At 64.0% G+C, this 57,671-nt stretch carries 46 protein-coding genes, 1 tRNA gene and 2 pseudogenes (1 of these 49 running past the window's edge); 22 read left to right on the plus strand and 27 right to left on the minus strand.

Annotation, left to right across the window (positions count from 1 at the left end; genetic code table 11):
* From U1702_RS00005 to U1702_RS00045, 9 genes are all read right to left on the minus strand, one after another.
* Nucleotides 1-8,019, minus strand: an 8,019-nt coding sequence (locus U1702_RS00005) for an ELWxxDGT repeat protein (protein WP_332721189.1), incomplete at its 3' end; no start/stop codon positions are given.
* 127 nt (nucleotides 8,020-8,146) lie between these two features.
* Nucleotides 8,147-9,091, minus strand: a complete 945-nt coding sequence (locus U1702_RS00010; RefSeq protein WP_332721190.1) for a hypothetical protein — start codon at nucleotides 9,089-9,091, stop codon at nucleotides 8,147-8,149.
* Between the two features lie 53 nt (nucleotides 9,092-9,144).
* The gene (locus U1702_RS00015) at nucleotides 9,145-10,029 is read right to left on the minus strand and encodes an SDR family NAD(P)-dependent oxidoreductase (RefSeq protein WP_332724517.1); all 885 of its coding nucleotides are present in this window, start codon (nucleotides 10,027-10,029) and stop codon (nucleotides 9,145-9,147) included.
* A 76-nt stretch (nucleotides 10,030-10,105) separates the two neighbouring features.
* On the minus strand, nucleotides 10,106-10,852 hold the full coding sequence (locus U1702_RS00020; protein ID WP_332721191.1) for a TetR/AcrR family transcriptional regulator: 747 nt from the start codon (nucleotides 10,850-10,852) through the stop codon (nucleotides 10,106-10,108).
* A complete protein-coding gene (locus U1702_RS00025) occupies nucleotides 10,839-12,404 on the minus strand; it encodes an AMP-binding protein (protein ID WP_332721192.1) in 1,566 nt (521 codons plus the stop codon). The genes U1702_RS00020 and U1702_RS00025 overlap by 14 nt, the downstream gene beginning before the upstream one ends.
* Nucleotides 12,401-14,014: a carboxylesterase/lipase family protein gene (locus U1702_RS00030; protein ID WP_332721193.1), complete on the minus strand. Its 1,614-nt coding sequence runs from the start codon at nucleotides 14,012-14,014 to the stop codon at nucleotides 12,401-12,403. Before U1702_RS00030 ends, U1702_RS00025 begins: the two co-directional genes overlap by 4 nt.
* A complete protein-coding gene (locus tag U1702_RS00035; RefSeq protein WP_332721194.1) occupies nucleotides 14,011-15,312 on the minus strand; it encodes a spinster family MFS transporter in 1,302 nt (433 codons plus the stop codon). The genes U1702_RS00030 and U1702_RS00035 overlap by 4 nt, the downstream gene beginning before the upstream one ends.
* Nucleotides 15,313-15,315: 3 nt before the next feature.
* Nucleotides 15,316-17,613 (minus strand): TonB-dependent receptor, encoded by a 2,298-nt coding sequence (locus tag U1702_RS00040; RefSeq protein ID WP_332721195.1) that lies wholly within the window; start codon nucleotides 17,611-17,613, stop codon nucleotides 15,316-15,318.
* A 122-nt stretch (nucleotides 17,614-17,735) separates the two neighbouring features.
* Nucleotides 17,736-18,860: an alpha/beta hydrolase gene (locus U1702_RS00045; RefSeq protein WP_332721196.1), complete on the minus strand. Its 1,125-nt coding sequence runs from the start codon at nucleotides 18,858-18,860 to the stop codon at nucleotides 17,736-17,738.
* Nucleotides 18,861-18,949: 89 nt separating this feature from the next.
* Here U1702_RS00045 and U1702_RS00050 point away from each other — a divergent pair, with 89 nt between their 5' ends.
* Complete coding sequence (locus U1702_RS00050) at nucleotides 18,950-19,159, plus strand: bluetail domain-containing putative surface protein (protein WP_332721197.1); 210 nt, start codon at nucleotides 18,950-18,952, stop codon at nucleotides 19,157-19,159.
* 10 nt (nucleotides 19,160-19,169) lie between these two features.
* On the opposite strand, the gene U1702_RS00055 is transcribed toward U1702_RS00050, so the two are convergent.
* The 6 genes and pseudogenes from U1702_RS00055 to U1702_RS17090 all read right to left on the minus strand — a co-directional run.
* Nucleotides 19,170-20,669: a CoA-acylating methylmalonate-semialdehyde dehydrogenase gene (locus U1702_RS00055; RefSeq protein ID WP_332721198.1), complete on the minus strand. Its 1,500-nt coding sequence runs from the start codon at nucleotides 20,667-20,669 to the stop codon at nucleotides 19,170-19,172.
* Between the two features lie 23 nt (nucleotides 20,670-20,692).
* A pseudogene (locus U1702_RS00060) lies at nucleotides 20,693-20,902 on the minus strand (aldehyde dehydrogenase family protein); the annotation flags it as partial.
* 25 nt (nucleotides 20,903-20,927) lie between these two features.
* Complete coding sequence (locus U1702_RS00065) at nucleotides 20,928-22,103, minus strand: mandelate racemase/muconate lactonizing enzyme family protein (protein ID WP_332721199.1); 1,176 nt, start codon at nucleotides 22,101-22,103, stop codon at nucleotides 20,928-20,930.
* A 27-nt stretch (nucleotides 22,104-22,130) separates the two neighbouring features.
* Entirely contained in the window at nucleotides 22,131-22,598 is a 468-nt protein-coding gene (locus tag U1702_RS00070; RefSeq protein WP_332721200.1) for a DUF3237 family protein, read from the minus strand.
* Entirely contained in the window at nucleotides 22,595-23,569 is a 975-nt protein-coding gene (locus tag U1702_RS00075; protein WP_332721201.1) for an MFS transporter, read from the minus strand. The genes U1702_RS00070 and U1702_RS00075 overlap by 4 nt, the downstream gene beginning before the upstream one ends.
* A gap of 22 nt (nucleotides 23,570-23,591) precedes the next feature.
* A pseudogene (locus tag U1702_RS17090) lies at nucleotides 23,592-23,891 on the minus strand (MFS transporter); the annotation flags it as partial.
* A 134-nt stretch (nucleotides 23,892-24,025) separates the two neighbouring features.
* Between U1702_RS17090 and U1702_RS00080 the strand changes: the two are divergent.
* Nucleotides 24,026-24,535: a nuclear transport factor 2 family protein gene (locus U1702_RS00080; protein ID WP_332721202.1), complete on the plus strand. Its 510-nt coding sequence runs from the start codon at nucleotides 24,026-24,028 to the stop codon at nucleotides 24,533-24,535.
* Here the strand turns inward: U1702_RS00080 and U1702_RS00085 are convergent.
* Nucleotides 24,516-25,058 (minus strand): MarR family winged helix-turn-helix transcriptional regulator, encoded by a 543-nt coding sequence (locus tag U1702_RS00085; RefSeq protein WP_332721203.1) that lies wholly within the window; start codon nucleotides 25,056-25,058, stop codon nucleotides 24,516-24,518. The two genes, U1702_RS00080 and U1702_RS00085, sit on opposite strands and share 20 nt — an antisense overlap.
* 166 nt (nucleotides 25,059-25,224) lie before the next feature.
* Here U1702_RS00085 and U1702_RS00090 point away from each other — a divergent pair, with 166 nt between their 5' ends.
* Complete coding sequence (locus U1702_RS00090; protein WP_332721204.1) at nucleotides 25,225-27,642, plus strand: TonB-dependent receptor; 2,418 nt, start codon at nucleotides 25,225-25,227, stop codon at nucleotides 27,640-27,642.
* 13 nt (nucleotides 27,643-27,655) lie between these two features.
* Nucleotides 27,656-29,128 carry a carotenoid oxygenase family protein gene (locus U1702_RS00095; protein WP_332721205.1) on the plus strand — a complete coding sequence of 491 codons (1,473 nt, stop codon included), beginning with the start codon at nucleotides 27,656-27,658 and terminating at the stop codon, nucleotides 29,126-29,128.
* Between the two features lie 6 nt (nucleotides 29,129-29,134).
* On the opposite strand, the gene U1702_RS00100 is transcribed toward U1702_RS00095, so the two are convergent.
* Genes U1702_RS00100 through U1702_RS00125 form a run of 6 tightly spaced genes read right to left on the minus strand, consistent with a single transcriptional unit; the run spans nucleotide 29,135 to nucleotide 35,410 of the window.
* Nucleotides 29,135-29,401, minus strand: coding sequence for a formate dehydrogenase subunit delta (locus tag U1702_RS00100; RefSeq protein WP_332721206.1), 267 nt, complete (start codon nucleotides 29,399-29,401; stop codon nucleotides 29,135-29,137).
* Nucleotides 29,398-32,232 carry a formate dehydrogenase subunit alpha gene (gene fdhF / locus U1702_RS00105; protein ID WP_332721207.1) on the minus strand — a complete coding sequence of 945 codons (2,835 nt, stop codon included), beginning with the start codon at nucleotides 32,230-32,232 and terminating at the stop codon, nucleotides 29,398-29,400. Before fdhF ends, U1702_RS00100 begins: the two co-directional genes overlap by 4 nt.
* Nucleotides 32,222-32,737: a molybdenum cofactor guanylyltransferase gene (mobA, locus tag U1702_RS00110; RefSeq protein ID WP_332721208.1), complete on the minus strand. Its 516-nt coding sequence runs from the start codon at nucleotides 32,735-32,737 to the stop codon at nucleotides 32,222-32,224. Before mobA ends, fdhF begins: the two co-directional genes overlap by 11 nt.
* On the minus strand, nucleotides 32,734-33,531 hold the full coding sequence (gene fdhD, locus U1702_RS00115; RefSeq protein WP_332721209.1) for a formate dehydrogenase accessory sulfurtransferase FdhD: 798 nt from the start codon (nucleotides 33,529-33,531) through the stop codon (nucleotides 32,734-32,736). Before fdhD ends, mobA begins: the two co-directional genes overlap by 4 nt.
* On the minus strand, nucleotides 33,528-35,000 hold the full coding sequence (locus U1702_RS00120; protein WP_332724519.1) for an NADH-ubiquinone oxidoreductase-F iron-sulfur binding region domain-containing protein: 1,473 nt from the start codon (nucleotides 34,998-35,000) through the stop codon (nucleotides 33,528-33,530). The genes fdhD and U1702_RS00120 overlap by 4 nt, the downstream gene beginning before the upstream one ends.
* 2 nt (nucleotides 35,001-35,002) lie before the next feature.
* Nucleotides 35,003-35,410 (minus strand): NADH-quinone oxidoreductase subunit NuoE family protein, encoded by a 408-nt coding sequence (locus U1702_RS00125; RefSeq protein ID WP_332721210.1) that lies wholly within the window; start codon nucleotides 35,408-35,410, stop codon nucleotides 35,003-35,005.
* A 134-nt stretch (nucleotides 35,411-35,544) separates the two neighbouring features.
* Here U1702_RS00125 and U1702_RS00130 point away from each other — a divergent pair, with 134 nt between their 5' ends.
* From U1702_RS00130 to U1702_RS00170, 9 genes are all read left to right on the plus strand, one after another.
* A complete protein-coding gene (locus U1702_RS00130) occupies nucleotides 35,545-36,513 on the plus strand; it encodes a LysR family transcriptional regulator (protein ID WP_332721211.1) in 969 nt (322 codons plus the stop codon).
* A gap of 89 nt (nucleotides 36,514-36,602) precedes the next feature.
* On the plus strand, nucleotides 36,603-38,939 hold the full coding sequence (locus U1702_RS00135; protein WP_332721212.1) for a TonB-dependent receptor: 2,337 nt from the start codon (nucleotides 36,603-36,605) through the stop codon (nucleotides 38,937-38,939).
* Nucleotides 38,940-38,968: 29 nt separating this feature from the next.
* Nucleotides 38,969-39,703, plus strand: coding sequence for a glutathione S-transferase family protein (locus tag U1702_RS00140; protein WP_332721213.1), 735 nt, complete (start codon nucleotides 38,969-38,971; stop codon nucleotides 39,701-39,703).
* Nucleotides 39,703-40,698 (plus strand): VOC family protein, encoded by a 996-nt coding sequence (locus U1702_RS00145; protein ID WP_332721214.1) that lies wholly within the window; start codon nucleotides 39,703-39,705, stop codon nucleotides 40,696-40,698. Before U1702_RS00140 ends, U1702_RS00145 begins: the two co-directional genes overlap by 1 nt.
* Nucleotides 40,698-41,837: an FAD-dependent oxidoreductase gene (locus tag U1702_RS00150; RefSeq protein WP_332721215.1), complete on the plus strand. Its 1,140-nt coding sequence runs from the start codon at nucleotides 40,698-40,700 to the stop codon at nucleotides 41,835-41,837. Before U1702_RS00145 ends, U1702_RS00150 begins: the two co-directional genes overlap by 1 nt.
* Nucleotides 41,838-41,848: 11 nt before the next feature.
* Nucleotides 41,849-42,775, plus strand: a complete 927-nt coding sequence (gene kce / locus U1702_RS00155; RefSeq protein WP_332721216.1) for a 3,5-dioxohexanoate:acetyl-CoA acetone transferase — start codon at nucleotides 41,849-41,851, stop codon at nucleotides 42,773-42,775.
* Between the two features lie 2 nt (nucleotides 42,776-42,777).
* The gene (locus U1702_RS00160) at nucleotides 42,778-43,554 is read left to right on the plus strand and encodes a cyclase family protein (RefSeq protein ID WP_332721217.1); all 777 of its coding nucleotides are present in this window, start codon (nucleotides 42,778-42,780) and stop codon (nucleotides 43,552-43,554) included.
* A gap of 6 nt (nucleotides 43,555-43,560) precedes the next feature.
* The gene (locus U1702_RS00165) at nucleotides 43,561-44,709 is read left to right on the plus strand and encodes an alpha/beta hydrolase family protein (protein ID WP_332721218.1); all 1,149 of its coding nucleotides are present in this window, start codon (nucleotides 43,561-43,563) and stop codon (nucleotides 44,707-44,709) included.
* On the plus strand, nucleotides 44,706-45,749 hold the full coding sequence (locus U1702_RS00170; RefSeq protein ID WP_332721219.1) for an SMP-30/gluconolactonase/LRE family protein: 1,044 nt from the start codon (nucleotides 44,706-44,708) through the stop codon (nucleotides 45,747-45,749). Before U1702_RS00165 ends, U1702_RS00170 begins: the two co-directional genes overlap by 4 nt.
* A 67-nt stretch (nucleotides 45,750-45,816) precedes the next feature.
* Here the strand turns inward: U1702_RS00170 and U1702_RS00175 are convergent.
* The 4 genes from U1702_RS00175 to U1702_RS00190 form a co-directional block, all read right to left on the minus strand.
* Nucleotides 45,817-45,891, minus strand: a tRNA-Glu gene (locus U1702_RS00175).
* A 59-nt stretch (nucleotides 45,892-45,950) separates the two neighbouring features.
* On the minus strand, nucleotides 45,951-47,705 hold the full coding sequence (gene recJ, locus U1702_RS00180; RefSeq protein WP_332721220.1) for a single-stranded-DNA-specific exonuclease RecJ: 1,755 nt from the start codon (nucleotides 47,703-47,705) through the stop codon (nucleotides 45,951-45,953).
* A 1-nt stretch (nucleotide 47,706) separates the two neighbouring features.
* Complete coding sequence (locus U1702_RS00185; RefSeq protein WP_332721221.1) at nucleotides 47,707-48,996, minus strand: MFS transporter; 1,290 nt, start codon at nucleotides 48,994-48,996, stop codon at nucleotides 47,707-47,709.
* Nucleotides 48,993-50,204 carry a nucleotidyltransferase family protein gene (locus U1702_RS00190; protein ID WP_332721222.1) on the minus strand — a complete coding sequence of 404 codons (1,212 nt, stop codon included), beginning with the start codon at nucleotides 50,202-50,204 and terminating at the stop codon, nucleotides 48,993-48,995. The genes U1702_RS00185 and U1702_RS00190 overlap by 4 nt, the downstream gene beginning before the upstream one ends.
* An 88-nt stretch (nucleotides 50,205-50,292) precedes the next feature.
* Here U1702_RS00190 and U1702_RS00195 point away from each other — a divergent pair, with 88 nt between their 5' ends.
* A complete protein-coding gene (locus U1702_RS00195) occupies nucleotides 50,293-50,478 on the plus strand; it encodes a hypothetical protein (RefSeq protein WP_332721223.1) in 186 nt (61 codons plus the stop codon).
* 71 nt (nucleotides 50,479-50,549) lie between these two features.
* Here the strand turns inward: U1702_RS00195 and U1702_RS00200 are convergent, their stop codons facing one another.
* Entirely contained in the window at nucleotides 50,550-51,998 is a 1,449-nt protein-coding gene (locus U1702_RS00200) for a S41 family peptidase (RefSeq protein ID WP_332721224.1), read from the minus strand.
* Nucleotides 51,999-52,232: 234 nt separating this feature from the next.
* On the opposite strand from U1702_RS00200, the gene rpsU reads away from it, so the two are divergent.
* From rpsU to rfbB, 8 genes are all read left to right on the plus strand, one after another.
* Complete coding sequence (rpsU, locus tag U1702_RS00205; RefSeq protein WP_056428702.1) at nucleotides 52,233-52,439, plus strand: 30S ribosomal protein S21; 207 nt, start codon at nucleotides 52,233-52,235, stop codon at nucleotides 52,437-52,439.
* A gap of 95 nt (nucleotides 52,440-52,534) precedes the next feature.
* On the plus strand, nucleotides 52,535-53,155 hold the full coding sequence (locus tag U1702_RS00210; protein ID WP_332721225.1) for an FKBP-type peptidyl-prolyl cis-trans isomerase: 621 nt from the start codon (nucleotides 52,535-52,537) through the stop codon (nucleotides 53,153-53,155).
* Between the two features lie 121 nt (nucleotides 53,156-53,276).
* Nucleotides 53,277-54,683, plus strand: coding sequence for a cytochrome ubiquinol oxidase subunit I (locus tag U1702_RS00215; protein ID WP_332721226.1), 1,407 nt, complete (start codon nucleotides 53,277-53,279; stop codon nucleotides 54,681-54,683).
* Nucleotides 54,684-54,751: 68 nt separating this feature from the next.
* A complete protein-coding gene (gene cydB / locus U1702_RS00220; protein ID WP_443026821.1) occupies nucleotides 54,752-55,687 on the plus strand; it encodes a cytochrome d ubiquinol oxidase subunit II in 936 nt (311 codons plus the stop codon).
* On the plus strand, nucleotides 55,687-55,803 hold the full coding sequence (locus tag U1702_RS00225) for a DUF2474 family protein (protein WP_332721228.1): 117 nt from the start codon (nucleotides 55,687-55,689) through the stop codon (nucleotides 55,801-55,803). The genes cydB and U1702_RS00225 overlap by 1 nt, the downstream gene beginning before the upstream one ends.
* A 64-nt stretch (nucleotides 55,804-55,867) precedes the next feature.
* Nucleotides 55,868-56,749 (plus strand): glucose-1-phosphate thymidylyltransferase RfbA, encoded by an 882-nt coding sequence (gene rfbA, locus U1702_RS00230; RefSeq protein WP_332721229.1) that lies wholly within the window; start codon nucleotides 55,868-55,870, stop codon nucleotides 56,747-56,749.
* A complete protein-coding gene (gene rfbC, locus U1702_RS00235) occupies nucleotides 56,746-57,309 on the plus strand; it encodes a dTDP-4-dehydrorhamnose 3,5-epimerase (protein WP_332721230.1) in 564 nt (187 codons plus the stop codon). Before rfbA ends, rfbC begins: the two co-directional genes overlap by 4 nt.
* A 7-nt stretch (nucleotides 57,310-57,316) precedes the next feature.
* A protein-coding gene (gene rfbB / locus U1702_RS00240) for a dTDP-glucose 4,6-dehydratase (RefSeq protein ID WP_332721231.1) crosses the window boundary here: on the plus strand, nucleotides 57,317-57,671 show its beginning. Its footprint extends 704 nt past the window's final position; the window shows 355 of its 1,059 coding nt (coding positions 1-355); its start codon is at nucleotides 57,317-57,319; the stop codon falls past the right edge of the window.

A 57,671-nucleotide genomic window follows, 5' to 3' on the forward strand; every position in this document is an offset into this window, starting at 1 on the left:
GTCGTTATGCGTGGTGATGTCGTAGCTGTCGCCCGGGCTGGCCAGTAGCCCGATCGTGTCGATGTTGCGCAGCGTCGTCGAGCCGAGCACCAGCGCGTTCGCCCCGGCATAATCGCCGCGAAGGCCGACCTGATCGTTGGTCCCGGTCCCGCCGTCGATGCTGTCGCTCGCATCCAGCGACGCGCCCATCAGGAACGCGTCGTTGGCGGCACCGCCATTGACGCTGTCCGTGCCGCCCTGTGACAGGTCGAAATAATCGGGGGCGGGCGTGCCAGTCAGGCCGTTGTCTCCGTCATTGCCCTGAAGCCGGTCGCCCACCGTATCCTGACCCGTGACGGTGACCGTGACCAGGGCGCTGCCGCCATTGACGATGTATTCGAACGTGTCGATCGCGCTGCCATTGGTGGCACCAGTCGCCGCCGCCGTCGTCGGGCTGACCAGCCAGTCGAACTTGCGGTTGGTGTCATAGCTGATCGTGCCGTCTTCGTTGAGCGTCACCAGCGCACCGGAGGCCAGCGTTACCGTGCCGCCCAGCGACACCGGCTGTCCGTCGATCGCGGTAATCATCAGCATCGGATCGTCGATGTCGGCATCGTTCTGCTGCACATCGATGGTAACAGTCCCGCTCTCCAGCACCGTCGCATCGTCGGGCGTCGCGTATGCAGGATCGTCGATCGGGCTGACGACGATATCGACAGTCGCCTGATTGGGGATCGGCGGCGTGCTGAGATTCTGATCAAAGCTGATAAAGCCCGTGCCGGCCGTGACGATGTCGAGCAAGCCGTCACCGGTCATATCGACCAGCGCCAGCCCGGTGCCGGGTGCGGAGTCGAAGCCGATCCGGTCGCCGAACGATCCATTGCCGCTGCCAAGGAAGACGCCGATGTTCGAACCGAACCCATCGCTCAGTGTGACGATGTCGACAATGCCATCGCCATTAACGTCGCCGGTCGCGATCGAGTTGATCCGTTGATCGACGGAAATGTTCCAGCCTAGGCTGTCGAAGCCGCCGCCTTCAACGCCAAGCGAAACGGACAGCGCGCTACTGAGTGGTCCGACGATCGAATAAATATAGTCGTTGAGGCCATCACCGTTCACATCGGCGACCAGCAAGGCGGAGTAGTCACCGGCGGCTACTGTAAATGGCGGTTTAAAACTGCCGTCACCAAGCCCACCGAGGAAGGATATCCCGTCAACTGTGATCGCCACGATGTCGAGCACGCCATCTCCATCGGCGTCCGTGATGAAAAAGTCGTCGGACGCGGCATTGCTGCCGCTGACCGCACTACTGGTGTAAGTGCCCCCTTCGCCTGAAATCACCGCCAGGATTTCGCTGGTAACGGTGTCGCGCGTTACCGCGTCGAGCACGCCGTCGCCATTCAGGTCGGCGACCTGCAAGCCTTCGATGGCATTGGTGAAGGTCGCAATCTGCGAGGTTTCGGCGGTGACCGAAGCGATGAAGCGGATTTCGGAGCCGCTCTCGTTGATCCCGGCCACAAGCAGATCTTCGAGACCGTCGCCTGTGAAGTCGCCGACGGCAACGCCCACGGGCTTAGCGCCCCACGACAGCCCGTTCACACCACCGCCAGGCAGCGCCAGGTTCACGGTATAGCCATTTTCGGCATCGCCGACCGCCAGGACGCCGATGTTGGACCCGTTGACCGTCACCGTACGCAACGCCGTGCTAGGGACATCGCCGCCGAACATGCCGCCATAACCGGTGAAATCGACATTCGTCGGCGTGCCGCCATAGGGCAGGAGAACCTGCAATTGGTCGACGCCGTTATAGTCGACATCGGGCAGATAGGTCAGGCCGTTCGCGGCCAGCGTGGCGTTGATCGCAGCGCGCGACGCGGTGATCTCGACCTGTGACGTGCCGTCGGCGCTGATCGCGCTCGCATCGACGCCGTCCTGCACATCGGTGCGGACTGTCAGCGTGCCGTGGGTGACGCTGAAGCGGACCGTGATGACCTCGGACGGATCATTGTCCACATCCTCGATCGACAGGCCGGAGATGGCGATCGCGGTGTCTTCATCGACCGGGATGCCAGTAGGGACTGAAATCGTCGCCAGATCGTCGACGCCCTCCACCATCACGGTTGCGGTGGTGGTGTAATAGGTCACCTCGCCGCCGTCGCTGAGCGTGAAGGTCAGCGCGCGGGTCAGCGGATCGCCGACCTCGCCATTGTAATTATAGCGGATCGCTTCCAGCGCGCCCTGTACGGCCTCATCGGACGCATCGGCGTTGAAGGTGATGACCAGCTCCAGCCCTTCATTACCGCCGGTGTAGGTGCCGATCAGCACGCCCTGATAGAACAGGTCGTTGCCTTGGACGCCGAAGTCCGTCTCCATCAGGTCGACGAGGAACAGATCCTCGTTCGGCAATCCGCCATCGTCGAACGCGATGGTCAGCGTCAGGCCGTCGAACTCGGTTTCATCTGGATCGGCGAAAAACGGCGACTGGCTCAGCGCGACCGGCTCGCCATCCTCGGTGAACGTCGCTTCAAACCCGTTCGAGAATTCCTCGAGATAGAACCACGGGTTGTCGTCGACCGGCGTGACGTTGAAGGTCAGCACATTGTCGGAAACAGCGGTATCGGCGCCGCCATTATCGGTACCGCCATCGTCGCGGACGCGGAAGGTGATCGACGCATAATCGTCGCCATATTGGTCGCCATCATTGACGAAGCTGAGCCGGCCGGCGGCGATATCGGCCGCGCTGATCACTGCGCCGTCCACCTGATCGACGCCGTCGAGCCGCAGCCAGCCAGCGGCAGGCATGGTGACGATGGTGATGTCGGCCAGCGCGTTGCCGTCAACATCGTCGAAGCCGAAATCGGCGAGACTGAAGACGTGCGCGACGTCTTCATCGATCGTGAGAGTGGCGTCGGTGCCGGTGGGCGCGTCGCTGACCGCCCCGATCGCGATCCCGAAAATGTCGGCGGCGTATGAGAGGCCATCAAAGGCAAGCACTTCGACCGAGATGGTGCCGTTGAAATCCAGCGGCGGGGTGCCGGAGAACAGGCCGGTCACCGGGTTCAGAACCAGCCAGTCGGGAAGCGGATCGCCGTTATCCAGCGTCGCCGTATAGCTGAGCGTGCTGTCCGGATCGCTGAACGCGTCCGATGGGATCTGGAAGCTGAATACCGTGTCCTCGGTCCCGGTCTGATCCGGGATGCCGTTGGCGATACTTGGCGCGTCGTTTTCCGCCGCGATGTAAATCGGCACGGTGGACGTCGAAGTGGCGCCCTGATCGTCCATGATCGTGATCGAGAAGGTGGCAGATTCGGGCGGGGCGTCGCCGGTGAAGCTGTAGCTGACCGTCCCCTCGCCGCCGGCGCGGAACAGGGCGTTCAGCTGCGCCATCGTGCCGGACACGACGACTTCGTTCGTGCCGTTCCCGCTGTCGACCGTCGCGCCGCTGGTCCCGGCATCGACGTTGATCTCACCGGCATCGACCGACAGCGTCACACGCACGGTGCCACCGCCGTCGTTCAGGTCGAAAAAGTCGAGAATGCCGTTCAGGCTGGTTTCCGCCGTTTCCGAAGCGGCGATGCCGGGCATGTAACGCTGGGTAAAGATGCCCGCTTCGTCACCCTGACCGCTGCCGCTCCAGCTGACGATAAAGCCGTCGCCCACGGTGACGATCACCGGTTCGAGCTGATCGCCGGCGGCGGAGGTGCTGACGTGCAGCTCGTTGCCGACCGGCAGCCCGGACCCATCGAATTGTTGCGCATAGATGCCGCGCCCGTCGCCATCCTGACCGGGTGACGTCCAGGCGATGACGAAGCCGCCACCGGTCAATATGGTGACGACCGGATTTTCCTGATCGTTGCCCAACGTCGTGTTGGCGCGAGTCTCCACACCATAGGGTTGTCCGGTCGCGTCGAACTGCTGGAAATAAATCTCGTAGCTGTCCGAACCCGGGGGCTGGCTTTGATAGGCGACGACATAACCGCCACCGGCCCGTCCAGCGACCGACGGGTTGATCTGGCCACCCTCGGTAATCGTGTTGACGCGGACTTCGCCCTGTGGCTCGCCGGCAGCGTTGAAGCGTTGCGAAAAGATGCCCTCATATTCGCCATCCTGATCGTTGGACGTCCACACGGCGACGAACGCGCCGCCGTCCTGGGCAGCGATCGAGGGGGCGAACTGGCTGCCTGCGGTGGTCGAATTGACGCGGAATTCGGTGCCTGCGGGCGCGCCATTGCTGTCAAAGCGCTGGCCGAAAATACCATCGTAGCTGCCATCCTCACTGGACATCCAGATAACGACAAAGCCGCCGCCATCCAGTGCGGTAACTTGTGGCTGAACCTCGCCATGTTGCGTGGTGGTGTTGACTGCGAACTCACCGCCGACGGGATTGCCGTTCGAGTCGAACCGCTGCCCGAAGATGCCTTCATAGGCTCCGTCCTGACCAGTCCATATGATGACATAGCCGCCATCGGCGAGCACGGTGACCGCCGGTTGCAGCTGATGGTCTGCGATAGTCGTATTGACGCGAACCGGGGTCTGATAAGGTGTCCCATTGGTATCGTAATGCTGGACAAAAATGCCGCTGCCATCGCCATCGGGTGCCTGCCAGGCGATAAGGTAGCTGCCGTTCGGAAACCCGGCGATCGCGGAACTTTCCTGCCGCAACCCCTGATCCGCGCCGGCCGTGACATGGACTTCGCCGCCAGCCGCGACGAGGCCGGTGGTGAACCCGGCGTTGGCGGGGGGATTGGGCATGGGTGCGACAAGCACGTTGACGTTGCCGAAGGTCTGGCCGCCCTTGCCGTCCTGTACGACATAGGTGAAGCTGTCGTTCCCAGTGAACCAGGGATGCGGAGTGTAAACCACGTCGCCATTGGGGGACAGGCTCACATTACCGCCTGTCGGAAAAGTGTAGATGGACGCCGTAAGCGCGTCACCGTCGGGGTCGTTGTCGTTCGACAGGACGTTGACCTGACCCTCGCTCGTCGGGCTGGTCAGGAAGATGACGTCATTCTGGCTGCTCGGCGGGGTGTTGGGCGGCGGGGGCGGCGGGGGCGGGGTCGCCACTTCGGTTCCGATCGTCGCCGCCTCGGCCGAGATCCCGGTGATACCGCCCCGATTCGTCACGTCGATGGTGATCCGCGATCCGCCATCGGACGTCTGACCGGCATAAGTTGCGTCCAGCGCGTACACCGACAGCCCGGTCGGGGTGCCGAAGAATTCGGGATTGGGCACGAAGCGCAGCTTCGCATCTTCGTTCAGGACGAGGGCGGAGCCCTCTCCGACCAGTCCGACCTGGTTCCAGCCGACGCCGTCGGTGGAATATTCCCACTGACCTTCAGATCCGAATTGCGGGTTGTAGGCGATGGCGATGGCGTTGATCGTCTCGCTGGCATCGTCAGGATCGTCATAGGACGCCGCGAACAGCGTATCGACCGAGATTTCGGGTGACGTTTCACCCTCGACCGGCACGATCATGACATTGTCAATGTCGGGCGACTGGTTCACCTCGAACGTGAACAACGGGGTCGCGCCCGACGCGGCGGGGTCGGTGTTAACATCGACGGCCAGCACGGTCCCTTCCATCGTGCCGTCGGTGATCCACAATTCCGAACCGTGAATGCCGTCGTCGGCCGTGAAATAAAGCTTGCCATCGACCACGGTGAAATTGCCGGGATAGGTGCTGGCGGTACCGGCGTTGATGACCTTGAGTAGAAGCGCGCCGCCGGAACCGTCTGAAAACCATAATTCCGCGGTGAAGCCGTTGACGCCTTCGCCCGCCGTCAGAAAATACAGACGTCCGTTGAATTCAATCATCGCAGCGGGATCACGGGCAGACAGGATCGCGGTTCCTTCGGCGGTGCCGTCGGTGATCCAGAGCTGTTGGTCGATGCTATTCCCGCTAGCCTGAAACACGACACGGTCGCCGAACACCAGGAAGCTGCCTGGCGCCGAACTGGCCGTCGGCGACAGGTCCTTTAGCAGCACCGTTCCAGCGGTCGTGCCGTCCGAAATCCACAATTCACTCTGGCCATTTGAACCCTGACCGCGGAACAAGACCTTGTTACCAAAGGCCACCGGCTCCCAGAAGATGTTGCTTGCGGTGCTGACCAGGACCGTGCCATCGACCGTTCCGTCGGTTCGCCAAATCTGACCATTGGCGCGGAACATGACGAATGAACCCACCGACACAAACGCGCCGGGGCTGGAGTTTCCTGTGCCGGGGACGATATCTTTCAGCAGCAGTGTTCCGTCGGCGCTGCCGTCGGTGACCCACAATTCTCCACCTTCAGGGCCGTTGCCCGTAAACACCGCCTTGTCGCCGATGGTTGTCATGCCGAACGGCGACCCGTTACCCGCTGGATAGATGTCCTTCAGCAGCGTCGTCCCTTCCGGAGTGCCGTCGGTTACATAAAGTTCAGTACCGGAAGGACCTGTGGCCGCAAAAAGCAGCTTGTCGCCCAGCTGCTCAAAATAAAACGGATTGCTGCCGCCTGTGCCCGGATTGATATCGGCAAGCATGATCGTGCCGTCGGTCGTGCCGTCGGTGATCCACAATTCGCGGCCATTGCTGCCATCGGTTGCGGTAAATATGATCTTGTCGCCAAAGGCTTGCAGGTCGGCTGGCGAGGCGCTGCCAACTGGATTGATGTCAGCCAGTTTCGCCGTGCCGTCCTGTGAGCCGTCGCTGATCCACAATTCGGTTTCGCCGTTCACCGTTGCGACGAACACCAGACTGTCGCCCAGCGCGACGGCAGCAGAGATAGCGGACGATGCGGTGACGCCGGTCTCGACCATGATCGGCATCGTCCCCTCCGGCGTGCCGTCGGTGATCCACATATCGTGGCCGTTGCCGCCATTGGCACGGAATAGGATATGATCCCCGATCACGACGAAATTACCGGGCGTGCTGCCAGTGCTGCCGGGAAAAATGTCCTTGAGCAGCATCGTTCCCGCCGTCGTGCCGTCCGTGACCCACAGTTCAACGCCGGTTGACCCGGGCTGAGTCGCCGAGAAGACGAGCTTGCCGCCAAGGGCCGTAAAATTCGCGGGGACGGACTGCAAATTGCCCGGCGCGATGTTCGCAAGCAGCGTCACCGTTCCGGTGGTGATGTTGGCGATCCACGGCTCCACGCCGCTTGCCGAGACGCTGGCGCGAAATACGACGTAGTCACCGAACGCTGTCAGCGTCGTGGGGTTGGCGCTGGTAGGGCCTGCAACGGTACTGCCGAGCAGGGCGGTGCCGCCAGTCGTGCCGTCGGTCATCCACAACTCGGCGCCATTCGTACCGTCGTTTGCGGTGAACACAATTTTGTCGCCGACGCGGACGAAATTGGCGGGGCTGGAGCCGGTCGCGCCGCTGCGGATTTCCAGCAAAAGCAACGTGCCCCCGTCGGTGCCGTCGGTGATCCACAATTCCCGGTTCGAGCCAGTGCTCGCGGCGCTGAAGATCACCTTGCCGTCCAGTTCGATCAGCCCTTGGGGCGATGACGATCCGGAGACGTTGATGTCCGGCAACTGGCGCGTGCCGAGAGCAGTGCCGTCGGAAACCCACAGTTCGTTGCCGCCCCCCGTGCCGCCGTCGGCCACGAACACGATTTTGTCACCAATGACCCTGAAATTGTTGGCGTTGGCCGATCCGGAGGCGTTGATCGTGGCGATCATTTCCGTGCCGTCTGCGGAGCCGTCCGTGCTCCACAATTCAGTGCCGCCGCTTTCCGACGTCACCGAGAACACGATCTTGCCGTGGAACGCCGTCAGGTTTGCGGGCGCCGCGCCGTTTCCGCCGACCACGATGTCCTTGAGCAGGAATGTCCCCGCCGTCGTCCCGTCGCTGATCCACAGCTCCGCGCCATTCACGCCATTGTCGGCGGAGAAAACGACGCGGTTGCCCAATGCGACGAAATTCTTCGCATCCGGATTTGCCGTGTCGAGCTCCCGGATGTCACTCAACAGCCGCGTCCCCGCCTCAGTGCCGTCGGTAATCCACAGCGACATGCCCTTGGTGGCGTGGTTCGCCACGAACAGTGTCATCTTGGCCATTGATATTCCCCGCGCTCTGAACGGACTGCGCCCCCGCGCGTCACTGATTCGTCGAAGAATCGCGCGTAACTATCGAACCTGATTAGGGAAACCACCTAGTGACCCAGATTGGATAACGAGGCGGAAACTAGCTTACGGCGAGTCCCAAATCGGCAATGGGCGGTCGCCCGGTGATGTAGCGTGCGGGGATATCCGCCGGATTTAGGCCCAGCATGGCAAGGTCGCGCAGCTTGTTGGCCAGAAACACGCTGGGCGATGTGCTGATCGCGCGAATGTCGGCATGCTGCAGATTATGGGCGAGCACGGTCCAGTCGCCATTGGGCAGGCGCGACACCAGTCCGGCCGCAGTCAGCGCCTCGATCTGACGCCACGCGGTGGCATAGGGCATCGACAGCGCGGCGGCGATCCGGCGCAGCGAAATCCCCAACCGTACCGAGTCGGGCGGAATCTCGTTGGCGTAGCGGCGGGCGAGCACCGGGTCATAGGTTACGTCGCGCACCGCGACGTTGGTCAGTCCGGCCCACAGCATCAACCCGTTCCGGCTGATGCCCCTTATCGCATAGCTGTCGACCGTCATCAGCAACGTATCGGCTGCGCGCTCCAGCAAATCGAGCATGCTGACCACCGCGGGCGTTACGGGGCTAAGGAAATAGTCGGAAGTATAGTGCAGATCCTCGACCATTCGCAGGAACAGATCGTGGATGCCCGTAAAATTGCGGATCGCCGCCGATCGTGCCTGTGGCGTGTCGCCGAGCGCGATCCCGTGCGGCAACGCGACGAAAATGCCTTGGTCGAGCAGGTTGTTGACGTGGCGACGCACCGTCTCTGCCGATCCGCCGAGCGACTGGGCGATACGACGCACGGTAATGGCGTTGACCGGAACAGCCGGCGGCGCGATCACCCCGTCCTGAATCCAGTCCGGCAGACACACGCGTGAGACGATGCCGAATTCCAGGCTGACCAGCGGTCGTCCGGAAAACAGACTGGCCGCCAGTTGCGTCGCTGCAATTGAAAACTCCGAACGCAACCGGGTCAACTGGCGCAGGGGCGGATCGGCGACGACAGGACTCACGCGGCCTGTTTGCCCGATTGTATTTCACACGTCCATGCAAGCGGCGGAGGTGGCTAGCAAATTTTGGGACGCGCCGCCGCAGCACTGGCCAGTTCACGCTCCGACTGGACGAAGCCATAGGCCGGGATGATGGCGTCGGCGCGATCCGAAACCGCGGCCCACTGGTCCGTTACGCGCTGCCCGGCGTCCGCCGCGCCGCCGATATGGCGGCCCTGCGACAGGGCGATGCTGGCGGTGGCGAAATGGCCTGCGCCCGCACACAGGATCGCGCGCGTCGGCGCGTCTTCGCTGACCAGCGCGAGCAGACCGGGGCTGACCAGCGCCGGATCGAGTAGGTCGAGGCTGCCGTCCGCGAGCACCCCTTGCGTCATCTGGGTCGCGGCGGTGGGGGCGAGGCAGTTGACGCGAATGTCGTATTTCTCGCCCTCGATCGCCAGCGTCTGCATCAGCCCGACCAGCGCCATCTTTGCCGCGCCGTAATTGGCCTGGCCGAAATTGCCCCACAGGCCGGAAGACGAAGTCGTCATCACGATGCGGCCGTAATTCTGGCTGCGCATGATCTCCCACACCGCCTTGGTACAGGTCGCCGCGCCCATCAAATGAACATCGACCACCAGCCGGAAATCGTCGAGCGTCATCTTGGCGAAGCTCTTGTCGCGCAGGATACCGGCATTGTTCACCAGAATGTCGATCCGGCCCCACTGGTCGATCGTCTGCTGGACCATCGTCTCGACCGCCGCTTCGTCGGTCACCGATGCGGCGATGGCGATCGCATGGCCACCGCGCGCGGCGATTTCGTCGGCCACACGCTGGGCAGCTTCGATACCGAGATCATTGACCACCACCCGGGCACCCTGGCTTGCCAGATACAAAGCGTGCGCGCGTCCCAGACCGCCGCCGGCCCCGGTTACGATTGCAATGCGTCCATCGAGCGACATCTGCTTCATCTCCATTAATCTTAACTAACCAGTGAGTGAGTGTTCTGAATATGCGGTTTGGAGCGATCGGCTCCGGCTATTCCGCCTTGTTGCAGATCTGCATGAAACCGGCCGCCATGAACGACGCCATGCGTGCCTTGACCGCGGCGAAATCCTCGGACTTGCACAGCCCACCCGACAATTTGTCGATCCGTCCGGTCCGCGCCAGCGTCGTCATCAGCGCGCCGGTGACGAAGTGATAGCCCCAGAAGATATCCGCTTCCGCGCAACCGGGCAGCGCTTTTTTCAGCAGTTCGACCAGCCGCAACACCACGGGGTCGAAATGCGTGTCCATCATTTCCGCGCCCCATTCGGGACTGTTGGACACGAGTGCGCCGAGTGCGCCGTAATTCTTCCAGCTCTCGCCACCCTCGATATACAGATCGAGGTCGGTATCGAGGAACGCGCGCAGCGCTCCCTCGACCGACGGTTTTCCATCTGACGACGCCTCATAGGCATCGAGGGCCTCCATCCGGCGGCTGATGGTCACCTGCGCACGTCGCGCGAACACGGCATCGAACAGCTTCTTCTTGTCGTCGAAATAATAGTTCAGCAGCGTGTGATGCACGCCGACGCGCTTGGCCACATCCTTCAGCGTGACGCCGTACAGGCCGTGACGCGAGAACAGATATTCGGCCTCGTCGAGGATCTGCTCCATCGTCTCGGCACGCTGCTCGGCCTTAGTCGAGCGCCGACGCGGTTTTGGCTCTGGTGCCACCAACTCGTCTTTCCAATCCTGTTCCCGCCGGTGCCGCTGCACCGGGCTGCGCTCAACCGCTTCCATATTCGGCCCGCAACCGCAACTTGTCGATCTTGCCCGTCGCCGCAAGCGGCATCTCGGTCAGCCGGATCACGGCATCGGGTACCCACCACGGTGCCAGCCGCAAACGCACCGGCTCCAGCAGGACTTCGTCCTCGACCGCATCGCCATTCTTCATCTCGACCAGCAGGATCGGGCGTTCGCCCCATTTGGGGTCGCTGCGGCCGATCACGGCGGCCAGCGACACCTGTGGCAGCGCGCCGACGACCGCCTCGATCTCCGCCGGGTTGATCCATTCGCCGCCCGATTTGATGAGGTCCTTGGAACGTCCGGTGATGGTCAGATTGCCGCGCGTGTCGATGCGGGCGAGGTCGCCGGTGGGGAACCAGCCATCGCCATCGGTCGCGCTTTGCTCATGCCCGAAATAGCGATCGACCACGGATGCACCGCGCACGCGCAGATGCCCCTCCTGACCGCGTTGTTCGGGCAAGGCCGTGCCATCGGCATCGGTCAGCAACAGATCGACGCCGAGCGCGGGGCGGCCCGACACCGATGCCGTGCGCTGCGGATCGTCGGGCGGGGCAACGGTGCCCGATGGCGAGAGTTCGGTCATGCCCCAGCTGGTCTGGACGGTCACGCCCAGCCGCGCTTCGATCCGCGCCATCAGCGCGGGAGCCATCGGCGCACCGCCGACGATGATGCGTTTGAGCGAGGGGAGTTCACCCCCCGTGGCCTCCAGATGCTCGACCAGCCCCAGCCAGACGGTCGGCACGCCGACGCCGATCGTAACGCCTTCCCCCGCGATCAGCCGCGCGAGGCTTGCCCCATCGGCTTGACGGCCGGGCAGCACCAGCCTGCCGCCGACAGCTGGCAGCGCGAACGGCAGGCCCCAGGCATTGGCATGGAACATCGGCACCATCGCCAGCACCGTGTCGCGCCCTGAAATCGCCATCACATCGACTTGCAGGATACGCAGCGTGTGCAGGAAGCTGGAGCGGTGGGTATAGGTCACGCCCTTTGGCGCGCCGGTGGTGCCGGAGGTGAAGCACAGGCCGCACGGTGCGGTCTCGTCGAACTGGCCCCAGATGGCGTCCGGCGCGGCGGCGGCGATCAGCGGGTTCAGCGCATGGGCGTCCGCGTCATCGCCGTCGATCGCCAGCACGCGCGTGATTGCGGGCGAGCGCGCGGCGATTTCCAGCGCGACCGGCATCAGGTCGGTGCTGGCGATCAGCATCTTTGCGCCGGACTCACTCGCCATCGCGCCCAGCTGGGCAACGGTCAGCCGCGGATTGAGCGTGTGGCACACTGCCCCCATCCCCATGATGCCGTACCACGCCTCGACATGCGCCTGGCTGTTCCACGCCAGCGTGGCGACGCGGTCGCCGACGCCGATGCCCAGCTCCGTCAGCAGCGACGACACGCGCAGGCTGCGATCGCGCAACGCGGCGTAATCGGTCCGCGTAACGCTACCATCGGGCCGCGCGGTGACGATCTCGCCTTCGGGATACCAGCGCGCCGCGTGATCGAGAATCTTGTCCAGCGTCAGCGGAAACGCCTGCATACTGCCCGCAATCATGAGCAGCCCGAACCCTTTGCAGGCAGCACCGGCGACAGGATTCCGGTATTCCAGTTCCACGGCAAATTGCCCGCCGCACGACGGCGGCACATCGCCGTTTCATGCAGCGGATACATGCCGGGCATCATTCGCGTGCCGGGACGCGGTGTCTGTGCGAACGCCATATAGCCCTCGGTCGTGCCGTAAGCCGGCCAGTCGGGATTGCCCGCGGCTTTGGGGACGCCGGTGCGCGCGAACGACACCCAATAATCCATCATCGCGTTGGAGAATTTGCGTTCGGCGGCACCCTCCGCCTTTGGCCAATAGGGCGGGGTGCGATCGAGGTTGCCGAACATGAACGGAATCTCGGCAGCATGAAAGGCGTGCAAGCCCAGTGTCGATGCCGCCAGATAGGCGTGATCGAACACATAGAAATAGCCCGACTGTCCGATTGCGGTCTGCTTCACCGCCAGCCGTTCGGCGGTCCAGCCATACATCGCGTCACGCGGCGTGGCGAGGATGCTGTCGGCCAGCCTGCTCGACGGATAGAGCCGCAGGAACAGCGGCATGAGATCGCCATAACGCGCCCGGATTGCCGCTTCATAGGTCGCCGCATCCTTTGGCACCGGGGGTGCCAGCATCCGCAGCGAGCGGATTTCGCCGCTGTTGAACCCGGCCAGCACCGGCACCGGCGCCTGCTCGCCATGATCGAAGGTGTCGACAATCTGGCGCTTCAGGATTTTGCCGTCGATCGTACCCCACGGGAAATACCCGGCCGCTCCCGCCTTCGCCGTCAGCGCGTTCGGCTCGATCGCGCGCAAGGCCGCGACGTCCTTTGCCCCGAGCGCGGTTGCCACGCGAATGCCGGTTGCCTCCGCCGGAACCTCGCCGTGGCGCGCTTCCTTCAGCGTGGGCGTCGAGATCATGTAGCCGCTTTGCACCACCGCCTTGTGGAACAGGCCGCGCGCATTGGGCGACGCCATCAGGTACAGGATGCTGAGCGCCCCGGCGGACTCGCCCGCGACCGTGACATTGCCCGCATCGCCGCCGAACGCGCCGATGTTGCGCTTGACCCATTCAAGCGCGGCGACCTGATCGAGCAGCCCGTAATTGCCCGAGACTCCGTCGGCGGATTCGGCGCTCAGCCCCGGATGCGCGAAATAGCCGAGGATGCCGAGGCGGTAGTTGATCGACACGATAATCGCGCCCTTCGCCGCGAGCGCCGCGCCGTCATACATGTTTTCATGCGAGTAACCGTTGACCAGCGCGCCGCCGTGAATCCACACGATGACCGGCGCGTTCTTGGCCGCCTTCGGCTTCCAGATGTTGAGCGTCAGGCAATCCTCGCTCATCCGCTCGGGCGGGTTGGCATAGATGCTGACGGCGCTGGACCTGGGCTGGATGCACGCAGCACCGGGGCTGGTCGCCGGGCGCACGCCGTCCCATGCCGCCAATGCGACCGAGCGCTTCCAGCGCAGCGGGCCAACCGGTGGCTGGGCGAACGGAATGCCCTTGAAGACCTCGACCTGTCCCGCAGCCTTGCCCTCGACCGACCCGGCGGGGGCCTTGACCAACGGCCCGGCGATGGCAGGTGCCGACGACAGCAGCGCGGCAAGCAGCAACAGCTTCATGCGGAAACTTTCTCACGGCGGAGTCGCCGTGCGAGCAGGAGGAAGAGCGCAATGGCGATCAGATAGAAGGGGGTGAGGGTGTAGAGCGCCGATTGCAGCCCGTGCATATCGCCCTGAGCCTTGAACCAGTCGCTGGCAAAGCCCACCCAGGTTGGGCCAAGGCCAAGGCCGATAAAGTTCATGATGAGCAGCAGCAGCGCCCCCGACAGCACGCGCTGGTTCGGCCTGACCTCTTCCTGCACCAGCGCCACCGATGCAGAGAGGTAGAAGTAATTGAACACCATCACGACGGCCAGAAACGCCAGTGCCATCGGCCAGCCGGGTGCCCAGATGAAGCCGAGATAAAAGGGCATCGCTACAGCGAGCGATGCCGCGGGCGCAATCGCGTAACCGGCGCGCGATTTGCGCACCAGTCGGTCGATCACCCGGCCCGAAATCACCATCCCGCCGCCCATGCCGATCAGCAGCACCAGCGCATACCAGATCGCCACTTCGCTGAGCACCATCCCCTTTTCGCGCATCAGGAACAGGACGGCGAAATTGCCCAAGCCATAGGTGACGAACTGCGTCGCACCGCTGCCCAATGCTGCCAGCATCAGGACGGGGTTGGACAGGAACATGCGCACGGTCGGCCAGAACGGAGCCATTTCCTTATTCTGAGCCGATTGCACGGTGTCAGTCGCGCCCTTTTGCGGCTCGCGGACGGTTAGCCACACGATCAGCGCCGTGACGATGCCGATCGCACCGACCACGATGAACGGAATGCGCCAGCCGAAACGCTCGGCAATCGCCGCGCCGAACGCCACGCCCAGCGCCGCGCCGATTGCGGGTCCCAGATTGAAGATTCCCAGCGCCGCCGCGCGCTTGCCCGGTGGATAGGTGTCGGTGATGATCGCATAGGATGGCGGCACGCCACCCGCTTCGCCGAATCCCACCATCATCCGCGCGACGACCAGCTGGCCATAGCTCGCCGCCATGCCGCACGCGACCGTCGCCCCGCTCCAGATCGCGCACGCCAGTGAAAGCACCCCGACGCGGCTGGTGCGGTCGGCGAACCAACCGACGGGAATTGCGATGAAGCAGTAGAACATCGCAAAATACAGGCCGCCGATCAGCCCCAATTGCGTGTCGCTGACGCCCAGCGAGTCCTGGATCGGCTTAGCGAGGATACCGATCAGCTGCCGGTCGAGGAAGTTGAGAATATAGACGAAGGTCAGCATCCCCAGCACGAACCCCGCGCGCGGTGCCGGTTGCGCCGGGATAGACCCGGGCTGCGCGAGAGGTTCGGCCGGGGCCATCACTTACAGCCCGTAACCGAGGCGCAGACCGAAGGTGCGCGGACGCATCGTGCCGAAGCGGCTGACCAGGAACGCTTCGGGATGGATGTACGTGATCGAATGATCGTCGAACACATTCTCGACATAGACCTGCCCCGACAATTTGCCCGACTTCACGCCGAAGCTTAGATTGACGTTGGCATATTCGTCGGTCTCGCCAAAGGTCGACAGGCGCAAATTCGGGTTGCCCGGCGTGTTCGGGAACGAGCTGTTATACGATCCGACATATTGCGTGCTGACCGCCAGCGTCCCCTTGGCAGTGCTGCCGATGTCGAAGCTGTTGCTGACCGTCAGCGCGCCCTGAAGCCGCGGTGCCGACAGCCGGTGACCGAGCACCGCGCCCGAAATCGCGGCCTCGGCTGCGCTGAGTTTCGTGATCTTGGAGTCGTTGTACGCCGCGTTCATGCCGATGAAGAAGCCGCTGCCGGGGAACACGCCCATCTCGACCTCGATCCCCTTTGACCGCGCCGCGCCGATATTGGTGGCGAACTGCACCGAATCCGACACGCGGTTGGCTTGCGCCTGGATGTTGCTCCAGTCGATCAGATAGGCAGCGGCGTTGATGCTGACGAGACCACCGAGAAAGCGGGCCTTGGCACCGATCTCATAGCTTTTGATATCGTCCGACGATGCGCCGTTGGGGATGATGATGTCGGACGGCACGGTCAGGCTGGGCCGCCCGGCAAAGGCATTGACGATCGGCGCGCGAAAGCCGGTGGCGAAGGTCGCATAGGTTGTCAGCGACTCGCTCGGCTTATATGTGACGCTCGCCTTCCACGATGGCTTCGACCCTGTCGCCTTTACCCCGGTCGCGGCGGCATAGGGTGTGAAGGTGGTGAAGTTCACCGGAATGTTGAGCAGCGCATAGGTGTAGTAATTCTGCCCGAAGGCCGTGGCGAGGTAACCGCCCGCTTCTGTGAATGCCTGTGCCGAAGTGCGTCCGTAGCGCATGCCGCCGGTCAGCCAGAACTTCTCGGTCACGCGATAGGTCAGCTCGCCGAACGCGGCGAGTTCCTCGCTTTTCGAATGCGTATATTGCTTCTGGAAATACTGGTCGGGCAACCCGGTCAGACCGCGCGCGGCCAGGAATGCGGGATTGGAACGATAGAAATAATCGACGTCGCGACGACGGTTCAAGTAGAAGCCACCGAGCGTGAACTGAAACGGGCCATCCAGCGTAGAAACCAGCCGGGTTTCCTGGACGAAGACCTTATCATAGGCATCGGCATCCAGCCCAAACGCAATCGGCGCGCCGACGAATGATCCGGGTGCGAAAGTGCCAGCAAGATCAACATAGAAGCGCTGGTCGAAATCGGAATAGGTGGACGAGCTGGTCAGCTGGGCAAAGTCGAATTCATAGTCGATCGTTGCGTTCAGGATCGTCTGCTTGCCGGTAAACCGATCGGGCTGGTCCGACGTGCGCTTTTCCCGGCCTAGCGACGGGCTAGTCAGCGACGAGTCCTTCGGATCGCTGTTTTCGTATGACGCGAGCAGGCGGATCGAGAGACGGTCGGTCGGCTTGAACAGCAGCAGCGCGCGGCCGCCCCAGTCGATCAGCGTGTTCGAGTTATGAACGCCGGTGCCGACGTTATCGAGATAGCCTTCCTCGTTGCGATAGAAGCCGACGACACGCAGCGCGAGCTTGTCATCGACCAGCGGCAGATTGACCATCAGATTATAGCGCTGACGCAGCGAGTCCGACCCCGTCAGGCCGATATCGGCCAGCGCCGACACATCGAAATTGTTGAGGTTGGGGCTCTTGTTCAGGATGCGTATCGCGCCCGATAGCGAACCCGATCCGAACAGCGTGCCCTGTGGCCCGCGCAGCACTTCGACCCGCTCGACGTCGAACAAATTGGGATCGACTACCGTGGTGTTGCCGATCGTCGAGACCGGCAGTTCATCGATATAGATCGCCACCGAGCTTTGCAGATTGGCGTTATAGCCGTTGGTGGCAATGCCGCGTGCGGTGAAGTTGTTGAAGTTGGCGGTGGGCTTGTTCAGCACCACGCCCGGCGTTTCACGCGCGAGGCCTTCATAGCCGACGATGCCCTTTTCGGTGAGCTGCTCCTGCGAGAATGCGGTGATGCTCAGCGGAACATCCTGAATGCGCTCGGCCCGGCGCGTCGCCGTGACGATAACGTCCGCACCCGTGGTGGCTTCAGCTTCAGCCTCGGCCGCAGGTGCGGGATTGTCCTGCGCCAGTGCCGGCGCGGCGAAAATTGTGACCGCAGCAGCGGACGCGAGAAGACATGCCCTCATAATCGCTCTCCCATTCGCGTCGGTCATTTGCCGACGTTGTAGGGGCAAACTGATCCAGAATGCGGAGCGAGTCAATACTCACTATCACGAGTGTGAACGTTTTTCAGGGCGGGTTCAGCGCCTCATTTCGGTTTCCCCTGTTGCGCTGCGATCGCCTCGCGTGCCAGCACCCCGGCGGCCTGCGCGGTCTCCCGCGAAGCGCGGGCGGCGGCGGGCGACAGACCGGTGTGTTGCAGGAAGCCGTGGATCAGCGTGGGAAACTCGCGGTAGATCACGGTATTGCCGCCCAATGCCAGCTTGGCTGCATAAGCGCGTTCGGAATCGCGCAGCGGATCGAATCCGGCGGTTGCGATCAGCGTCGGCGGCATCTTGCGCGTCGCGTCGAACAGCGGCGAGACTTCGGGCTGCGACAGGTCCTGATCAGGGAACACGATCGGCAGGATATAGTCGGTGAACGACCGGTCGAGCCGGAACCCTTCGCCGAACAGGCGTGACGAGCTGTACGTCGCGCGCATCGCATCGATCGGGCGATTGTCGACGGCGGGGTAATAGAGGATCTGGCACAATGGTGCCGACTTGCCCTTTGCCAGCCGGCGCGTCGTGACGACGATCGCCATGTTGCCGCCCGCACTGTCTCCCGCGACGCACACCTGATCGGGCGCGCCGCCCAGCCGCGTCGCTTCGCCGACGACCCATTCAAACGCGTTTTCGGCATCGTCCCATGAGGCAGGGTAGGGTGCTTCGGGCGCAAGCCGGTAATCGACGCTGACAACGATCGCACGCGCGTCGTCGGCGAGCTGGCGCGACGAACGGTCGGAGGCGTCGATACCGCCGATGAACCATGCGCCACCATGATAATAGACGATGGTCGGCAGCGTGCCGGTGGCCTTGGGGCGATAGATGCGCACCGGAACGCTGACGCCGCCGCGCTTGACCACATCGTCCTTCACCGATTGCATTTCCGGCGGCGTGGCGGTGCCGGCCAACCATGCGTCGGCGACTTCGCGGCGGATGGCCTTCAGACCGGCCGCAGTGGTCGCGTCATTATCGGGCTTGCCCTTCGCCGCCGCCTCCTGAACCTTGTCGTTTTCCAGCATCGCCTGAATGCCGGGATCCAGCGTCTGACCGTCGAGCCGGATCGGGGCAGCCGGCTTCGACGGCGCGGAATCCTGGCCGTACACCATGGCGGGAACCGTCAGGCTGGAGGCGACGGTGGCCCGAAGCACGATTACGCTGAACCTGTTCATCATTTTCTCCCGCATGTTCCCTTCGTCATTGCCGAGAGCGCGCGCCGATCGCAGCCCTTCTCAAGGGTAAGGGCACTCCGAAAAGGGTAATGATCAGAACCGTCGATCTGGCCGCCGCTGGCCGCACGCTCGGCGCGGGCGAGGCGGTCCTGTTCACCGCCAGTAGCGGTAACATGAGCGGGCGAACCTTTGTGCTGATCGACGCGAACGGCGTGGCGGGTTATGAGTCGGACGAGGATTATGTGATCGAACTGGTCAACCCGCTGCTCCTGGTCGATCCGCCTTTCCCGTTCGTATGAGGAGGTTCCCCTATCCCATCGTGGGGATGACGAAAGCGTTCCCGCCATCCACCGACCCGTCCGGCCAGCGCTGGGTGATCGTCTTGACCTTGGTGAAGAACTTGACCCCCTCCATGCCGTGCTGGTTGGTGTCGCCGAACGCTGAGCGCTTCCATCCGCCAAAGCTGTGATAGGCGACCGGCACCGGGATCGGCACGTTGATGCCGACCATCCCGACATTGACGCGCGAGGCGAACTCGCGTGCGGCATGGCCGTTGCGGGTGAAGATCGCGACGCCATTGCCATACTGGTGATCGCTGGCGAGCTTCAGTGCATCCTCGAACCCGTCCGCCCGCACCATCTGGAGCACCGGGCCGAAAATCTCCTCCTGATAGGACCGCATCTGCGGGGTCACGCGGTCGAACAAGGTCGGGCCGACGAAGAAGCCGTTCTCATGCCCCTGAAGCGTAAAGCCGCGCCCGTCGACGACCAGCTCCGCGCCCTCATCGACGCCCATCTGGATGTAGCTTTCGATCTTCGCCTTGTGCGCAGCGGTGACGACCGGCCCGTAATGCGCCTCGGCATCGGTCGAGACACCGATCCGCAGCGCGTCGATCGCAGGCAGCAGCTTCTCGCGCAAAGCGATCGCGGTCTTTTCCCCGACCGGGACGACCACCGGGAGCGCCATACAGCGCTCGCCCGCCGACCCGAACGCCGCGCCCGCCAGATCGTTGACCACCTGATCCAGATCGGCGTCGGGCATCACGATACCATGGTTCTTGGCACCGCCCATCGCCTGCACGCGCTTTCCGGCATCGACGCCGCGTCGATATACATAATGCGCGATGTCGGACGACCCGACGAAGCTCACCGCCTTGATCTCCGGATGGTCGAGGATCGCGTCGACCATTTCCTTGTCGCCATGGACGACCTGCAACACGCCCTCGGGCAGCCCGGCCTCCAGCATCAGTTCGGCCAGCCGCACCGGCACGCTCGGATCACGCTCGGACGGCTTCAGGATGAAGGCATTGCCGCAGGCGATGGCCACGCCGAACATCCACATCGGGATCATCGCCGGGAAGTTGAACGGGGTAATCCCGGCCACCACGCCCAGCGGCTGGCGCATCGAATAGACGTCGATCCCCGGCCCGGCACCCTGGGTGTACTCCCCCTTCAGCACATGAGGGATGCCGCACGCGAACTCGATAACCTCCAGCCCGCGCTGAATGTCGCCCTTCGAATCCGCGATCACCTTGCCATGTTCGGACGACAGCAGATGCGCGAGGCTGTCCATGTTGGCCTCGATCAGTTCCTTGAACCTGAACATGACGCGCGCGCGGCGTTGCGGGTTGGTTGCCGCCCAGCCGATTTGCGCCGCAACCGCTTTGGCCATCGCGGTATCGAGGTCGGCGGCGGTGCCCAAGCGCACTCGCGCCTGCACCGCGCCTGTGTTGGGGTCGAAAATGTCCGACGTGCGCGTACCCATGCCCGACGTGGCAATGCTGCCGATGAAGTGATTGACTAGGTGCATAGGAAATCCTTGGAGGGTCCGATTCAGATCGGATAATGCCCGGCTTCGGTCTCGATCGTGATCCACCGCAATTCGGTGAAGCTGTCGATCCCGGCCTTGCCGCCGAACCGACCGTAACCGGATGATTTGACGCCACCGAACGGCATCTGCGCCTCGTCATGCACGGTCGATCCGTTGACGTGGCAGATGCCGGACTTGATCTGCCGCGCGACCTTCAGCCCGCGTGCGGATTCAGTCGAGCGAAGCTGTCCATTGCGATCAGGCCGTGACGACGCGGGTTTCGAGTTCGGTACTGATGTGCTCGCGGATGAAATCCTCGTTCAGCTCGATACCCAGACCCGGCCCTTCGGGCGCGAACATGCGGCCCTTCGCATAGCGCGGCCCGTTCAGCGCTACCTCGCCCGTCAAATTAGTCCCTTCGAGTTCATAGACGTCGTGGATCGACAGCGGGCCGCAATTTTCCTGTACGAACTGCGACGCCCATTGATCGGCGACCAGCAGATGCGCGGTCGGTGCCGCTTCGAGGCCGGAGCCGGGCATGCACCCGCACATCACCGGCAGGCCCGACAGGCGCGCCAGCGTCAGCCAGCGTTGCGACTTGAGCAGGCCACCCGCCTTTTGCGTCTTGATAAACAGACCATCGGCGGCGCGGCGATCAATGATCTCCTTGATCTGATGCAGTTCACGCGCGGATTCATCGGCCCAGACCGGCGTCGAGACCTTGCCGCGCAGCCGCGCCATCCCCTCGATATCCCAATAGGGCAGTGGTTGTTCGATCAACTCCAGATTGACGTTGGCCTTTTCCCAACGCCGCAGCGCCTTGAACGCCTGGTCGTAATTCCACAGGCCGTTGATATCGATCATCAGCCGCGCGTCGTCGCCCAGGCCCGCGCGGACCTCGATCATCGTCTGCACCGCTTCCTCATAATCGATGCAGGGCTTGAACTTGATGACCTTGAACCCGGCCGCCAGTGCCTTTTGCGCTTCCCCGATCAGCTGTTCCGGGGGCGCCGCCATCAGGACATAGCCGCAGTCGATCGCCTCGACCGTCTTGCCGCCGAGAAGCTGATAGACCGGCACGCCCAGCGCCTTGCCCTTGATGTCATGCAGTGCTGCATCGACCATCGACTTGGCGTGGAAATTGTCGCGGACGATCAGGTCCATCCGGCCCACGATCTTTTCGATATTGGTCGGATCTTCGCCGATCAGGATGCGTGGCGCGATCTGGCTGGCGATGATTCCGGAAATCGAAAAGTCGGTTTCGCCGTGATAGAAAGCGGAAGTATCGCCCGAATCCGCGATGCCGACGATCCCCTCGTCGGTGTGGATCTTGAGGACGATCTGGTCGAGCTTGCTGATGTTCGTCGTGGCGATGACGATCGGCCGCTTGAGCGGCGTGTGGACGGGAATGCACTCGACCTTGATGATGCGCATTGAATACTCCTGCGAAAATGGGGGCGGTCAGGCGACCGCGAAGAAATCGAACACCGAATGATCGGCATGCTTCTCGCCGTATCCGACGAACACGGTGCGGGTGAGCCAGTCGTGCGGGCCGGGGGCGGTCTCGAACGAGGGGGCCAGGCGGAAATAATTGTCGGCAGGATCGACCTGCTCGCCGCGCTCGATCCGTGCCTGCACCTCGGGCGGGGCGTGCGCGAAGCCACGGTTCGATACCTGAATCAGCGTGCCGTCGCTGGCGCGGATCAGATAGCGCGCGTCGAACGCGATGACCCCGTCGGAGCGGATCAGCGGCCAGTCGCCACCGCTCCCGGCGATGACCTCACCCGTCAGGCGCGGGCCGGTGACGATGCCGCCGGAGACCTGGACGAAACCACGGGCTTCGCCGCCGCGTACCGGAAAGCGGATGCGCGGTCCGGGTGGAAAGTCGAGATGCACGCGAAAGGCGAAGTCGAGCGTGGGAATGTTCATGCGCGGTCTCGTTTCCGTTGGAAGGGTGCGATCACCAACCCGCCCAGCACGAGCAGCAGCGCGAGCACGATCAGCGCGGGGACGAAGCTCCCGGTGCTTTGCTTGAGGCTGCCGATCAGCATCGGCCCCAGGATGCCCCCCGCCGTGCCGAACATGCTGATGAGCGCAATCGCAGTCACCGAAATGCGGCCGTTGCCGATGCCCATCGATGACGGGACTGCCCAGAATACCGATTGTGCCGCGCCGATCGCGGTGCCGGTAACGACCAGCAGCAGCAGCGCCAGCCAACCCGATGGCAACAGCGCGGCGATCAGCAATGCCAGGCCCGCCACGACGGCGGCGATACCGACATGCCAGCGGCGCTCGCCCGTGCGATCCGAATGCCAGCCATTGACCAGCATGCCGATGACCAGTCCCGCCTGTGGCAAGGCAGAGATCGTGCCGATCATGAACTCGGTGCCACCCAAATCCATCTGCCGGACCATCTGCGGCAACCAGAAGACCAGGGCATAGGAGCCGGTCATCACGAACAGCCACGTCACCGCACAGCGCCACACACGCGTATCGCCGACCACACTGCGAATTGGTTCGCGCGGCGGCGAAACGGCCGTTGGTGCAAGCTGCGCGCGCTCATCGTCGTTCAGCCAGCGCGATTGCGTGACATCGTCGCGAAAGTAGAAATAGGCGGCAATCGCAAGCGCGAAATTGGGAAGTGCCTGGAGCACGAACATCCAGCGCCACGGGGCGATGCCGAACGGATTGCCGATGCCCAGCATCCACCCGCATAACGGACCGCCGACCACCAGCGAGAACGGCACGGCGGCAAGCACGGTGGCCATCGCCTTGGCGCGCATTTCGGGGGGAACCCAGCGATTGATGTACCAGGTGACGCCGGGCGCGAACCCCGCTTCGGTGATGCCGAGCAGGAACCGCGCCGCCACCATTTCGCCGACCGTATCGACCCGCGCCATCAACAGCCCCGGCAACACCCCACAGCGTTACCGAACCCAGCAGCCAGCGGCGCATCCCGAACCGGCGCAGCAACTCGGCATGCGGATATTGAAAGATGAGATAGGCGACGAAGAACGCGCTGACACCCAGTCCGAACGTTGCCGGCGACAGGCCGATATCCGGCCCCATCGCATGCGCGGCAAAGCTGACATTCACGCGATCTATCGCATTCACGAAGGTCAGCAGCGCAAGCGGCAGCACCAGCCAGCGAATCATGCGGCCGCCAAGCGCTATCCGTGCAGCACGGTCGTCGCCAACCATGCTCACGCGCACCGCCGCCATAGTGTCGCCTTGCTCGAAATGGCACCTCTCCCCAAACCCTTGCAACGCAACCGATCATGGCAGCATCGATGGGTTATTGTGAAGTCAGGTAATATAGTTTAAAAACTAAATCAACTGGATATTGGAGGTTTCGCGTGAACGAGAAAACGGGACTGTCGGCAGAGGATCGACTGGACATCCACGAGTTGCTGGCCCGATATGCCTGGACCTTCGACACGGGGGATGTCGAGGGGTTCGTCGCCTGCTTCACGCCCGACGCCACGTTGTGCGAAGACGCGTTCGATGAGCCGGACGTGTGGCGCGGCGCGGAGGGTATCCGGGCGATGGCCGAGTTCTTTTTCTCGCGGCCGAGCTTTCCGGGTCGCCAGCATCATGTCAGCCATATTCTAATCGACGGGTCGGAAAATGCAGCGACCGTTCGATCCTTTTGCTTCGTCACAGATTGCAAGGGCGAGCCGCCGTTTCACTTGCGCTTCGCCGGCCATTATCTGGATCGGGTCGTTCGGGTCGACGGCCGCTGGCTGTTCCGTGAACGACTGATCCGCGACTGGTCGGGCGAGGCGCTCGCGCTGTTTCCGGGGCAGAGCGGCGTCAAAACGCCCCGCGCTCGCCCGCCAGAACTGGTCAGGCCCCGCCAGGATTAGACCCGGCATGGAGCTTGGCCAGCAGCCCGACCAGCTGCTCCAGCTCCGCGTCGGTCAACGAGTCGCCGCTGAAGCTGCGATCGAACCAGCCGACGACTTCGCGCAGCCGCGTCAGCAAGGCGCGACCCGCGTCGGTCAGATACACGTGGCGCGAGCGCCCGTCGGTTTCGGACACCCGCCGCTCGACATAACCGCGCCGCTCGAACTGGTTGAGCAAGGCGGTGATCTGCGCGCCGTCCATCGCCAGCGCTTCCCGAAGTTGCGATGGTGTCAGCCCCGGGTTCAGTCCGATCACGAATGCGGCGCCGACTTCGCGCGGACCGAAGTTGAACTCGGCGGCCACGGTCATGAAATGGCGGCGGTAATTCTCGTAAAGGCGGCGCAGATAATAGCCGAGATAATTGTCGAGCGGCCCGACATCGATCTCTGCGGCTTCCGGAGACACCGCGTCGGTGGGGGTCACGATCTTGTTCGGCGCGCGCTTTTCGCCTTTGGAATCGTGAGCGGCTGCACCCTTTTTCACAAACCTCGCTCCCTGGACCATGCGCCGATGGCACCGGATATGACTTGGCCATAGCCGAATGTCGACCCGCACGAAACTACTTTACATTCAAAACTAAATTAAATAGCTGAAGCGGACGACGACGCCCTGATGCGTCGCAAGGATGATTTTGGGGAGGTGTCGTAGGATGACTTTCGATCGTATCGCGCTGTTGAGCGGCGCAGCAACGCTGGCACTGCTGGCCACGCCTGCGGTGGCGCAGCAGGCCGCACCGGACGCAGCCCAGTCCGCATCCGACGGGCAAGAGGCGGAAACCACCGACGAGATCGTGGTGACCGCGCAGTTCCGCGCCCAGAATCTTCAGGATACGCCGCTGGCAATCACCGCCGTCGACGCGGCGATGCTGGAAGCGCGCGGCCAGACCTCGGTGATCGACGTTGCGGCACAGGCGCCGAACGTGACGCTGCGTCCGGCGACGGCGACCTTCGGTCCGTCGATCCAGGCATTCATCCGCGGCGTCGGACAATATGATTCCAGCTTTGCGTTCGAGCCCGGCGTCGGCCTGTATGTCGACGACGTTTATTACCCGACGCTGACCGGATCGATCGTCGACCTGGTCGATCTGGACCGGGTCGAAGTGCTGCGCGGGCCGCAGGGGACGCTATCGGGTCAGAACTCGATCGGCGGTTCGATCAAGATCTTCTCGAAAAAACCGCAGGGTGACGGCAGCGGATTTGTCCAGGCCACCGTTGGCCGCTTCAACCGGATCGAGCTGCGCGGCGCGGTCGATTTCGCACTTGTGCCCGATCAGCTGTTTGCCCGCATCACCGCGACCGGCGTGTCCAAGGACGGCTATGTCAAACGTTACGACTATGCCTGCACCCATCCCGGCACCACGGTCCCGTCGTTCCAGACCGCGAACAAGGACTGCCTGCTAGGCACGCAGGGTGGCAAATCCTATGCAGCGATCCGCGGCGCGCTGCGCTGGATGCCGACCGACCGGCTCGAGGTCAATCTGATCGGCGACTATACCAACGACAAGAGCGAGGGTGCGCCGAGCACGCTGTTGTTCGTCGGAAACCAGGCTGGCGTGCCGGGCGTGCCCAACACGACGTCCGCCTATCAACTGGGCGGCGTCCCGCTGGGCAACGCGACCGGGTCGCCGTTCATCACCTCGTCGCCCTATGGCAATTTCGCGCAGGATAGCTTCACCGACAGCCCCTATGTGAACTATTCAACCTACATCAACTCCGCTCCGCGCGACGGGACCGCGCCGTACAGCGTGGCGGATCGCAACGCGATCAATGGCTGGGGCGTATCGGGGCAGGTCGATTACGAACTGAGCGACAGCCTCTCGATCAAGTCGATCACCGCGACGCGGGGTTACGACACGCAATATGTGTTCGACGAAGGATCGCCGATCGACACCGCGCTGATCGACAATTTTCACGAAGTCACGCAGTTCAGCCAGGAACTGCGGCTGTCGGGCAAGGTTGCGGACAGTGTGAACTTCACCGTCGGCGGCTTCTATTTCAAATATGACGCGCGCTCGCGCCAGCGAGTGAGCATCCCGTCGTTGCAGTTCATTCAGGACGACCGGATCGAACAGCGTACCAAAGCCGCATTCGTCAATATCGACTGGCAGGCGACCGATGCGCTGAATTTGGTCGGCGGCCTGCGTTACACCAGCGCGTCGAAAACGGTTCGCTATGGCCGCGTCGGCATCCCCGGCAGCATCTATGGCGGTCTGCCCGATCCGCGCATCCGTTCGCTCGACGGCGTGGTCGGAAAGTTCGAGGGCGACAACTGGGATTATCGCGTCGCGCTGCAATATCGCTGGTCGCCCGAATTGATGACCTATGCCCAGGTTTCGACCGGGTTCAAGATCGGCGGCGTCAACCCGCGCGCCTTCTTTCCGCAACAGGCGCTGCCGTTCGGTTCCGAAAAACTCACCGCCTATGAACTCGGCTTCAAGAGCGACTTGTTCGATCGCCGGGTGCGCCTGAACGTCTCCGGTTTCTACAACAAATATGACGATATTCTCGTCGTCGTCTCATCCTGTCCGCTGACGGGTGCGCCGGCTGCGCCGTGCGCGCTTCCGGTCAATGCGGGCAAGGCGAACGTGCGCGGGATCGAGGCGGAAACGACGTTGCGGATCGTGGACGGTTTGATGGTCGACGCGTCGATCGCCTATCTCGATTTCGAATATAAGTCGCTCAGCGCCGCCGCGATCGCATCGGGTGTCACGCTGGCGATGCGCGGCCCGTTCACGCCGGAATGGCAATACAGCACTGGTGTTCAATATGAGATCGGAATGGGCAACGCCGGCACGATAACGCCGCGCTTCGACCTCAGCCATGTCGACGGCTTCTTTCAGCAGGCGTCCAACGCGGCGCTCAACCGCGTGCCGGGGCGCACGCTGGTCAATGCCAATGTGACCTGGCGTTCGGTCGACCGCGACTGGTCGGTCGCGCTTGCGGTCACGAATGTCGCGGACAGACTTTATTATAACAGCATCTTCGACAATCGTGGCTCCAACAGCACGGTCACCGGCTATCCCGGCGCGCCGCGCGAATGGTCGCTCACGCTCAAGCGCAGCTTCTGACGGACGCGCTGACATGGCCGATTTCTCGCTGACTCATCCGCTTTCGGGCTTCTTCGCACCGACCCGGTTCGAGGCGGATGTGGTCGATTGCATCGTGACCGGCACGATTCCGCCCGATCTCGACGGAGCCTTCTATCGCATGCACGGCGACTGGCTCTATGCGCCGAAGTTCAAGGACGAGGCGAGCCTGTCGGCGGACGGCTATATCAGCAGTTTCCGGTTCCGGAACGGATCGGTCGATTATCGCGGCCGCTATGTGAAAACCGACCGTTACTGGCGTCAGGTCGCGGCGCGGCGACAGCTTTACGGCTATTACCGCAACCCGCACACCGACGATGCGGAGGTCCGCGACCTCGACAATCCGCATCTGCGGACGACCGCCAACACCACGCCGGTGGTGATGGCGGGGCGGCTTTACGCCACCAAGGAAGAAGGGCTGCCGCACGAGATCGACCCCAACACGCTGGAGACGCTCGGCCCGACCGACTTCGACGGCAGCTGGGACAGCCAGACCTTTACCGCGCATCCCAAGTTCGACCCGTTTACCGGCGAGACCGTGGCCTATGGCTATGAATCGCGCGGACTCGCCACCAACGACGTGCATGTGGCGATATTCGACCGTGATGGCCGCATAACCTGGAGCCTCGATTTTGAAGTGCCCTATTCGTCGATGCTGCACGACATGGCACTGACCCGCGACTATCTGATTATCCCCGGCGGCGGCACGGCAACGAGTGCCGACTACCTCAAACAGGGCAAGACCCACTGGTTCTGGGATGCCAAGCGGCCATCCTATTATGCGGTGATTCCGCGCGGCGGACGGCGTGAGGACGTGCGCATTTTCGAGGGGCCGCAGCGATCGATCGTCCACACCGCCAATGCGTGGAATGACGGCGATACCATTTTCATGGATGCGCCGATGGCCGACGGCAACACCTGGCCGTGGTTTCCCGATGTGGACGGCGATCCGTTCGGCATGAACATTTTCACGATCCGTCGCGTGACGCTGGACATGCGGTCGAACGATGCCACGGCGCAGGAAGAAACGCTGTTCGACCGCGACGTGACCAGCTTCACGCGGATCGACGACCGCTACATCACGCGGTCGCATCGCTATATCTGGGTGCAATATGCCGATCCCGATCGACCGTTCCACGCGTCGCTGCCGGAGGATCCGCGGCTGCGCCCGGTGAATTGCTATGGCCGTTTCGACGTGATCGACGGGACGCAGACCGTGTGGTTCGCCGGTCCGGATCATGTCCTGCAAGAGCCGGTGTTCGTTCCGCGTGTAAAGGATTCGGCGGAAGGCGACGGCTATCTGCTGGGGACCGCACACAATCTGGTCGAGATGCGCACCGAACTGGTGATCCTGGACGCATCGCGCATGCAGGAAATCGCGCGCGTCATTCTGCCGTTCAGAAACGCGTATCAGGTTCACGGCGTCTGGGCGGGTAGCGATGAGCTCCCATTGCGGCACGACGTTTAGGGTCAGTCACCCGGCGTCCGAGCCGTGGTCCCCGGGGAATATCGTCGCCGATGTGACATGTGCCGGATGATGGTCCCGGCGAAGGATTTCGACGGCGGCTGTGGCGACGGTCGAAAGCCCCGAACCATCGGCGAGAATCGCGTGCTTCATGCGCGGGTCCCAAAAGCTTGCAATATGGTCGGCGGTGGCTCTGGCCGCGATGTCGTCGCCCTGAATGGCGAAATTCCGCGCAACCTGATTGGCCATATAGACGAGGCGCGCCTGCTGCGTCACGACGCGGCCGCAACCCGGCGCGACCGCTTGCCGAGCGCCTCATACTTCTCCTGCCAGTCCGTCGGGCCGTTGGAGGGTGCCACCTGCACTGCCGTGACCTTGTATTCCGGGCAATTGGTCGCCCAGTCGGAATAATCGGTGGTAATGACATTGGCCTGCGTCGTCGGGTGGTGAAACGTCGTATAGACGACGCCGGGGGCGACGCGATCCGTCACCTGCACCCGCAATGTGGTTTCACCGGACCGGCTGGACAGTCGCGCCCAGTCGCCATCCTTCAGCCCGCGATCCTCGGCATCGACTGGATGGACTTCGAGCAAATCCTCGGGATGCCACGCGACATTCTCGGTACGCCGCGTCTGTGCGCCGACATTGTAATGGCTGAGGATGCGGCCCGTCGTCAGCAACAGCGGGAAGCGCGGGCCGGTCTTTTCGTCGGTCGGGATATAGTCGGTGACGACGAACTTGCCCTTGCCGCGCACGAAGCCGTCGATGTGCATGACCGGGGTGCCGCCCGGCATGGCTGCGGTGGCGGGCCATTGCATCGATCCGAGCTCGTCGAGCTTCGCAAAGCTGACACCGGCAAAGGTCGGGGTGAGGCGCGCGACTTCGTCCATGATCTGCGACGGGTGGGTGTAGCGCCAGTCGAGACCGAGCGCGTTGGCCAGCCCCTGCGTCACTTCCCAGTCGGCAAGGCCGTTCAGCGGCGTCATCACCTTGCGCACCGGCTGGATGCGGCGTTCGGCGTTGGTGAAGGTGCCGTCCTTTTCCAGGAAGGTCGATCCGGGCAGGAAGATATGCGCGTAGTTCGCGGTTTCGTTGAGGAACAGGTCGTGGACGATCACGCATTCCATCGCGGCGAGGCCCGCGCTGACATGCTTCGTGTTCGGGTCGGATTGCAGGATGTCCTCGCCCTGCACGTAGAGCGCCTTGAAGCTGCCATCGACGGCGGCGTCGAGCATGTTGGGGATGCGCAGGCCCGGCTCGGAATCGATCGTAACGCCCCAATCTACCTCGAACAGCGCGCGGGCATTATCGTCCGAGACATGGCGGTAGCCGGACAGTTCGTGCGGGAAACTGCCCATGTCGCACGCGCCCTGCACATTGTTCTGGCCGCGCAAGGGATTCACCCCGACGCCGGGACGGCCGATATTGCCGGTCGCCATGGCGAGATTGGCGATGGCCATGACGGTGGACGACCCTTGCGAATGCTCAGTCACGCCAAGGCCGTAATAGATCGCCCCATTCCCGCCGGTGGCATAGAGCCGCGCCGCCTCGCGCAGGTCCGTCGGATCGACATTGGTGACCGGGGCGAGCGCTTCGGGTGCGTTGCGCGGCAGGGCGACGAATTCTGCCCAGTGGCTGTATTCGTCCCAGTCGCAGCGTTCGCGGATGAAGGCTTCGTCCGCCAGCCCTTCAGTGACGATGACATGCGCCATCGCGGTCAGCACCGCGACATTGGTGCCGGGCCGCAGCGGCAGATGATGCGCAGCCTCGATATGCGGGCTGCGCACGATGTCGGTGCGGCGCGGGTCGATGACGATCAGCTTTGCGCCTTGCCGCAACCGCCGCTTCATCCGGCTGGCGAAGACCGGGTGTCCGTCGGTGGGGTTGGCCCCGATGATGAGGATGACGTCCGACTGCATGACGCTGTCGAAATCCTGCGTCCCCGCCGACGTGCCGAACGTCGTTTTCAGGCCATAGCCAGTGGGCGAGTGACACACGCGGGCGCAGGTATCGACATTGTTGTTGCCAAAGCCGGCGCGGACCAGTTTCTGGACGAGGAAGGTTTCCTCGTTGGTGCAGCGGCTCGACGTGATCCCGCCGACGGATGCCTTGCCGTATTTCCCCTGGATGCGGTGGATTTCGGCTGCGGCATGGGCCAAGGCCTCGTCCCACGAAACTTCGCGCCACGGCTGGTCGATGCTCGCCCGGATCATCGGGTTGAGGACACGCTCGCTGTGATTGGCATAGCCCCAGGCGAAGCGGCCCTTGACGCAGCTATGGCCGCGATTGGCCTTGCCGTCCTTCCACGGCACCATCCGCACGAGCTGTTCGCCGCGCATTTCGGCGCGGAACGTGCAGCCGACCCCGCAATAGGCACAGGTGGTGACGACGCTGCGATCGGGCGTGCCGATCTCGACCACCTTCTTCTCGGTCAGCGTCGCGGTGGGACAGGCCTGAACGCATGCGCCGCACGAGACGCATTCGGACGACAGGAAGTCGTCGACGGGTGTGCCTGCCGACACCTTTGAATCGAACCCCATGCCGTCGATGGTCAGCGCGAACGTCCCCTGCACTTCGTCGCACGCGCGCACGCAGCGCGAGCAGACGATGCATTTGGACGGGTCGAAGTCGAAATAAGGGTTGGACTGGTCTTTCGCCTGACCCAGATGGCCGTCGCCCGCGCCGTAACGCACGTCGCGCAGCCCGACTGCGCCGGCCTGATCCTGCAACTCGCAATCCCCGTTCGCTGCGCAAGTCAGGCAATCGAGTGGGTGATCGGAAATATAGAGTTCCATCACGCCCTTGCGCAGCTTTTGCAGCACCGGCGTCTGGGTACGTACGACCATGCCGGACTCGACCGGCGTCGTGCAACTGGCCGGCGTGCCGCGCCGCCCGTCGATCTCGACCAGGCACAGGCGGCACGATCCGAATTGCTTGAGGCTGTCGGTGGCGCAGAGCTTGGGGATCGCCGTGCCGATTTCGGCTGCCGCGCGCATCACCGTGGTCCCGGCGGGAACGCTGGTTTCGCGCCCGTCGATGGTCAGGGTGATCGTCTCGGCGGCGTCCGATGCGGGCGTGCCGAAATCGGGTTGCGGTTCATAGCCCATCTTGCTGCTCCAGCCGCGCAAGGTCTTCGCGCGTGTTCACATTGGCGAGGATGTCGACCGTCACGGCACGCGCGCGGATATCGTCGGCGAAGGCGCGGACCGAATGGCTGCTGTCGCCGAACAGCCGCTCCTCGATCGCGCCAGCAGCCGCTGCGGGCCATAGCCCGATCACCGGCTGGCTGGCGACATAAGCGGGCGCGGGCGACAGGTGCCTCACCAGATCGGCGGGCAGACCGACGCTGTCGACGCCGCAAGTCAGGACTTCGGCGAAACCATTGCCCAGCGCGTGATTGAGCGCGGCGGCGATGCCCCCGAGCGGGCCGAGGCCGGGGGCGGGCCAGTCGGCAATGCCGTCGTCGCGGCCTATGACCACCACATCGTCGCATTGCGATGCCAGCGCGGTACGGGCCAGGTCGATCAGCTTGCGGCCATGGAGTTCGGCCAGCGCCTTGTCGGAGCCGAAGCGGGAGGACTCGCCGCCCGCGAGGATCGCGCCGAGGATCACGCGATGCTCCCCCACGGGTCGTTCAGCACCAGCGCGGTGTCCGCCCGCGCCAGCGCCACCAGCGTCAGCCCTGCCGCCGTGGCACGCTCGACCGCCAGGCTGGTCGGGGCGGAGATCGTCACCAGCATCGGGCATCCCGCGCGCACGGTCTTTTCCACCAGCTCGTAACTGCACCGCGCCGAGAGAAGAATGAAGCCGGTGGCGGGATCGACGTCGTCGAGCGCCAGCGTACCGATCAGCTTGTCCAGCGCATTGTGCCGCCCGACATCCTCGCGCGCGGCGACGATCGCGCCATCGGGCGTGCAGAAGGCGGCGGCATGCACCGCGCCGGTCGCGCGGCTGAGCGGCTGATGATTGGGCAGTGCCGCCAGCGCGCGGGCAATCGCATCCCGGCTGGTGGCAATGCGCGCGGTGACGGGGGGCAGGGGCCGCAGTACTTGCTCGATACTCTCGATCCCGCACAGGCCGCAGCTGCTTTCCGACACGCGGGTGCGGGCGCGGGCGAGTACCGGCTCCATGCGCGCCGTGGGCAACGTAACCCGCACGATCCAGCCGCCGTCGATCGCATGGATATCGACAGCCTCGATTTCGTCGGCACGCGCGATTCCTTCAGCCAGCGTCAGGCCGACCACATAAGCCTGCAAATCCGCCGGGGTCGCCATCATCACGGCATAGCCGATGCCGTTATACTCGATTGCGACCGGTGCCTCGATCGGCACGTCGCGCATCAGGCCGGCGTCGCCGGACCCGTCAAACCCGACCCGCCGCACGGCAAAGGCGGACGCCGACGTCACTCCGCCGCCGCCTGTCCGCGGGCATCGAAATCCTCCGGAAAGTGCGTTATCGCGCTCATCACCGGATAGGGGGTAAAACCGCCCAGCGCGCACAGCGACCCGAACTTCATCGTCTCGCACAGGTCGGCGACCAGTGTCAGGTTATCCGCCGTCCGCTCGCCCGCAATCATGCGGTCCATCGTCTCGCGCCCGCGCACCGCGCCGATCCGGCAGGGGGTGCATTTCCCGCAACTCTCCGCCGCGCAGAACTCGAATGCGAAGCGTGCTTGCGCCGCCATATCGACGCTGTCATCGAACACCGTGATCCCGCCATGTCCGATCAGGCCATCGACCGCCGTGAACGCTTCGTAATCGAACGGCGTGTCGAACAGGGCCGGGGGGAAATACGCGCCCAACGGCCCGCCGACTTGCACAGCGCGAACCGGGCGACCGTTCGCGGTCCCGCCGCCGATCTTCTCGACCAGTTCGCCCAAGGTGATGCCGAACGCCGTCTCGAACAGCCCGCCATGCTTCACATTGCCCGCAAGCTGCACCGGCATCGTCCCGCGCGACCGGCCCATGCCGTAATCGGCATAGGCCCGGGCACCCTTAGCCAGCACAAACGGTGTGGCGGCCAGCGTGAGGACGTTGTTGATGACCGTTGGGCAGCCGAACAGTCCGTCATGCGCGGGCAGCGGCGGCTTGGCGCGAACTTCGCCGCGCTTGCCCTCGATGCTGTTGAGCAACGAGGTCTCTTCGCCACAGACATAGGCTCCTGCGCCGACGCGCACGTCGATCTCGAACGGCGCGATCAGTGGTGCGGCGAGGCGGACGGCGGCGCGCATCTTGGCTACTGCATGGGGATATTCGGAGCGGATATAGACGAACCCCTTGTCCGCCCCCGTTGCCAGACCCGCAATCGCCATGCCCTCAATCAGCATGAAGGGGTCGCCCTCCATCAGCATGCGGTCGGCAAAGGTGCCGCTGTCGCCCTCATCGGCATTGCAGACGATATATTTGCGTGTCCCCGGCGCGAGGCGAACGGTGTTCCACTTGATCCCGGCGGGAAACCCCGCGCCGCCGCGCCCGCGCAGCCCCGAACGGGTGACTTCCTCGACGATCGCCTCGGCGGACAGCGCGCGCGCCTGCTTCAACCCACCCCAGCCGCCGGTCGCGGCATAATCCTCCAGGCTCAACGGCCGCGTCCATCCCGCCCGCGCGAAGGTCAGCCGGGTCTGTGCGGCGATGAAGGGGTGCTCGGCGATCCGGCCGATGCGGATCGCGTCCGCCTTGCCCGCAAGGATGTTCTCGACATCCGCGGCGGCAGCGGGGCCATAGCCGATGCCGTCGATCTCGACGAGCGGTTCGAGCCAGTGCATGCCCCAGCTCGACGTCCGCACGACGTCGTGCCCGAACTCGGCGAAGCGATGCGCCACCGCGTCGGCACCGCAAGCCACTGCCAAAGCATCGTCGGAAATGCGAATCTGCATGGTCACAGCCCGTCGATCAAGGCGGTGATCCGGGCCGGATCAAGCCGCGCGTGCAGCTGGTCGCCGATCATCGCGTTGGGGCCGGCGGCGCACAGGCCAAGGCAATAGACGGCCTCGACCCTAACGCGCTGGCCGGCGGCGCGCTCGGCATGTTCCGCCACCCGCTCGCCGCCGCGTGCCTGACAGGCTTCGGCGCGACACAGCCTGATCGTCGGGCGCTTGTCCGCGGTCCGGCGGAAATCACGATAGAAGCTGACGACGCCGGAAACCTCGGCACGGCTCAGATTGAGATGCAACGCGATCGCATGAATCGCCTCAATCGAAACATGGCCGAACCTGGCTTGCACGTCATGCAGGATCGGCAGCAGGGCATCCTGCGACGGCGCATGGCGTGCCAGAATTTCCGCCATTGAAGAGTCGCAATCGGGCACCGCGCAAATGTGCCGATTTGCGCGGCAAATTCAAATTATAACCGTGTATGGGCGGTTCGTCATATTTTGGCGAAAGGGCCGCTACGGAATGCGGACGCTTTAAGGGATCGGACATGACGCGCGGTAGCTTCGACCTCAATCTGCTTCGCGCGCTCGATATGCTGCTGCGGCATCGCAATGTGACGCGCGCGGCGGAGACGCTGTTCGTGACGCAACAGGCGATGAGCGGATCGTTGCGGCGGCTGCGCGACCATTTCGACGATCCGCTGCTCGTCCGCGTCGGGCGGTCGCTGGAATTGTCGCCACTCGCGCGCTCGCTGGAGGGACCGGTGCGGGAGGCGATCCTGCGCGCGGACGCGGCCATTTCGACGCGCCCGCATTTCGATCCGGCAACGGCGCGGATGAGCGTGCGGATCGCCATGTCCGATTATGCGACCTTCGTGATTCTGCCGCGGCTGTTGCGCCTGCTCACCCGCCGTGCGCCGCACATCGTCTGCCATTTCGAGGCGCTCAATCGTCATAGTCTTGAGGCGATCGAGCTGGGCGAGATCGACCTGTGCATCACCGCCGGAAACTGGGCGCTCTATCCAACCTATACCCCCATTCCCGACATTCGCGTGCAGCCGCTGTTCCACGAAGGGTTTATCTGTGCGGTCGATGGCGCGAAGCGCGATCCGGGGGAATTGCTGACGACGGCGCAATATGTCCGCATGCGGCACAATACGGCGGTGTTCGGTCAGGGCATCGAAACCGTCGTGGAAACGGCATGGCGGACCCATCGGCTGCCGATCAATGTGGTCGCCAGCGCCCCCAATTTCTCCAGCTTGCTCTATATGCTGCCCGGCACCGAGCTGATCGCCACGGTTCAGCGCCGGCTGGCGCATGCACTGGCCCCGTCGCTGGGCCTCAAGCTGCTCGAATGCCCGATCGAGATCGAGCCTTTGGAGGAGACATTGATCTGGCACGATCGCACCACCAACGATCCCGGCCACAGCTTCCTGCGCGACCAGCTGATTGAAATCGCACAACGTATTGATGCCGAAGCACCGCACAGCCCGGTCACAACTGTCAGTGATACCTAGGATCGAAAAATACAGTTTATTGCGATGATGATCGCGCGGCATTCTCGACAAACCAGATGGCCCGCCAAGGGTCGCGGAGGGAGAGGGATATGGCTATCATCAAGGGGCGGCGGCAGCTGGCCGCATGCGTTTCCGTCATCGCGCTCGCTAGCGTTTCTACGCCGGCCGTTGCACAGGATGCAGCAGGCAACGGTGCGCAGCAGAGCGAAGCATCGGAAGGCGAGATTATCGTCACCGCGCAGCGGCGCGAGGAAAGCCTTCAGCGCACCGCGCTCGCCGTCGCCGCGATCGGTGCCGACGACCTGGCCGAGGCGGGGGTCTCCGACGTCACCGGCCTGACCAAGCTGGTGCCCTCGCTGATCGTGCAGCCCGCGACCGGCACCTCGGTCGGTTTCTATCTGCGCGGCATCGGCGCGCTGGTCGGCAATGCCTTCACCGAGAACCCGGTCGCGTTCAACTTCAACCAGATTTACGTCGCCCGCCCCGCCGCCTTGCTCGGCACCTTTTACGATCTGGAACGGGTCGAGGTGCTGAAGGGGCCGCAGGGCACGCTCTATGGTCGCAACGCGACCGGCGGCGCGATCAACGTCATCCCCAAACGCCCGCAGCTCGGAGAACGCGGTGCCGAAATCAATTTCGAGGGCGGCAGTTACAATGCGGTTCGCGCACAGGCAGCGGTCAACCTGCCGCTGGGCGATACCGCAGCACTTCGCGTGGCGGGTCAGGTGGCGCGGCGCGACGGCTATCTGTCCGATGGTTATGACGATGAGCAGGGCGAAGCGCTGCGCGGGTCGCTGCGGTTCGAGAGCGGGATTTTCGCGGCCACCATCGTCGGCGATTATTTCCATCAGGGCGGCATGGGCGTCGGCAGCGTGCTCGTGCCGTCGCCGCTGGTGCCCACCGCACCCGCCGTCGACCGGCGGATCGGCGCGTCCGACCCACGCAGCACCGGACCGCTTTATGCCGGTATTCTTGCAAGCGCATTGCCGCCACCGGCCAAGACCGACGGGCCGCTGCCCGGGATCATCCGGCCGAAAGGCGACGGGTTCGTCGACAGCGAATTCTGGGGCATCTCGGCCAATATGGATGTCGATCTGGGCTTTGCGACGCTGTCGTTCATCCCGGCCTATCGCGACAGCCGACCCAATTACCTGAACTATAATGGCGGCTATTACGGCCACGTCCGCGAACAGGCGCAGCAAACCAGCATCGAAGCGCGGCTGGCATCGAACGGCGACGGGCCGCTGCAATATGTCATCGGCGGCTATTATTTCGACGAGGATCAGACCGCGTTCAACCATTTCGTGCAGGGCAATGTGCTCAGCACGAAGTTCGCGGTGGACCTGACCAGCCGGTCGCGCGCCGTGTTCGGTCAGGCGACCTACGAGATTTTCCCCGATTTCCGGCTGCTCGGCGGGCTGCGCTACAGCCATGAGAAGAAGACCAATCGCGCGGCGCTGACCCAGACCGGCGTGTTCGCGGGTAACCCGGTCGATCCGTTCAACAACAATGTCGCACCGGTTATCGTCACGGGCGCAAACACGTTCGACGATGTGACGTGGAAGGCTGGCTTCGAGTGGCAGGCAACGCCGGAAAACCTGATCTATGCCAATGTCGCAACGGGCTTCAAATCGGGCGGCTTCTTCATCGCCACGCTCGACAACACCTTCGATCCCGAAAGCATCACCGCCTATACCTTCGGCAGCAAGAACCGCTTTTTCGACCGACGGCTGACGTTCAATATCGAGGCATTTTACTGGAAGTATCAGGACCAGCAGGTCAACTATATCGGCCCGACGCGGAACCAGAATGCGATGGGTCAGACCGTCGTGGGCGCGGGACTGGTCACCACCAATGCCGGTTCGTCGCGCATCTATGGCGCGGAGGCGGAGCTGTCGTTCCGGGTCGTGGCCAAGGGCGTGTTTGCCGCCAACGTGCAGTATCTCAACGGCAAATATACCGAACTCACTTATCTCGCGGCGGGCAATTCGCCGCCGCGCACCGCCTGTGGCGTGGCGCCGGTGGTCGATCCGAACTTCCCGGTGACGCCTCCGACGCAAACCTATCGCGTCAATTGTTCGGGGCGGCCACAGATCAACTCGCCCGAATGGAGCCTCAACCTCTCCTATGAACAGGGCTTCGATGTCGGCGACGACAGCGAGATCACGCTGGGCGCGCGGACCAAGATCGAATCAAGCCGCTTCCTGTCGCCGGAATATCTGCCCGAGCAGCAGCAGGGAGCCTACATGATGTCGGACCTGTGGATCACCTATCGCAAGGATGACTGGTCGATCACCGGCTTCGTCAACAATGTCGAGGACGAGACGGTCTATGCCGGCACCAGCCTGAGGCCCGTTTTCCCCGCCGTGTTCAACATCCTGCGTGCGCCGCGCACATGGGGTGTGCGGGGCTCGTTCAAGTTCTGACTCGGTAAATTGCGCGCGTGGGAGATGGTATGACGACGGAGCTGACACTCTATTACGCACCGGACACCTGCGCGCGCGTTTCCATGATCGCGCTGGAGGAGACGGGCGCGCCGTATCGCGCGCAGCTCATCTCCTTCGTGCGCGGCGATCACCGGGCCGAGGCGTTCCTCGAATTACAGCCGCAGGGGCGAGTCCCCCTGTTGCTGGTCGATGGCGAACCGCTGGTCGAAAATGTTGCGATCCTGTCGTGGCTGCATGGCCGGTTTCCGGACGCGGGGCTGTTGCCAGCGGCGGAGAGTGATCTCGCCGCCGCGCGCCAGCTTGCCGATCTCGCCTGGTGCGCCTCGGGACTGCATCCGCTGGTCACGCGTATCCGTCTGCCGCAATTCAGCTGTCCGGTGCCGGAAGCACAACCCGCGGTGCGTGCGGCGGCGATGGCTGCGATGGCCGGGCAATTGCGCATTGCCGAGGCGCGGCTAAACGACGGGCCGTGGTGGTATGGCGAGCGCTGGTCGATCGTCGATGCCTATCTCAACTGGGTATGGTTTCGCATCACCGGTGCCGGGTTCGACGCCGGACCTTTCCCCAGGCTGGCAGATCATGACCGGCGGATTACAGCGCGCCCGTCGGTGGCGCGGACGCTGGAAATCCATGCCACCGCTGCCCGCGAACTCGCCGACCAGGGCCTGGCGGTCAATTTCGACACGATCGCGCCGGTGCCGATGCCGCAGGTGGCAAACATCCTAATTGACGGAGTAAAATAATGGCGATCCTGGGAATTGACTCCCTGATCTTTGGCGTCGCGGACGTCGGCACATGCGTGCGCTATTTCGAGGATTTCGGACTTAACCTCGTCGATTCCGCGCCGGATCACGGGCGTTTCGAGCTGGCGGAGGGATCGAGCGTGGTGATCCGGCATCGCGCCGACCCCGCGCTCCCCGCCACCCGGATGGAGGGCGACGGCGTGCGCGAGGTGATCTGGGGCGTCGATACCGCCACCGCGCTGGATCGGCTGGCCGCCGACCTGGCCCGCGATTGCGATGTGCGGCGCGATGCCGACGGGGTTGTGCGGTTCATGACGCCGTTCGGCCTGCCAATGGGGCTGCGCGTGTTCGCCAAGCGCCCGGTGCTCTACGCGCCCGATCCGGTCAACGCGCCAGGCCGCGTCAACCGGCTGAACCAGCACCGCAAGTGGCGCGAGCGCGCGCGACCGAAGGTCATCAATCACGTCGTCTTTGCCATCCCGGGCTATCAGGACGGCTATCATTTCATGCGCGACCGGCTGGGCTTTCGCCTGTCGGACCATCAGGTCGGGTTCGGCATGTATCTGCGCAGCGACGGGTCGAACAATCATCACAGCCTGTTGCTGCTCAACGCCAACGCGCCCTTCCCCGGCATGGACGGGGCGGTGCGGTTCCATCACGCCAATTTCGGGGTCGAGGATATCGACGAGATGATGACCGGCGCGAACCATATGGCGCGCAAGGGCTGGGAGCCGTCCGAACACGGGCTGGGCCGTCACCGGATCGATTCGGCGCTGTTCTACTACCTGCCCTGTCCGGCGGGCGGAGAGGCCGAATATGGCGCAGATTCCGATTATATCGACGACAGCTGGGTGCCGCGTGAATGGACCGAACCGCTATTCGCCTATGCCCATTACATTCATAACCTGCCGCATTTCCTGCATCAGTCGCCCAGCTGGAACCTGCGATACCTGACCACCGAAGCGGCACAGACCGCGCATGAGGGAGAGCATTGATGGCCGCCGTGCAAAGGGTGCTGGTGATCGGCGGGGGCATTGGCGGGCTGTTCACCGCGCGCGCGCTGCGGCTGAAGGGGATCGCGGTCGACCTGATCGAGAAACAGCCCGACTGGACGGTCTATGGCGTGGGGATCATCCAGCCCAACAACGCGCTGCGTGCGTTCGAGCGGGTCGGGCTGGCGCAGGCCTGTCTGGAACGCGGCGGCGCGTTCGAGGGGTGGCGGATCCACGATGTCAACGGCAAGGTGCTGATCGAGGCGCATGGCGCGCGCGAGGCGGCCCCGCATTTGCCGCCCAATAACGGCATTCCCCGGCCGATATTGCACGAGATACTGATCGAGGGCGCGAAATCGACCGGCACGGATATCCGGCTGGGTGTGACGGCGACGCGTATCGCCGATGACGGAGCGGGGGTGGACGTCGATTTTTCGGACGGCGTTTCGCGGCGCTACGATTTGGTGGTGGGTTTCGACGGCGCGTTTTCGGACACCCGCAAATTGCTTTTCGGGGATCGCTACACACCGACCTTCACCGGGCAGGGGGTATGGCGATACAATCTGCCGCGCCCGCCCGAGGTGGACACCGGGGGCGTGTTCTTCGGACCCGACACAAAGATCGGCCTCACGCCGATGTCGCCGACCCAGATGTATATGTTCGTGGTCACGCCCGAGGCCGACAATCGCTGGCTGGAGGGGCCGCAGCTTGCCGACGAGATGCGCCGCCGCGTTGCCGCCTATGGCGGGCCGATCCCGGCACTGGCGGCGCAGATCGTCGATCCGGCGGAGGTCGTCTATCGCCCGATGATGCACGTAATGGTGACCGAGCCGTGGTATCGCGGGCGGGTGATGATCGCGGGCGATGCGGCACATGCCACCACGCCGCATCTGGCACAGGGCGCGGCGATGGCGATCGAGGACGGCGTGCTGCTGGCCGAACTGCTCGCCGCCGAGGATGCGCTGGAACCGGCGTTGCAGGCATTCATGGCGCGCCGTTACGACCGCGCCAAATATGTCGTCGATGTCTCCAACCAGCTTGCCGAATGGGAGCTGGAGGAATGGGCCGGCGTTCATAATCCCGACGCCAATCCCGGTGCCCTGCTCCATAGCGCCACGCACGCGCTGATGGCCGATTATTGAGGAAGCCGGACATGGCCAAGGTCATCATCAGCTGTGCCGTCACCGGATCGGCGCACGTCCCCAGCATGTCGGACGCGCTGCCGATCACGCCCGAGGAGATCGCAACGCAGGCGATCGACGCGGCGGCGGCAGGGGCGGCGATTCTGCATCTGCACGCACGCATGCCCGAGGATGGCCGACCGACCGGCGACCCGGATGTGTATGCACACTTTCTGCCCGTCATCCGGCAAGCGACGGACGCGGTGGTGAACCTGACCACCGGCGGCGCGGTGACGATGACCGTGGCGGAGCGGCTGGCGGCGGCGGTCAGGTTCCGCCCGGAAATGTGCTCGCTCAACATGGGGTCGATCAACTTCGCCTTCTTCCCGGCCGCCGCCCGGATTTCGACGTGGAAGCATGACTGGGAGCGTGATTATGTCGTGAACTCGGACGACTATATCTTCCGCAACACGTTCCGCGACATCGCCTATATCCTCGAAACGCTGAGTGACAGCGGCACCCGTTTCGAGCATGAATGCTACGACGTCGGCCACCTCTACAACCTCGCCCATTTCGTCGATCGCGGGTTGGTGAAGCCGCCTTTCTTCATCCAGATGGTCTTTGGCATATTGGGCGGGATCGGCCCCGACCTCGACAACCTGATGTTCATGAAACAGACCGCCGACCGCCTGTTCGGGCGTGAGAATTTTCAGTGGTCGGTGCTGGCGGCGGGGCGGCACCAGATGCCGTTCCTCACGCAAGCCGCGCTGCTCGGCGGGCATATCCGCGTCGGGCTGGAGGACAGCCTGTTCATCGAGCGCGGGACGCTGGCGCTCAGCAACGCGCAACAGGTCGAAAAGGCCGTCCGCATCCTGCGCGAAATGGGTCACGAACCCGCCACCCCGGCCGAGGCGCGCGCGATGCTGCACCTCAAGGGCGGCGACAGGGTGGAGTTCTGATCATGTCACGCCGCATCGTCGATCTGTCCATCTATCTCGAAAACGACGTTATTTCCGACCCCGCGCCGTTCCGCCCCAGAATCGAGTATATCGACCACAAGATGTCGGTGCCGGAACTGGCGGCTTTCTTCCCCGGCCTGCAACCCGGCGACCTTCCAGATGGCGAGGCATGGGCGATCGAGCGGATCGACCTTATCACGCACAACGGCACGCATCTCGACGCGCCCTATCACTTCGCCTCGACCATGGACCGGGGCGAGCGGGCGATCACGATCGACGAGGTGCCGCTGGACTGGTGTTTCCAGCCGGGCGTGAAACTCGATTTCACCGCGCTGCCTGACGGTCATGTCGTCACCGCGCAGGAGGTGGAGGCGGAACTGGCGCGGATCGGGCACATCCTGTCCCCGCTCGAAATCGTGGTCGTCAACACCGCCGCCGGCAAACGCTATGGCCAGGACGATTACGTCACCGCCGGATGCGGCATGGGCTATGAAGCGACCATGTATCTGCTGGAGCGCGGCGTGCGGCTGACCGGCACCGACGGGTGGAGCTGGGACGCGCCGTTCGTCCATACGCGCGAGAAATACCTCGCCAGCGGCGACGCCTCGCTGATCTGGGAGGGGCACAAGGCAGGGCGCGACATCGGTTATTGCCACCTGGAGAAGCTCCACAATCTGGAGGGCCTGCCGCCGACCGGCTTCACCATCGCCTGTTTCCCCATGAAGATCCGCGCCGCATCCGCCGGGTGGACGCGCGCCGTCGCCATTTTCGAGGATTGATCCGCAATGTACGAACCCTTTCCCGGAAATTACGTCTGGAATCTCGGCGTCAACATCTGCCTGTGCATGGGTGCCAGCATGGGCGAGATCGACAAGGCGAACGACAAGGTCCGCGCCATCGCACAGGAGGGTGAGGACAAGGGCACCGAGGCGTTCTTCGAAAGCTGGGGCGCGATGGCCGACAATCTGGTCGCGCTGGGCGAGGAATGCGAAGCGGCAGGCGACGGACCGGGCGCGTCGGAGAAATATCTGCGCGCCACCGCTTATTATATGACGGCGGAGCGGATGCAGAGCCGCGACTATGCGCCGCGCCAGCAAATGTATCGGACCATGCTCGACACGATGAACCGCGCGGTCGCAACCGGCGGGCTGGACTGCGAGCGGGTCGAAATCCCCTATGAAGGGACCAGCTATCCCGCCTTGTTCGTGCGTGGGCATGGCGACGGCCCGCGCCCGACGATGATATTCTGCAACGGCCTCGATAGCGTGAAGGAGATGATCTACCTCTCGACCCGCGATACCTTCGCGGTGCGCGGCATATCCGTGTTGATGGTCGATCAGCCTGGCGTGGGCGAAGCGCTGCGGCTCAAGGGGCTGCACGCCATCCCCGACAGCGAACGCTGGGCCGGCGCGGCGGTCGACTGGCTGGAGGGCCGCGCCCATGTCGATGCCGACCGGATCGGGATGATGGGCTGGTCGCTGGGCGGCTATTACGCGCCGCGCGCGACATGCTATGAACCGCGCTTCAAGCTGTGCGTGTCATGGGGTGCCAACCATAATTGGGGCGAGCTTCAGGCGCGGCGCATGCAGCGCGAGGGCGATCGCCCGGTGCCGCATTATTGGGACCATGTGATGTGGGTATGGGGGCATAACGATATCGACGCCTTCATGGCCTTTACCCCGGTCGTGACGCTGGAAGGGCATATGGACCGCATGACCGTCCCCTATCTCATCACCCACGGCGCGAACGACCGGCAGATCCCGCGCGAATATGCCCATCAAAGCCACGATCAGGCGGTCAACAGCCCCGATTGCGAACTGAAATTCTTCACCGAGCGCGAGGGCGGGGTGGAGCATTGCAGCGCCGACAATATGGAGCCGGTCAAAAGCTATATCGCGCATTGGGTGGCGAAACGGTTCGAGGGGATGGGATGACATTGATCCGGCACGGGCGCGGTCCCAATCCGCTAAAGGGCTTTCAGGTCGATCCGGCGGCGATCCGGCGGATCGGACAGGATCTGCAACGCCCCGAATGCATCCTGGCCGAGCGTGACGGCACGTTATGGGCGGCCGATGCGCGCGGCGGGGTGATGCGGATCGCGCCGGATCGCAGCCAGCAACTGATTGTGCAGGCGGCCGATCCGCATTTCGACGCTTCGCCCGACAGCCTGTTGACCGGCACGCTGCCCAATGGCCTGGCCTTTGCCGCCAATGGCGACCTGTTGATCGCCAATTTCGGGACCGACCGGCTGGAGCGGATGACGCGCAGCGGTGAAACCCGCGTGCTGCTGGACCGCATCGACGGCAGGCCGCCGGGCAAGGTCAATTTCGTTCTGCGCGACAGCCGCGACCGGCTGTGGGTGACGATCTCGACGATGATCAATCCGTGGAGCGATGCGATCAATTCGACGCTGGCGGACGGCTATGTGGTGCTGATCGACGAACGCGGCGCGCGCATCGTCGCCGACGGATTCCACTTCACCAACGAAGTCCGGCTCGATGCGGCGGAGGAATGGCTCTACGTCGCCGAGACCACCGCGAAACGGGTGACGCGGCTGCGCGTCCAGCCCGACGGATCGCTCACCGACCGCGAAGTCTATGGCCCCGCCAGCCTGGGCGCGGGGCTGATCGACGGCATCGCGTTCGACGCCTATGGCAATTTGTGGGCGACGATGATCTTCGCCGACCGGCTGGTCGCAATCACCCCCGATGGCGACTTGCTCGAACTGATGAACGATGGCGATACTCAGGCAACGGCGCGGTTCGAGGCGATCTTCGCCACCGGCGCGAACGTGCCGTTCGACATCAGCATGGCATGCGGCGGCCCGACCTGCACCTGGCTGGCCAGTGTCACCTTCGGCGGGCCTGACCTCGGCACGGTCTATCTGGGCGGATTGCGGAGCACATCGATTCCCTATTTCCAAAGCCCGGTCCCCGGACTGGCCATGTCACACTGGGATCGTAAAAGGGCCTGAGCGCCGACACGCCACCGCAATATCGCCAGCAGGGCTTCGGCGGGCGAACACAATCGACCGTTTGACTTGGTGACCCCTACGGGAATCGAACCCGTGCTTCAGCCGTGAAAGGGCCGCGTCCTAACCGCTAGACGAAGGGGCCATGAAGGCGAGCGCGCGCACTAGGCAAAGCGGGGCGGACGGTCAAGGGGCTGGATGCCCTCAATTCACCCAGGCCGCGTCATCGACATGGATTTCCGCCGCCGGTCGTGCGCCCCAGTCGTCGATCTTGGCGCGGCCCGCGATCCACAGCTTGCGGTCGCGCGGCGCGCCGAGCAGCGCCATGCCCAGTGCGTTGTCGGCGGCGCGGAACGCCATTGCCTTGATGCTGCGACCGTCGTCGCCCGCCACGATCGCGCGGACATGGCCATTACCGACGATGTCGCATTTGATGACGCGCACCGGCCCCGCCACCACGCGCGGCGCGGGCCAGCCCATGCCATAGGGGCCGCCCGCCTCCATCGCATTGACCAGATCGGGATTGACCCCGCCGGGTGCCAGCAGCGCGTCGAGCAGCAGCGCCCGGTCGCTCGATGCGTGCGCGACCTTATCGGCCAGCTTGGCCTCCAGATAGGCGGTGAACTCGGCGATCCTGTCCTCGGCCACGGTCACGCCCGCCGCCATCGCATGCCCGCCGCCCGCGATCAGCAGCCCCGCTTCCTTCGCCGACAGGATCGCGCCGCCCAGATCGACACCGGGGATCGAACGGCCCGATCCCTTGCCGATGCCGTCCTCGCCGATCGCAATGACGATCGCTGGACGGCCCAGTTTTTCCTTCAGCCGCCCCGCGACGATGCCGATCACGCCGGGATGCCAGCCGCGCGCCGCGACCACTGCGACCGCGCCGGTGGTTTCCATCACTTCCGCCGATTGCTGGACCTTGGTCTCGATCGCGCGGCGTTCCTCGTTCAGCCGGTTGAGTTCCTCGGCGATCGTGCGCGCTTCGTCCATGTCGTCGGTGGTCAGCAGCCGCACGCCCAGATCGGACTTGCCGACGCGACCTCCGGCATTGATCCGCGGCCCCAGCGCAAAGCCCAGATCGGTCGCGGTGGGCGCACGGGTCAGGCGACTGGCCTCGATCAGCGCGTTCATGCCGATATTGCGGCGCTGGCCCATGACCTTCAGCCCCTGTGCCACGAACGCACGGTTCAGCCCTTTGAGCGAGGCGACATCGGCGACGGTGCCAAGCGCGACCAGATCGAGCAGGTCGAGCAGCTTCGGCTCCGCCCGGCTGGCGAAAAAACCGCGTGCCCGCAACGTCCGCACCAAAGCCGCGCCGAGCAGCCAGGCGACGCCCACCGCCGCCAGATGCCCGTGCGCCGCGCCTTCATCCTCGTCGAGCCGGTTGGGGTTTACCAGCGCCAGCGCCACCGGCAGCGCGGACACGCATTTATGATGATCGACCACGATCACATCGGCATCCACCGCGCGCGCCTGTTCCAGCGCGTCGAACGCCTGTGCCCCGCAATCGACGGTAACGATCAGATCGGCACCCTCACGCTTCAGCCGCACCAGCGCCTCGCCCGAGGGGCCGTATCCCTCCATCAGTCGGTCCGGAATATACGCACGTGGGTTCAGCCCCAGATCGCGCAACAGCCGCACCAGCAGCGCCGCCGACGTCGCGCCATCGACGTCATAATCGCCGCACACCGTCACCGCCTCGCCGCGCGTCACCGCATCGGCCAGCCGCTCGGCTGCCTTGTCCATATCGCGGAAGATCGAAGGATCGGGCATGAAGGCGCGGATGCTGGGGTTGCGATGCGCCTCCAGATCTTCGCGCGAACAACCGCGCGTCAACAGCAGTTGCGTCACCAGATCGTCGGGTGAGTAACCCGGATCGCGCGCATCCGCCGCCAGCCCGCGCCACCGCCACGGCTGACCCAGGATCGAGCATTGGATATTCAGAACGGCACTCAAATCAGTCTTCCAATATCTTGCTGTGCGTGCGCGTATCCCGCATCCGCAGATACGTCACCAGCGACACCGCGATCATCGCCGTCACATACCAGTAAAAGCCCCGCTCCATCCCGGCATCCTTGAACCACAGCGCTACATAAGGCGCGGTCCCGCCAAAGATCGCATTCGCCAGCGCATAGGGTAACGCCACGCCCAGCGTGCGGATATGCGCCGGGAACATCTCCGCCTTCACCACCGCGTTGATCGAGGTATAGCCGGTGACGATCACCAGCGCGCCGGTCATGATGAGGAACGCGACGAACGGGCTTTGCACGGTTTCCAGCGCGGTAAAGATCGGCCAGGTCAGCGTGACCCCCAGCACCCCGAACCCGATCATCAGCGGCTTGCGCCCGATCCGGTCGGACAGCGCGCCGGCCAGCGGCTGAATGCACATGAACACGAACAGCGCCGCCGCGCTGATCTGGGTCGAAACCTGTTTGCTGAAATCGCCGGTGCCGCTGAGGAAGGTGAGCAGGTAAACCGAATAGGCATAGAAGGCGAGCGTGCCCCCGGCCGTCAGCAGCATCACCACCACCGCCTCGCGCGGGTGCTGGCGGATCAGCGCGCCAAAGCTGGAGCGATGTTCGGTGGCGGTGCTGCGGTTGGCGAAGCTCTCGGTCTCCGGCAGATTGCGACGCAGCCAGAATACGCCGATCGCAAGGACGCCGCCGATAAAAAACGGGATGCGCCAGCCCCAGTCGGTCAGCGTCGCCTCACTCATCGTCGATTGCAGGAGCAACAGCACGGCGAGCGAGATCAACTGGCCCGAGATCAACGTCACATATTGAAAGCTGGAGAAGAAACCACGCCGCTTCTTGCCCGCCATTTCGGACAAATAGGTCGCACTCGCCCCATATTCGCCGCCGACCGACAAACCCTGCATCAGCCGCGCGACGACCAGCGACACCGTCGCCCAGCCGCCGATGCTGTCATAGCCCGGCGTCACCGCGATCAGCATCGATCCGCCGCACATCAACGTCACCGACAGCGTCAGCCCGGCCTTGCGTCCGTGCCGGTCGCCGTAAATCCCCATGAGCCACGCCCCGATCGGGCGCATGAAGAAACCGACGGCAAAGATCGCCCACACGTTCAGCGTCTGCGCGACGGAATCGCCCTTGGGAAAGAAATGCGGGGCGAGATAGGCGGTGAAGGCGGCATAGGCGTACCAGTCATACCATTCGACCAGATTGCCCGCCGACCCGCCGAAAATCGACTTCAGCCGGGTCCGCGTCCGCGTCGCGTCATCGTTCATGCCCAGTCCCTCGGTGAATGCGTGAGCCCGAACAGCCGCCGTCCCGCGCGAATGCCGCCGCGCGCGACATAGGACAAAGCCGATCCTCGCCGGTCGCCATCGCGGGCGCGATCCTCGGGATTGCTCAATTTCTGCCCCATCTCGGCCAGCTTGTAGCGCAGTCCGCGCCGCAACAGAAAGTGCGATGCGATGACGGGCGCGGGCAGCCACAGCGCATGGCGATGCTCCGCGCTTTCATAATCGCCCGCCATCGACGCCAGACCGACCTTTGCCAGCCAGCGATTGACGGCCGAGCGTTTCAGCGTCCGCGACAGCGCCGCCGGCAAATTCAGCCCAAGCAGTCGTTCGCCCAGCAGCAAGGCCTGCGCCGAACAACGCCCTACCCCCAGCGCGACTGCATGGCCGTGCAGCGCTTCGACCCCCTCCGGCGCGCGCGTCACCAGCGCAGATATGTCCGCCAGCCATTTCAGCCGCGCCCAGCCATGCCACGCGCCGTGCGCGGTCAGATAGGCGTAGAGATCCGGCCCGTTCAGCGTCTCCACCGTCGCGCCGCTGGCCAACGCAACCGCCTGTCGGGGTGACGCCACACCCACCCCCGGCAACAACGCCGCCGTCTCTAGCAGCCGCGCGTGCAGCTCGACCATCACCCCGCGCTCATGATGCACCCACGCGCTTTCCTTGGCCGTCGCCAGCCATGCGCGAAACTGCGCCGCGCCCAGCTCCGGTGCCGGCCGGATGCGGACATAGCCCAGCTCGGCCAGTGCCGCCGCCGCCGCTTCCAGCCGCTCGGGCGCGACGAGCAGGTCGATGTCGATCGATTGCTTCACCGCCAGCGTGCCATAGGCCAGCATCGCCAGGCTCGCGCCCTTGACCATCAGCGGGCGTTCGCCCTCCACCGTCAGCGCACGGTCGAGCCGCAACGTCTCCGCCGCCAGTTTCAAATTTTCCTGCGCGGTGCCGCTCGCCTCCGCCGCCAGCAATGCCGCAAACGGCGTCGGCGCGGCGATCCCCGCCCGCCGCAATCCGTCCGCGATCAGTGCGCAGACCCGCTGCCGTTTGCCGATTGCGATCAAGCGCGCCCAGTCGATGTCCTTAGCGGCGCTGGCTACGGCATGCTCGCGTGCCGGGGAGGGCGGCCAGCGACAGCATGCGGCGGCGAGCGCGAATGCCGGACTTACTTTCCCGCTGGTTGTCCCCGAAACGTTCATCGGCGCTACCCATAACCGCTTGCTCCGCAATCGAAAGCGCGCAATGTTCTGGGTTCCGATTTCGCCGGGGTGGGGGCGTATGCGTTTATTGAAGTTGCTGACCTCCTATCGTTGCGTGCGTGGGCATCATGCGCGCAGCCGCAGCCGCGCGCACAAGGTTGAGGGGCATTGGGAAAGCGTCTGCCGCAATTGCGGCACGCCGATGCTGCGGCTGCGCAAGCATCGCTGGGTGGTGCGGCCCAGCAACTGGTCGCCGGGCGACCCCGCACCCTGATTCGCGGTCCTACCTTTTAGGGCGTGCCGATATTCAGCTTGCAGCCCCGCATGGGCTTAATGCGGTCCGCCTTAGAACGACCCCGGCACTTCGCGCTGTGCCGTCGTCGGACGCTGTGGCATCAGCAATTCGCGCGTCGTCCCCTTTGCCGCCGTCGCGCCGATCGCAGTGCAGCTGCGCCCGGCCAGGAAATCCAGCGCGCGGCGCGTCGAGGCCTCCGCCGGATCGCCCAGTGGCTTGCTGATATCGTCCGATGCCTGGCAGGTCGCACCCATGAAGGGGGCAAGGCCGTCATAATAGGCGCCTTGATGATCCCGATTCTCTAGCGCGAACGCGATCACGCGCAACCGGTCGTCGCACGCCGACTGGTCGAGCGCGATCTGCCCCACCGGCTTGCCATAAGTGTTGGTGCCGACCAGCGCCGAGTTCGCGCCCAGATACGGGATGAAGGTGTTCATCACCAGCTCGCTCGCCGATGCCGAACCGCCGGTGCCGATGAACGCGATTCGCGTCGGCGTGATCGACTGCGGCTGCGGGGCGAAGGTGGTCGTCTCGTTGTTCGACGCTTTTGACGCGCGGAAGGTGGTGTAGCTGGCGACTTGCGCGCTCGTTTTGTCGCGTCCCAGCAAATTGTTCATCAGGTCAGCGACCGACACCAGCCCGCCGCCATTATAGCGCAGATCGATGATGACCTCGGTAATGCCCTGCGACCTGAAATTGGCAAAGGCGTTGCGCAGCGGCGTTTCCGCGGTCGTGATGAAGGTGCGCAGGTTGATATAGCCGACCTTGCGTCCGGCATCGTCGATCACCTTTGCGCCGTAACGCGACGATACCGGGGTCAGCTCGTAATCGGCCATCGCCACCGTAACCGTGCGCGTGCCCGCCGCATCGCGGATCTGGAACGCCCGCGTCAGGCCGACGGCGGAGCTGCCCAGCGCGGCATTGAGGCCTGCGCTGCCCTCGGCCGACAGGATCGCGCTGACGTTGCGCAGTGAAGCGCTGCTGTTGCCGATCGCCAGAATTTCGGTCCCGCGATCGATGCCGGCGGCCAGCGCGGGCGCGCCCTCGAACGCTTCGGTGATGAACAGCCGGCCCGAACTGTCGAGGCCCAGGCGGAATCCGAAGCCGGCGCTGGAGCCCGACGAATAATAAGCATTCTCTTCGGCGATCGAGGTGATGTAGGTGAAATAACGGTCCTTGCGCTGTGCCCGCGCGGTCGCGGTCAGCGCGTCGATATAGTCGTCCACCGTGGAATAGGACGCCGGGTTCAGGCCGGTCGGCAGCGTCTCGGGGAACAGATACCATTCGTTCATCCGCGCCGCGACCCAGTCCTGCCGCGAACGCAGCGAACAGGTGCCGGTTGGAGTCGGCGTGGATGTGCCGCCGCCCGCGCTCGGTCCGCCGCCCGATCCTCCGCTGACCGATCCGGACCCGCCACCGCCGCCACAGGCGGAAAGCATGGCGAGGGTTGCGGTCAGCGCCGTCATGCGGCGAATGATGGTTTTGGATACGCGCTTCATTTCAACACCTTACGCCTTTTTTTCGGCCCCGTCAGCCAAAAACACACGGCGCTTGACACCGTCCTGTGGTATCTTCGCCACTTGGCGCTGAAACTCAAGCAATAGTCGCAATCGATACCGCCTCCTGCCCTTGTCTTTCCACCCATCCCTTGCTAGTGGCGCGTCCCAACGCCCGGGGCTCATGCTTCGGCGATCCCTGTTCTATTGAATACGATTCGGAGTTGAGACGGACTTATGCAGATCATCGTTCGCGACAATAATGTCGACCAGGCGCTGCGGGCGCTCAAGAAGAAGCTGCAGCGTGAGGGCGTCTATCGCGAGATGAAGCTTCGCCGGCATTACGAAAAGCCGAGCGAGAAGCGCGCCCGTGAGCGTGCCGCTGCCGTTCGCCGCGCCCGCAAGCTGGAGCGCAAGCGCATGGAGCGCGACGGCGCCAAATAGGCTTCGTCGACTCGCCGTCCGCGCAGTTGCGTGGATGGCTTGACCTTTGTGACTTTTCGCCGCGTCGTGCTGCGGCCACCCGGGATAGCTGATCCATGTCGACCGTGACCGCCGTGCCGATTCCGCTGACGAAGCGCAGCTATCTGGCCTGGATCTGGGTCGGCATCGTCGTGGCGATTGCCGCTGCGGTCGCGCTGGCATGGTTCGGCACCGCGAAGGTCGTCGCCGAAAAGGGTGACGCGGCCAGCTATCTGGCATGGAACAAGGGTCAGTCGGGCGTCACCGAGACGGCATCGGGTCTTCAGATCCAGACGATCAAGGAAGGGCAGGGCGCCAGCCCGACCGACGCCGACGTCGCGCTGGTGATGTATAAGGGCACGCTGCGCGATGGCACCGTGTTCGACGCCAGCCAGCAGCCGACCCCGCTGCCCGTCGCGGGCATGATCCCCGGTTTCACCGAAGCGTTGAAGCTGATGAAGAAGGGCGGCGAGTACCGCATCTGGATCAAGCCCGAACTGGGCTATGGTGCTGAGGCGCGCCGCGACCAGCAGGGCCGCGAGGTCATTCCCGCCAATTCGCTGCTCGTGTTCAACGTCAGCCTGCTCGAATTCCTGCCGCAAAGCGTTTATCAGCAGATGATGCAGCAGCAGCAAATGGGTGGCGCACCGGGTGGCCCGCCCCCGGGTGGCGCGCCACCGCCGCCCCAAGGTCGCTGATCGAGCGCCGCTAACCTTCCGGGAATATCCCGCAACTCCGGTTGCGCGCGGCGCACTTGCGGCACGATTGCAAAAAGCGCACTAGCCCGCCGCGAGAGCCTTTCGGCTTGCGGAGAGTAAGGTGTTCGACGCTTTCGATCCCATCGTCCTGGCGCGAATCCAGTTCGCGTTCACGGTCAGCTTCCACTTCATCTTCCCGGCCTTTTCGATCGGGCTGGCCAGCTATCTGATGGTGCTTGAGGGGCTGTGGCTGAAGACCGGCCGCGAGCTTTACCTCGACCTGTTCCGCTACTGGATCAAGATTTTCGCCGTCACTTTTGCGATGGGTGTCGTCTCCGGCATCGTCATGTCTTATCAATTCGGCACCAACTGGTCGGTTTTCTCCGACAAGACCGGGCCGATCCTGGGGCCGCTGATGGCCTATGAGGTCCTCACCGCCTTCTTCCTCGAAGCCGGCTTCCTCGGCGTCATGCTGTTCGGGATGAAGAAGGTGGGCAAAAAGCTTCACTTCGCCGCCACCTGCATGGTCGCGGTCGGCACCTTCATCTCCTCCTTCTGGATTCTCAGCGTCAACAGCTGGATGCAGACGCCCGTAGGTTATGCCATCAACGCCGCCGGGCAGTTCATCCCCGCCGCCCCGTGGTGGGACATCGTGTTCAACCCCAGCTTCCCTTATCGCCTCGTCCACACCGTCATCGCCGCTTACCTCACCACCAGCCTCGTCGTCGGCGCGGTCGGCGCGTGGCATCTGCTCAAGGACAAGACCGACGCACACGCGCGAAAAATGTTCAGCATGGCGATGTGGATGGCGGCGATCGTCGCACCCATCCAGATCTTCGTCGGCGACCTGCATGGCCTCAACACGCTGGAGCATCAGCCGCAAAAGGTGATGGCGATGGAGGGGCATTATGACAGCCACCCCGACGGCGCGCCGCTGATCCTGTTCGGCATTCCCAATTCCGCCGAGAAGCGCGTCGATTACAAGATCGAGATTCCCAAGGCATCGTCGCTAATCCTGAAGCATGACGCCAACGCCCCGCTCGCCGGTCTCGACACCATCCCCGATACCGACGAGCCCCCGGTCGGCATCGTTTTCTGGTCGTTCCGCATCATGGTCGGCATGGGGATGCTGATGCTCGCGCTGGGCCTGTTCAGCCTGTTCGCGCGCGTTCGCGGCAAGCTCTACGACTGGCCACTGCTCCACCGCGCCGCGCTGGTGATGGGGCCATCGGGGTTCGTCGCAGTGCTGGCGGGCTGGGTGACGACCGAGGTCGGGCGGCAACCCTTCACCGTGTATAATTTGCTGCGCACCGTCGACAGCGCCTCGCCGCTGGCCGCGCCTGCGGTCGGCGCGTCGCTGGTGGCGTTTGTGGTCGTCTATTTCGCGGTATTCGGTTTCGGCACCTGGTACATCCTTAAGCTGATGCAGAAGGGCGCACAGCCGCACGAGCCGGAAATCACCGATGACGCGCCGATCCGCACGGCGGGCATCACGCCGGGACCGGCGCAGAAGGGGGACGAGCTGTGACCCCCGACCTGACCCTCGCCACGATCTGGGCGTTCCTGATCGCGTTCGCCGTGTTCGCCTATGTCGTGATGGACGGATTCGACCTCGGCATTGGCATCCTGTTCCCGGTATTCGACGTGGGGGACGAGCGCGACAAGGCGATGAACTCGATCGCGCCGGTGTGGGACGGCAACGAAACCTGGCTGGTGCTGGGCGGCGGCGGGCTGATGGCGGCATTCCCGCTGGCTTATGCCGTCATCCTCCCCGCGCTCTATCCGCCGATCATCGCGATGCTGCTGGCGCTGGTGTTCCGCGGCGTGGCGTTCGAGTTTCGCTGGCGCGATCCGGGTCACCGGCGTTGGTGGGATCTGGCCTTTACCGGCGGATCGTTCATGGCCGCGCTCTCGCAGGGCATCATTCTTGGGGCGTTGCTACAGGGGATCACGGTATCGGGCCGCGCCTATGCCGGCGGTTGGCTCGACTGGCTGACCCCGTTCACCCTGCTCACCGGTGTCAGTGTCGTCGCGGGCTATGGCCTGCTGGGTGCGACCTGGCTGATCTGGAAAACCGACGGGCGCGGACAGGACCATGCCTATCGCCTCGCCGGCTGGTTCGGCCTCGCCACCCTTGTCGCCATCGCCGCTGTCAGCGCCGCGACCCCGTTCCTGTCGCATGGCTACTGGCAACGCTGGTTCGAGTTCCCGAACGTGCTGGCGACCGCACAGGTGCCGCTGCTCACCGCGATCATCGCGTTCGCCTTCTATCGCTCGCTGAAGAAGCGGCGGGAGGCGCGCCCGTTCTTCCTCGCGCTCGGCCTGTTCCTGATGGGCTTCGTCGGCTTGGGCGTCAGCATGTGGCCCTATGTCATCCCGCCCAGCGTCACGATCATGGACGCCGCCGCGCCATCCGCCAGTCAGGGGTTCATGCTGATCGGCGCGGGTATCCTGATCCCGATCATCCTCGCCTACACCGTCTTCTCCTACTGGGTGTTCCGCGGCAAGGTCGGCACGGACGGCTATCATTGATGACCGACGCCCCCGGCCCCTTGTGGAAACGCCTCGTCTGGCTGGTGGCGATCTGGACGGCTAGCGTCGCCATTTTGGGACTCGTCGCGATGATCATCCGTTTCTGGCTGTCGTAACCGTTGTTTCCCCAGGCGCGTTCGACTAGTGCCGCGCACGATCAAAGCGGGGGATTCGCCGGAAATGAAGGGCATTATTCTGGCGGGGGGCAGCGGGACGCGCCTTTATCCGGCGACGCTGGCGATCTCGAAGCAGCTGCTGCCGGTGTTCGACAAGCCGATGATCTATTATCCGCTGTCGGTGCTGATGCTGGCTGGGATTCGCGAAATCCTGATCATCTCCACGCCGCGCGATTTGCCGATGTTCGAATCGCTGCTGGGCGACGGGTCCGACTTCGGCGTCAGCTTCAGCTATGCGGTTCAGCCGCAGCCCAACGGTCTGGCCGAAGCCTTCATCATCGGTGCGGATTTCGTCGGCAACGGCCCCAGCGCGTTGATCCTGGGCGACAACATCTATCATGGCGACAAGATGGGCGACAAATGCCGCGCCGCCGCCGATGAAGCCGCGAAGGGCGGGGCCAATGTCTTTGCCTATCATGTCGACGATCCCGAGCGGTACGGCGTCGTGTCGTTCGACCCCGAAACGGGCCGCGCCACCAGCGTCGAGGAAAAACCTGCCAAACCCCAGTCCAACTGGGCGATCACCGGTCTGTATTTCTATGACAAGGACGTGGTCGATATCGCAAAATCGATTGCGCCCTCAGCGCGCGGCGAGCTGGAAATCACCGACGTCAACCGCGTCTATATGGATCGCGGTGACCTCCACATCACCCGGCTGGGGCGCGGCTATGCCTGGCTCGACACCGGCACGCATGAGAGCCTGCACGAAGCGGGGGCGTTCGTCCGCACGATCGAGCATCGCACGGGTATCAAGATCGCCTGTCCGGAGGAGATCGCGCTGGAACTGGGCTGGCTCGACGGCGAGGCCGTGCTCAAACGCGCCGCCAGCCTGGGCAAGACCGGCTATGCCGATTACCTCAAGAAGCGCGTGGCGAGCCTCGCATGACCCAGTTTAATCGTCTCGCCATCCCGGAAGTGATCGAGGTGATCCCGCCCAAGTTCGGCGATCATCGCGGCTTCTTTTCCGAAGTGTTCAAGCAATCCGCCTTTGTCGCGGAGGGCATCGACATTGGCTGGATTCAGGACAATCACAGCCACTCCGCGCCCGCCGGCACGATCCGCGGCTGTCATTTTCAGGTTCCCCCGACCGCGCAGGACAAGCTGGTCCGCGTGCTGAAGGGGGCCGTTTACGACGTCGCGATCGACATCCGCAAAGGCTCGCCCAGCTATGGCAAATGGGTTGGCTGCGAATTGTCGGCGGAGAAGTGGAATCAGTTGCTGGTGCCCAAGGGGTTCGCGCACGTCTTCATGACGCTCGTCCCCCATACCGAGGTGATGTACAAGGTCAGCGCGCCTTGGTCGAAAGACGATGAGCGCGCGATCCGCTGGGACGATCCCGCGCTCGGCATCGACTGGCCCGATCTCGGCCCGGTGACCATTACCGACAAGGATCGCGACGCGCCGTTGCTCGCCGATTACGATTCCCCGTTCATCTACGAAGGCTGATCGCCCCATGCAGACCGTCCTCGTCACCGGCGGCGCCGGGTTCATCGGCTCGGCGGTGGTGCGCCATCTGGTCCGCAAGGGCGTGCGCGTCATCAATCTCGACCTGCTCACCTATGCCGGTAATCCGGCCAGCCTGAAGCCAATCGAGAATGCGCCCAACCACCGCTTCGTGCAGGGGGATATCGCCGACGTGCCGCTGATCCTGTCGCTGCTGCGTGAGGAGCAGGTCGATGGCATCATGCACCTTGCCGCCGAAAGCCATGTCGACCGCTCGATCGATGGCCCGGCCGCGTTCGTCGAGACCAATGTCGTCGGCACCTTCCGCATCCTCTCCGCCGCGCTCGATTATTGGCGTGGGCTGG

This window comes from Sphingomonas sp. LT1P40 (genome assembly GCF_036663835.1).
Taxonomy (GTDB): Bacteria; Pseudomonadota; Alphaproteobacteria; order Sphingomonadales; family Sphingomonadaceae; genus Sphingomonas.

Excerpts from the sequence above, each read along its gene's own strand:
- U1702_RS00070 (WP_332721200.1), bottom strand. The coding sequence starts at position 22,598 with ATGAACATTCCCACGCTCGACTTCGCCTTTCGCGTGCATCTCGACTTT.
- U1702_RS00170 (WP_332721219.1), top strand. The coding sequence starts at position 44,706 with ATGACATTGATCCGGCACGGGCGCGGTCCCAATCCGCTAAAGGGCTTT.
- U1702_RS00150 (WP_332721215.1), top strand. The coding sequence starts at position 40,698 with ATGGCCGCCGTGCAAAGGGTGCTGGTGATCGGCGGGGGCATTGGCGGG.
- U1702_RS00050 (WP_332721197.1), top strand. The coding sequence starts at position 18,950 with ATGATCAGAACCGTCGATCTGGCCGCCGCTGGCCGCACGCTCGGCGCG.
- U1702_RS00090 (WP_332721204.1), top strand. The coding sequence starts at position 25,225 with ATGACTTTCGATCGTATCGCGCTGTTGAGCGGCGCAGCAACGCTGGCA.
- U1702_RS00190 (WP_332721222.1), bottom strand. The coding sequence starts at position 50,204 with ATGAACGTTTCGGGGACAACCAGCGGGAAAGTAAGTCCGGCATTCGCG.
- cydB (WP_443026821.1), top strand. The coding sequence starts at position 54,752 with ATGGACGGATTCGACCTCGGCATTGGCATCCTGTTCCCGGTATTCGAC.
- U1702_RS00225 (WP_332721228.1), top strand. The coding sequence starts at position 55,687 with ATGACCGACGCCCCCGGCCCCTTGTGGAAACGCCTCGTCTGGCTGGTG.
- U1702_RS00160 (WP_332721217.1), top strand. The coding sequence starts at position 42,778 with ATGTCACGCCGCATCGTCGATCTGTCCATCTATCTCGAAAACGACGTT.
- U1702_RS00130 (WP_332721211.1), top strand. The coding sequence starts at position 35,545 with ATGACGCGCGGTAGCTTCGACCTCAATCTGCTTCGCGCGCTCGATATG.
- U1702_RS00030 (WP_332721193.1), bottom strand. The coding sequence starts at position 14,014 with ATGAAGCTGTTGCTGCTTGCCGCGCTGCTGTCGTCGGCACCTGCCATC.
- U1702_RS00040 (WP_332721195.1), bottom strand. The coding sequence starts at position 17,613 with ATGAGGGCATGTCTTCTCGCGTCCGCTGCTGCGGTCACAATTTTCGCC.
- kce (WP_332721216.1), top strand. The coding sequence starts at position 41,849 with ATGGCCAAGGTCATCATCAGCTGTGCCGTCACCGGATCGGCGCACGTC.
- U1702_RS00140 (WP_332721213.1), top strand. The coding sequence starts at position 38,969 with ATGACGACGGAGCTGACACTCTATTACGCACCGGACACCTGCGCGCGC.
- rpsU (WP_056428702.1), top strand. The coding sequence starts at position 52,233 with ATGCAGATCATCGTTCGCGACAATAATGTCGACCAGGCGCTGCGGGCG.
- U1702_RS00200 (WP_332721224.1), bottom strand. The coding sequence starts at position 51,998 with ATGAAGCGCGTATCCAAAACCATCATTCGCCGCATGACGGCGCTGACC.
- U1702_RS00120 (WP_332724519.1), bottom strand. The coding sequence starts at position 35,000 with ATGCAGATTCGCATTTCCGACGATGCTTTGGCAGTGGCTTGCGGTGCC.
- U1702_RS00135 (WP_332721212.1), top strand. The coding sequence starts at position 36,603 with ATGGCTATCATCAAGGGGCGGCGGCAGCTGGCCGCATGCGTTTCCGTC.
- U1702_RS00035 (WP_332721194.1), bottom strand. The coding sequence starts at position 15,312 with ATGGCCCCGGCCGAACCTCTCGCGCAGCCCGGGTCTATCCCGGCGCAA.
- U1702_RS00025 (WP_332721192.1), bottom strand. The coding sequence starts at position 12,404 with ATGATTGCGGGCAGTATGCAGGCGTTTCCGCTGACGCTGGACAAGATT.
- U1702_RS00065 (WP_332721199.1), bottom strand. The coding sequence starts at position 22,103 with ATGCGCATCATCAAGGTCGAGTGCATTCCCGTCCACACGCCGCTCAAG.
- fdhF (WP_332721207.1), bottom strand. The coding sequence starts at position 32,232 with ATGGGCTATGAACCGCAACCCGATTTCGGCACGCCCGCATCGGACGCC.
- U1702_RS00125 (WP_332721210.1), bottom strand. The coding sequence starts at position 35,410 with ATGGCGGAAATTCTGGCACGCCATGCGCCGTCGCAGGATGCCCTGCTG.
- U1702_RS00075 (WP_332721201.1), bottom strand. The coding sequence starts at position 23,569 with ATGGCGCGGGTCGATACGGTCGGCGAAATGGTGGCGGCGCGGTTCCTG.
- U1702_RS00095 (WP_332721205.1), top strand. The coding sequence starts at position 27,656 with ATGGCCGATTTCTCGCTGACTCATCCGCTTTCGGGCTTCTTCGCACCG.
- U1702_RS00015 (WP_332724517.1), bottom strand. The coding sequence starts at position 10,029 with ATGTCGCTCGATGGACGCATTGCAATCGTAACCGGGGCCGGCGGCGGT.
- U1702_RS00185 (WP_332721221.1), bottom strand. The coding sequence starts at position 48,996 with ATGAACGATGACGCGACGCGGACGCGGACCCGGCTGAAGTCGATTTTC.
- U1702_RS00055 (WP_332721198.1), bottom strand. The coding sequence starts at position 20,669 with ATGCACCTAGTCAATCACTTCATCGGCAGCATTGCCACGTCGGGCATG.
- rfbA (WP_332721229.1), top strand. The coding sequence starts at position 55,868 with ATGAAGGGCATTATTCTGGCGGGGGGCAGCGGGACGCGCCTTTATCCG.
- rfbC (WP_332721230.1), top strand. The coding sequence starts at position 56,746 with ATGACCCAGTTTAATCGTCTCGCCATCCCGGAAGTGATCGAGGTGATC.
- U1702_RS00145 (WP_332721214.1), top strand. The coding sequence starts at position 39,703 with ATGGCGATCCTGGGAATTGACTCCCTGATCTTTGGCGTCGCGGACGTC.
- U1702_RS00165 (WP_332721218.1), top strand. The coding sequence starts at position 43,561 with ATGTACGAACCCTTTCCCGGAAATTACGTCTGGAATCTCGGCGTCAAC.
- U1702_RS00045 (WP_332721196.1), bottom strand. The coding sequence starts at position 18,860 with ATGAACAGGTTCAGCGTAATCGTGCTTCGGGCCACCGTCGCCTCCAGC.
- U1702_RS00210 (WP_332721225.1), top strand. The coding sequence starts at position 52,535 with ATGTCGACCGTGACCGCCGTGCCGATTCCGCTGACGAAGCGCAGCTAT.
- U1702_RS00020 (WP_332721191.1), bottom strand. The coding sequence starts at position 10,852 with ATGGAAGCGGTTGAGCGCAGCCCGGTGCAGCGGCACCGGCGGGAACAG.